Source organism: Microbacterium sp. M1A1_1b (assembly GCF_053345565.1).
This window is the reverse complement of sequence record NZ_JBKFAJ010000002.1, coordinates 618,612-676,282: the sequence shown is the minus strand read 5'-3', so window position 1 is coordinate 676,282 and position 57,671 is coordinate 618,612. Positions and strand designations below refer to the sequence as shown.

General features: G+C 71.5%; 50 protein-coding genes, 3 tRNA genes, 1 other RNA gene and 1 pseudogene (2 of these 55 cut by a window edge). 26 read left to right on the top strand and 29 right to left on the bottom strand.

Going from position 1 to position 57,671, the window contains the following annotated elements; genetic code table 11:
* The 7 genes and pseudogenes from trpS to ACLBWP_RS07855 all read left to right on the top strand — a co-directional run.
* A protein-coding gene (gene trpS / locus ACLBWP_RS07885) for a tryptophan--tRNA ligase (protein WP_243561630.1) crosses the window boundary here: on the top strand, positions 1–963 show its 3' portion. It extends 48 nt beyond the left edge of the window; only the last 963 of its 1,011 coding nucleotides appear in the window; its start codon lies beyond the left edge, outside the window; the stop codon is at positions 961–963.
* Positions 950–1,579 (top strand): GNAT family N-acetyltransferase, encoded by a 630-nt coding sequence (locus tag ACLBWP_RS07880; protein ID WP_447654739.1) that lies wholly within the window; start codon positions 950–952, stop codon positions 1,577–1,579. Before trpS ends, ACLBWP_RS07880 begins: the two co-directional genes overlap by 14 nt.
* Positions 1,580–1,623: 44 nt before the next feature.
* Positions 1,624–2,679 (top strand): bifunctional diaminohydroxyphosphoribosylaminopyrimidine deaminase/5-amino-6-(5-phosphoribosylamino)uracil reductase RibD, encoded by a 1,056-nt coding sequence (gene ribD / locus ACLBWP_RS07875; protein WP_447654851.1) that lies wholly within the window; start codon positions 1,624–1,626, stop codon positions 2,677–2,679.
* 11 nt (positions 2,680–2,690) lie between these two features.
* Positions 2,691–3,332: pseudogene (gene ribA / locus ACLBWP_RS07870) on the top strand (GTP cyclohydrolase II); the annotation flags it as partial.
* Positions 3,333–3,532: 200 nt separating this feature from the next.
* Positions 3,533–4,921, top strand: a complete 1,389-nt coding sequence (locus tag ACLBWP_RS07865; protein ID WP_243561632.1) for an MFS transporter — start codon at positions 3,533–3,535, stop codon at positions 4,919–4,921.
* A 164-nt stretch (positions 4,922–5,085) separates the two neighbouring features.
* The gene (locus tag ACLBWP_RS07860; protein ID WP_056118685.1) at positions 5,086–5,301 is read left to right on the top strand and encodes a hypothetical protein; all 216 of its coding nucleotides are present in this window, start codon (positions 5,086–5,088) and stop codon (positions 5,299–5,301) included.
* Between the two features lie 8 nt (positions 5,302–5,309).
* Complete coding sequence (locus ACLBWP_RS07855; protein WP_447654738.1) at positions 5,310–7,154, top strand: ABC transporter ATP-binding protein; 1,845 nt, start codon at positions 5,310–5,312, stop codon at positions 7,152–7,154.
* Positions 7,155–7,196: 42 nt separating this feature from the next.
* Here the strand turns inward: ACLBWP_RS07855 and ACLBWP_RS07850 are convergent, their stop codons facing one another.
* The 3 genes from ACLBWP_RS07850 to ACLBWP_RS07840 all read right to left on the bottom strand — a co-directional run bounded on the left by ACLBWP_RS07850 (position 7,197) and on the right by ACLBWP_RS07840 (position 10,473).
* Entirely contained in the window at positions 7,197–7,817 is a 621-nt protein-coding gene (locus ACLBWP_RS07850) for an isochorismatase family protein (RefSeq protein ID WP_447654737.1), read from the bottom strand.
* Between the two features lie 41 nt (positions 7,818–7,858).
* Entirely contained in the window at positions 7,859–9,406 is a 1,548-nt protein-coding gene (dacB, locus tag ACLBWP_RS07845; protein ID WP_447654736.1) for a D-alanyl-D-alanine carboxypeptidase/D-alanyl-D-alanine endopeptidase, read from the bottom strand.
* Positions 9,407–9,477: 71 nt separating this feature from the next.
* Positions 9,478–10,473, bottom strand: a complete 996-nt coding sequence (locus tag ACLBWP_RS07840; protein ID WP_447654735.1) for a Gfo/Idh/MocA family protein — start codon at positions 10,471–10,473, stop codon at positions 9,478–9,480.
* Between the two features lie 177 nt (positions 10,474–10,650).
* Here ACLBWP_RS07840 and ACLBWP_RS07835 point away from each other — a divergent pair, with 177 nt between their 5' ends.
* From ACLBWP_RS07835 to ACLBWP_RS07825, 3 genes are all read left to right on the top strand, one after another.
* Positions 10,651–12,363 carry an alpha-glucosidase gene (locus ACLBWP_RS07835; RefSeq protein ID WP_447654734.1) on the top strand — a complete coding sequence of 571 codons (1,713 nt, stop codon included), beginning with the start codon at positions 10,651–10,653 and terminating at the stop codon, positions 12,361–12,363.
* A gap of 68 nt (positions 12,364–12,431) precedes the next feature.
* Positions 12,432–13,349: an ABC transporter ATP-binding protein gene (locus tag ACLBWP_RS07830; RefSeq protein ID WP_447654733.1), complete on the top strand. Its 918-nt coding sequence runs from the start codon at positions 12,432–12,434 to the stop codon at positions 13,347–13,349.
* Positions 13,346–14,185 carry an ABC transporter permease gene (locus ACLBWP_RS07825; RefSeq protein WP_447654732.1) on the top strand — a complete coding sequence of 280 codons (840 nt, stop codon included), beginning with the start codon at positions 13,346–13,348 and terminating at the stop codon, positions 14,183–14,185. The genes ACLBWP_RS07830 and ACLBWP_RS07825 overlap by 4 nt, the downstream gene beginning before the upstream one ends.
* 59 nt (positions 14,186–14,244) lie before the next feature.
* Here ACLBWP_RS07825 and ACLBWP_RS07820 read toward each other — a convergent pair.
* The 10 genes from ACLBWP_RS07820 to ACLBWP_RS07775 all read right to left on the bottom strand — a co-directional run bounded on the left by ACLBWP_RS07820 (position 14,245) and on the right by ACLBWP_RS07775 (position 22,841).
* Positions 14,245–14,320: transfer RNA gene (locus ACLBWP_RS07820), tRNA-Thr, on the bottom strand.
* 45 nt (positions 14,321–14,365) lie between these two features.
* Positions 14,366–15,001: a TetR/AcrR family transcriptional regulator gene (locus tag ACLBWP_RS07815; protein WP_243561640.1), complete on the bottom strand. Its 636-nt coding sequence runs from the start codon at positions 14,999–15,001 to the stop codon at positions 14,366–14,368.
* Positions 15,002–15,082: 81 nt separating this feature from the next.
* Positions 15,083–16,225, bottom strand: coding sequence for a DNA polymerase III subunit delta' (locus ACLBWP_RS07810; protein WP_243561641.1), 1,143 nt, complete (start codon positions 16,223–16,225; stop codon positions 15,083–15,085).
* A gap of 25 nt (positions 16,226–16,250) precedes the next feature.
* Entirely contained in the window at positions 16,251–16,883 is a 633-nt protein-coding gene (gene tmk / locus ACLBWP_RS07805) for a dTMP kinase (RefSeq protein WP_447654731.1), read from the bottom strand.
* Positions 16,880–19,699 carry a type I DNA topoisomerase gene (gene topA, locus ACLBWP_RS07800; RefSeq protein ID WP_447654730.1) on the bottom strand — a complete coding sequence of 940 codons (2,820 nt, stop codon included), beginning with the start codon at positions 19,697–19,699 and terminating at the stop codon, positions 16,880–16,882. The genes tmk and topA overlap by 4 nt, the downstream gene beginning before the upstream one ends.
* A gap of 128 nt (positions 19,700–19,827) precedes the next feature.
* Entirely contained in the window at positions 19,828–20,193 is a 366-nt protein-coding gene (locus tag ACLBWP_RS07795; RefSeq protein WP_447654729.1) for an Rv3654c family TadE-like protein, read from the bottom strand.
* On the bottom strand, positions 20,190–20,522 hold the full coding sequence (locus tag ACLBWP_RS07790; protein ID WP_243561645.1) for a TadE/TadG family type IV pilus assembly protein: 333 nt from the start codon (positions 20,520–20,522) through the stop codon (positions 20,190–20,192). The genes ACLBWP_RS07795 and ACLBWP_RS07790 overlap by 4 nt, the downstream gene beginning before the upstream one ends.
* Positions 20,503–20,664: a DUF4244 domain-containing protein gene (locus ACLBWP_RS07785; protein WP_243561646.1), complete on the bottom strand. Its 162-nt coding sequence runs from the start codon at positions 20,662–20,664 to the stop codon at positions 20,503–20,505. Before ACLBWP_RS07785 ends, ACLBWP_RS07790 begins: the two co-directional genes overlap by 20 nt.
* A 207-nt stretch (positions 20,665–20,871) precedes the next feature.
* Positions 20,872–21,552 (bottom strand): type II secretion system F family protein, encoded by a 681-nt coding sequence (locus ACLBWP_RS07780; protein WP_447654728.1) that lies wholly within the window; start codon positions 21,550–21,552, stop codon positions 20,872–20,874.
* Positions 21,553–21,815: 263 nt separating this feature from the next.
* On the bottom strand, positions 21,816–22,841 hold the full coding sequence (locus ACLBWP_RS07775; RefSeq protein WP_447654727.1) for a TadA family conjugal transfer-associated ATPase: 1,026 nt from the start codon (positions 22,839–22,841) through the stop codon (positions 21,816–21,818).
* Between the two features lie 610 nt (positions 22,842–23,451).
* Here ACLBWP_RS07775 and acs point away from each other — a divergent pair.
* On the top strand, positions 23,452–25,422 hold the full coding sequence (acs, locus tag ACLBWP_RS07770) for an acetate--CoA ligase (protein ID WP_447654726.1): 1,971 nt from the start codon (positions 23,452–23,454) through the stop codon (positions 25,420–25,422).
* Positions 25,423–25,501: 79 nt separating this feature from the next.
* Here acs and ACLBWP_RS07765 read toward each other — a convergent pair whose 3' ends face one another.
* Together ACLBWP_RS07765 and ACLBWP_RS07760 are read right to left on the bottom strand one after the other, a co-directional pair.
* Positions 25,502–25,963, bottom strand: a complete 462-nt coding sequence (locus tag ACLBWP_RS07765) for a RidA family protein (RefSeq protein ID WP_243561650.1) — start codon at positions 25,961–25,963, stop codon at positions 25,502–25,504.
* Positions 25,960–26,118 carry a DUF4177 domain-containing protein gene (locus tag ACLBWP_RS07760; RefSeq protein ID WP_111227112.1) on the bottom strand — a complete coding sequence of 53 codons (159 nt, stop codon included), beginning with the start codon at positions 26,116–26,118 and terminating at the stop codon, positions 25,960–25,962. The genes ACLBWP_RS07765 and ACLBWP_RS07760 overlap by 4 nt, the downstream gene beginning before the upstream one ends.
* Before the next feature lie 50 nt (positions 26,119–26,168).
* Here ACLBWP_RS07760 and ACLBWP_RS07755 point away from each other — a divergent pair, with 50 nt between their 5' ends.
* The 5 genes from ACLBWP_RS07755 to ACLBWP_RS07735 all read left to right on the top strand — a co-directional run bounded on the left by ACLBWP_RS07755 (position 26,169) and on the right by ACLBWP_RS07735 (position 31,604).
* Entirely contained in the window at positions 26,169–28,730 is a 2,562-nt protein-coding gene (locus ACLBWP_RS07755; RefSeq protein ID WP_447654725.1) for a transglycosylase domain-containing protein, read from the top strand.
* Entirely contained in the window at positions 28,727–29,683 is a 957-nt protein-coding gene (locus tag ACLBWP_RS07750) for a metallophosphoesterase (protein WP_447654724.1), read from the top strand. Before ACLBWP_RS07755 ends, ACLBWP_RS07750 begins: the two co-directional genes overlap by 4 nt.
* 81 nt (positions 29,684–29,764) lie before the next feature.
* Positions 29,765–29,838: transfer RNA gene (locus ACLBWP_RS07745), tRNA-Pro, on the top strand.
* Between the two features lie 120 nt (positions 29,839–29,958).
* The gene (locus ACLBWP_RS07740; RefSeq protein ID WP_447654723.1) at positions 29,959–30,984 is read left to right on the top strand and encodes a sensor histidine kinase; all 1,026 of its coding nucleotides are present in this window, start codon (positions 29,959–29,961) and stop codon (positions 30,982–30,984) included.
* Positions 30,981–31,604, top strand: a complete 624-nt coding sequence (locus ACLBWP_RS07735; RefSeq protein ID WP_447654722.1) for a response regulator transcription factor — start codon at positions 30,981–30,983, stop codon at positions 31,602–31,604. The genes ACLBWP_RS07740 and ACLBWP_RS07735 overlap by 4 nt, the downstream gene beginning before the upstream one ends.
* 60 nt (positions 31,605–31,664) lie before the next feature.
* Here ACLBWP_RS07735 and ACLBWP_RS07730 read toward each other — a convergent pair whose 3' ends face one another.
* The 12 genes from ACLBWP_RS07730 to ffs all read right to left on the bottom strand — a co-directional run bounded on the left by ACLBWP_RS07730 (position 31,665) and on the right by ffs (position 45,679).
* Positions 31,665–32,702 (bottom strand): LLM class flavin-dependent oxidoreductase, encoded by a 1,038-nt coding sequence (locus ACLBWP_RS07730; RefSeq protein WP_447654721.1) that lies wholly within the window; start codon positions 32,700–32,702, stop codon positions 31,665–31,667.
* A 117-nt stretch (positions 32,703–32,819) separates the two neighbouring features.
* Positions 32,820–33,452, bottom strand: a complete 633-nt coding sequence (locus ACLBWP_RS07725) for a thymidine kinase (protein WP_447654720.1) — start codon at positions 33,450–33,452, stop codon at positions 32,820–32,822.
* Positions 33,452–34,153 (bottom strand): DNA-binding response regulator, encoded by a 702-nt coding sequence (locus tag ACLBWP_RS07720; protein WP_447654719.1) that lies wholly within the window; start codon positions 34,151–34,153, stop codon positions 33,452–33,454. The genes ACLBWP_RS07725 and ACLBWP_RS07720 overlap by 1 nt, the downstream gene beginning before the upstream one ends.
* The gene (locus tag ACLBWP_RS07715; RefSeq protein ID WP_447654718.1) at positions 34,140–35,372 is read right to left on the bottom strand and encodes a hypothetical protein; all 1,233 of its coding nucleotides are present in this window, start codon (positions 35,370–35,372) and stop codon (positions 34,140–34,142) included. The genes ACLBWP_RS07720 and ACLBWP_RS07715 overlap by 14 nt, the downstream gene beginning before the upstream one ends.
* Positions 35,369–36,574, bottom strand: coding sequence for a sensor histidine kinase (locus tag ACLBWP_RS07710; RefSeq protein ID WP_243561658.1), 1,206 nt, complete (start codon positions 36,572–36,574; stop codon positions 35,369–35,371). The genes ACLBWP_RS07715 and ACLBWP_RS07710 overlap by 4 nt, the downstream gene beginning before the upstream one ends.
* Positions 36,575–36,755: 181 nt before the next feature.
* Complete coding sequence (locus ACLBWP_RS07705) at positions 36,756–37,997, bottom strand: Rv2578c family radical SAM protein (protein ID WP_243561659.1); 1,242 nt, start codon at positions 37,995–37,997, stop codon at positions 36,756–36,758.
* A gap of 46 nt (positions 37,998–38,043) precedes the next feature.
* A complete protein-coding gene (locus tag ACLBWP_RS07700) occupies positions 38,044–39,531 on the bottom strand; it encodes a malate:quinone oxidoreductase (protein ID WP_447654717.1) in 1,488 nt (495 codons plus the stop codon).
* A 97-nt stretch (positions 39,532–39,628) separates the two neighbouring features.
* Positions 39,629–40,681 carry an aspartate-semialdehyde dehydrogenase gene (locus ACLBWP_RS07695; protein ID WP_308221874.1) on the bottom strand — a complete coding sequence of 351 codons (1,053 nt, stop codon included), beginning with the start codon at positions 40,679–40,681 and terminating at the stop codon, positions 39,629–39,631.
* Positions 40,682–40,723: 42 nt separating this feature from the next.
* Positions 40,724–41,986, bottom strand: a complete 1,263-nt coding sequence (locus ACLBWP_RS07690; protein ID WP_243561660.1) for an aspartate kinase — start codon at positions 41,984–41,986, stop codon at positions 40,724–40,726.
* Between the two features lie 138 nt (positions 41,987–42,124).
* Positions 42,125–42,724 carry a recombination mediator RecR gene (gene recR / locus ACLBWP_RS07685; protein WP_243561661.1) on the bottom strand — a complete coding sequence of 200 codons (600 nt, stop codon included), beginning with the start codon at positions 42,722–42,724 and terminating at the stop codon, positions 42,125–42,127.
* On the bottom strand, positions 42,724–45,498 hold the full coding sequence (locus ACLBWP_RS07680) for a DNA polymerase III subunit gamma and tau (protein WP_447654716.1): 2,775 nt from the start codon (positions 45,496–45,498) through the stop codon (positions 42,724–42,726). Before ACLBWP_RS07680 ends, recR begins: the two co-directional genes overlap by 1 nt.
* An 84-nt stretch (positions 45,499–45,582) precedes the next feature.
* Positions 45,583–45,679: signal recognition particle sRNA small type (ffs, locus tag ACLBWP_RS07675), an RNA gene on the bottom strand.
* Between the two features lie 36 nt (positions 45,680–45,715).
* On the opposite strand from ffs, the gene ACLBWP_RS07670 reads away from it, so the two are divergent.
* Positions 45,716–46,390, top strand: a complete 675-nt coding sequence (locus ACLBWP_RS07670; RefSeq protein ID WP_447654715.1) for an NAD(P)H-binding protein — start codon at positions 45,716–45,718, stop codon at positions 46,388–46,390.
* Between the two features lie 100 nt (positions 46,391–46,490).
* On the opposite strand, the gene ACLBWP_RS07665 is transcribed toward ACLBWP_RS07670, so the two are convergent.
* Together ACLBWP_RS07665 and pta are read right to left on the bottom strand one after the other, a co-directional pair.
* A complete protein-coding gene (locus ACLBWP_RS07665; RefSeq protein WP_447654714.1) occupies positions 46,491–47,687 on the bottom strand; it encodes an acetate/propionate family kinase in 1,197 nt (398 codons plus the stop codon).
* A gap of 64 nt (positions 47,688–47,751) precedes the next feature.
* Complete coding sequence (pta, locus tag ACLBWP_RS07660) at positions 47,752–49,884, bottom strand: phosphate acetyltransferase (RefSeq protein ID WP_447654713.1); 2,133 nt, start codon at positions 49,882–49,884, stop codon at positions 47,752–47,754.
* Positions 49,885–50,005: 121 nt separating this feature from the next.
* Here pta and ACLBWP_RS07655 point away from each other — a divergent pair.
* The 9 genes from ACLBWP_RS07655 to wecB form a co-directional block, all read left to right on the top strand.
* Positions 50,006–50,090, top strand: a tRNA-Ser gene (locus ACLBWP_RS07655).
* A 276-nt stretch (positions 50,091–50,366) separates the two neighbouring features.
* On the top strand, positions 50,367–50,918 hold the full coding sequence (locus tag ACLBWP_RS07650) for a hypothetical protein (RefSeq protein WP_447654712.1): 552 nt from the start codon (positions 50,367–50,369) through the stop codon (positions 50,916–50,918).
* Between the two features lie 558 nt (positions 50,919–51,476).
* Positions 51,477–52,709 carry a PVV-CTERM domain-containing choice-of-anchor G protein gene (locus tag ACLBWP_RS07645; protein WP_243561667.1) on the top strand — a complete coding sequence of 411 codons (1,233 nt, stop codon included), beginning with the start codon at positions 51,477–51,479 and terminating at the stop codon, positions 52,707–52,709.
* The gene (locus ACLBWP_RS07640) at positions 52,709–52,882 is read left to right on the top strand and encodes a hypothetical protein (protein ID WP_243561668.1); all 174 of its coding nucleotides are present in this window, start codon (positions 52,709–52,711) and stop codon (positions 52,880–52,882) included. The genes ACLBWP_RS07645 and ACLBWP_RS07640 overlap by 1 nt, the downstream gene beginning before the upstream one ends.
* 214 nt (positions 52,883–53,096) lie before the next feature.
* Positions 53,097–54,446: a glycosyltransferase family 2 protein gene (locus tag ACLBWP_RS07635; RefSeq protein ID WP_447654711.1), complete on the top strand. Its 1,350-nt coding sequence runs from the start codon at positions 53,097–53,099 to the stop codon at positions 54,444–54,446.
* Complete coding sequence (xrtS, locus tag ACLBWP_RS07630) at positions 54,446–55,042, top strand: exosortase S (protein WP_243561670.1); 597 nt, start codon at positions 54,446–54,448, stop codon at positions 55,040–55,042. Before ACLBWP_RS07635 ends, xrtS begins: the two co-directional genes overlap by 1 nt.
* Positions 55,039–55,896: a septum formation family protein gene (locus ACLBWP_RS07625; RefSeq protein ID WP_447654710.1), complete on the top strand. Its 858-nt coding sequence runs from the start codon at positions 55,039–55,041 to the stop codon at positions 55,894–55,896. The genes xrtS and ACLBWP_RS07625 overlap by 4 nt, the downstream gene beginning before the upstream one ends.
* Positions 55,859–57,334, top strand: coding sequence for a hypothetical protein (locus ACLBWP_RS07620; protein WP_447654709.1), 1,476 nt, complete (start codon positions 55,859–55,861; stop codon positions 57,332–57,334). Before ACLBWP_RS07625 ends, ACLBWP_RS07620 begins: the two co-directional genes overlap by 38 nt.
* Positions 57,331–57,671 carry the 5' end (the start) of a non-hydrolyzing UDP-N-acetylglucosamine 2-epimerase gene (gene wecB, locus ACLBWP_RS07615; RefSeq protein ID WP_447654708.1) on the top strand. Its footprint extends 847 nt past the window's final position, so the window shows 341 of its 1,188 coding nt (coding positions 1–341); its start codon is at positions 57,331–57,333; its stop codon lies beyond the right edge, outside the window. Before ACLBWP_RS07620 ends, wecB begins: the two co-directional genes overlap by 4 nt.

Below are 57,671 nucleotides of genomic sequence, written 5' to 3'. Positions count from 1 at the left end.
CTCCACCTCGGCAACTACATCGGCGCTCTGATGCAGTGGAGGGACCTGCAGGACGAGCACGACGCCATCTACTGCGTCGTCGACATGCACGCCATCACCTCGCCGCAGGACCCGGCCGCGCTGCGGGAGAACACCCGACGCACGGCCGCGCAGTACATCGCTGCGGGCATCGACCCCGACAAGTCGACGCTGTTCATCCAGTCGCACGTGCCCGCACACGCGCAGCTCGCCTGGGTCCTCAACACCATCACCGGCTTCGGCGAGGCCAGCCGGATGACCCAGTTCAAGGACAAGTCCGCGCGCCAGGGTGCCGAGGCAGCGTCGGTGGGGCTGTTCACCTACCCGATGCTGATGGCCGCCGACATCCTGCTTTACGACGCCCAGGTCGTCCCCGTGGGTGACGACCAGCGGCAGCACGTCGAGCTGACCCGCGACCTGGCCGGCCGGTTCAACAGCCGCTTCGGCGAGACGTTCGTGGTGCCCGAAGCCCGCATCCTGACCGACACGGCCCGCATCTACGACCTGCAGGACCCGACCAGCAAGATGAGCAAGTCCGCCGCCACCGACTCCGGCCTGGTGCTCATGCTCGACGAGCCCAAGCGCACCACCAAGAAGATCAAGTCGGCGGTGACCGACACCGAGCGCGAGATCCGTGCCGACCGCCAGGCCAAGCCCGGTGTCACGAACCTGCTGTCGATCCTGTCGGCGTTCACCCGCACGCCGGTCGCCGAGCTCGAGACCGCGTTCGCGGGCAAGGGCTACGGGGACCTGAAGGGCGAGGTCGCGGACGCCGTGATCGCCGAGCTCGAACCGGTCCGGGCACGCACGCTCGAGCTGCTCGACGACCCGGCCGAGCTCGACCGGCTGCTCGCCGTCGGGGCCGACCGCGCCGCAGCCATCGCCGAGGACACCCTCGCCCGGGTGTACGACCGCATCGGCTTCGTGCCGCGTGGGCGTCGCTGACGTGCTGCCCGTCACGCTGCGCTCGGACCGGGTCCTGCTCGAGGTCCCGACCCGCGCCGACACCGTCGCGATCACCGAGGGCTGCCAGGACCCCGAGGTCATCCGGTGGACGACCATCCCGACGCCCTACCGGCCGCAGGACGCCAACGCCTTCGTCGACGCGCTCGTCGGTCCCGGGTGGGCCTCGGACCGCGAGTACACGTGGGCGATCCGGCAGCCCGGATCGACGTGGCTCGACGGTGTGATCTCGTGGCGCGCCGAGCGACGCGACCTCGGTTTCTGGCTCGCGCCGTCCGCCCGCGGCAAGGGCCTGGTGCACGACGCCGTCGCCCTGGTCGTCGGCTGGGCCTTCGACCGTGGCGCGCCCGACGTGTACTGGGAGTGCTACGTCGGCAACACGGCGTCCGCGGCGGTGGCACGGCGTGCGGGGTTCTCGTACACCGGCACCGGTGACGCGAACATCCCGAACCGTGACGGCTCGCCGGCGTCGGCGTGGAAGGGGCTGCTGCGTGCCGACGGCCGGCCGGCATCCGACCTGCCGTGGCCGGCGGAGTCGTTCCGGCCAGGTGCAGGCGACGCCACGGGTGCCGGTCCCGCCGGTAGTCTCGGGTCGTGAACGAGCAGCCGTCGGCCGGGGCGTCACCGGCCGAGGTCCGCGCGATGCGCCGCGGCCTCGAACTCGCCGCGCGCGGTCCCGCCCTCGGCGACCATGCCCGGGTCGGCGCGGTCGTCCTGTCCCCCCAGGGCGAGCCACTCGCCGAGGGCTGGCACCGCGGCGCCGGCACCCCGCACGCCGAGGTCGATGCGATGTCGCACCTGTCGCCGGAGCAGCTCCGCGGCGCGACCGTCGTGGTCACCCTCGAACCCTGCAACCACACCGGCCGCACCGGCCCGTGCTCGGTCGCGCTCATCCAGGCGGGTGTCGCGCGGGTCGTGTACGCGATCGACGACCCGGGACCCCAGGCGCACGGTGGGGCCGACCGGCTGCGAGCCGCCGGCGTCGACGTGACCTCCGGCGTCCTCGCCGACCAGGCGACCGCGTTCCTCGAGCGCTGGCTCGTCTCCGTCCGCCAGGGCCGTCCGTGGGTGACCGTGAAGTGGGCATCGAGCCTGGACGGCCGCGCGGCTGCGGCCGACGGCACCAGCCGGTGGATCACCGGCGCAGCCGCGCGCCAGCACGTGCACGAGCAGCGAGCCCTGCACGACGCGATCCTGGTCGGCACGGGCACGGTGCTCGCGGACGACGCATCGCTGACCGCCCGCGGGGACGCCGGCGAACTGCTGGCCGACCAGCCGCTCCCCGTCGTGCTCGGCGACCGTGCCGTGCCCGACGACGCCGCGGTCCGTCGGCACCCGCGTGGGCTCGTGCACCTGCCCGGCCACGACCTGCACGTCGCACTGCGGTCCCTGGCGGACCGCGGTGTCCGGACCGTCTTCGTCGAGGGCGGCCCCACCGTCGCGTCGGCGTTCATCGCGGCCGGCCTCGTCGACGAGGTCCTGGTCTACCTGGCCCCGGTACTGCTCGGCGGTCAGAATGTTGCACTTTCCGACATCGGCGTGGGAAGCATGAACCAACGTCGGCGGTTGGACGTACTATCGACCACCAGCCTCGGCCCCGACCTGCTGGTGCGTGCTCGACCCGTCCACACCGATTCCCCTCGGCCCCACGACGAGCACGCTGACGACGGGGCCCGTACCGACCGGAGCACCCCATGACCGACGCACTGACATCCCCCACCCCGGGCAGTCCGGTCCAGTTCGAAGTCGCCACGAACGTCCCGACCACCCACGGCCCGTTCGAGATGCGCGCCTACCGCGACCTGGTCACCGGCGCCGAGCACGTCGCCATCATCGGCACGATGCCCGACGGGTCCGCCCCCACCGACGGCGCGCTGGTCCGCGTGCACTCGGAGTGCCTGACCGGCGAGGCGTTCGGGTCGCTCAAGTGCGAGTGCGGCCCCCAGCTCGACGCCGCCCTCGACACGATCGCCGCCGAGGGCGGCGTGGTCGTCTACCTGCGCGGGCAGGAAGGGCGTGGCATCGGCCTGGTCAACAAGCTCAAGGCCTACCGACTGCAGGAAGACGGCCTCGACACGCTCGATGCCAACCTGGCGCTCGGCCTGCCCGCCGACTCGCGCGCGTACGGCGGCGCGGCCGGCATCCTCGCCGACCTCGGCATCAACCGCGTGCGACTGCTGTCGAACAACCCGGAGAAGCAGCGTCAGCTCGAAGAGCACGGCATCGCGGTCGACACCCTCGTGCCGCTCGTGGTCGGCATCTCCGTGCAGAACGCGGGCTACCTGGACACCAAGCGCGACCGGATGGGCCACCAGCTGCCCGAGCACCTGGAAGCCGGCGCGCACCACTAGGTGGGACGTCACGGGGTGGGACACCGCTCGCTCGGCGGATTCGCAGGTTCGCGACATCCGTCGTAGACTCGAGACCCCGTCACGAGCGGCCCACCACCACCCGAACGCACCCGACCGATCCCCCGCGCACCACGCGGAACGGTCGGTGTCCGCCGTTCGCGCCGCCTGCGTCCCCCGACGCTCTCCTCGGAGTCCCCCGCATGTCTGCCACCTCGGCTGCCCCCACCCCCGCCACGACCAACCCGCGCTCGCGCGTCGTCATCGCGAGCCTGATCGGCACCTCGATCGAGTTCTACGACTTCTACGTCTACGCGACCGCCGCGGTCCTGGTGTTCCCGACGCTGTTCTTCCCGAACGAGGACCCGACGGCGTCGCAGCTGTCGTCCTTCGTCACCTTCGCGCTGGCGTTCTTCGCCCGGCCGGTCGGCTCGGTGGTCTTCGGCCACTTCGGTGACCGCATCGGCCGCAAGACCACCCTCGTCGCGTCGCTGCTCGTCATGGGCACGGCCACGTTCCTGATCGGGTGCCTGCCCACGTTCGACTCGATCGGCGTCTGGGCACCGGTGCTGCTCGCCGTGCTGCGCTTCGCCCAGGGAGTCGGGCTCGGCGGCGAGTGGTCGGGAGCCGCACTGCTGGCGACCGAGAACGCCCCCGCAGGCAAGCGCGGCGTCTTCGGCTCGATGCCGCAGCTGGGCGCACCGATCGGCTTCCTGCTCGCCAACGGCCTGTTCATCGTGATCAACGCCGCGATGCCGGCGGGCGCGGACGGCACCCCGAACCCCGACTTCCAGGCGTGGGGCTGGCGGCTGCCCTTCCTGCTGTCCGCCGTCCTGGTGGTCATCGGCCTGTACGTGCGGTTCCGCCTGGTCGAGTCGACCGTGTTCCGCGGCGTGCAGGAGTCCGGCACCGTCGCGAAGATCCCGCTCGGCCGCGTGTTCCGCACCTCGTGGAAGGCGCTGATCGTCGGCACCTTCGGCATGGTCGCCACCTACGTGCTCTTCTACTTCATGACCACGTTCACGCTGTCCTACGGCACGACGGCGTCGACCCTCGTCCCCAAGATCGGACTGGGCTACTCCCGCGGGGAGTTCCTGACCCTGCTGATGATCGGCGTCGTCTTCTTCGGTATCTTCACCCCGATCGCCGGGCTGCTCGCCGACCGGTTCGGCCGTCGGAAGACCCTCATCCCGACCACGATCGGCATCGCGCTGTTCGGGCTGACGTTCCAGTTCTGGTTCGCGGCGTCGACCGGTCCGATCACCGTCGTGACGTTCCTGATCGTGGGACTCTCGCTGATGGGGCTGACGTTCGGACCGATGGGTGCCCTGCTGCCCGAGCTCTTCCCGACGAACGTCCGCTACACGGGCTCGGCGATCGCCTACAACGTGGCGTCGATCATCGGCGCCTCGCTCGCGCCGACCATCGCGTTCGCACTCTGGAAGGCCGACGGCAACATCGTCCTGGTCGGGCTCTACCTGACCGTCGCGGCCGTCGTCACCCTGGTCGCCCTGCTGTTCGTCCGCGAGACCCGCGGCAGCGACTTCGACGCAGCCGACGCGGTACCGACGGAGGACGCCGCACGGGTCTGACGACGCACGCGACACCTCAGAGGAAGTCGGATCGCGCGTTCGAGGTCGGAAGTTCCGACTGCCAACGCGCGATTCGACTTCCCATGCGCGGAACGGCCACCAGGAGAACGCCTGCACGTCAACTCAGGTTGACACGGTCGGTGCGTCAATGTAGGTTGACAGGCATGGACCGGCCGACCATCACGCACCTCGCGGCGGGCGCCAGCGGGGACGACCCGTTCGACGCCCTGGCCAGCGTGCGCGAACTCCGGCGCGAACTCGACCGCACCGAGGAGCTCGCTGCCCGCCGTGCGCGGAACGCCGGTGCCTCGTGGCAGGAGATCGCCACGCTGCTCGGCGTGAGTCGCCAGGCAGTGCACAAGAAGTACGGCAGAAACTAGGACACACGATGAGTCTCCCCTTCGCCCGCCCCAAGAAGACCGACGGACCGCGCGCCACGTTCGGTCGCCTGCTGTCGTACCTGTTCGAGAACAAGCCCGCGATGGTGGTCATCATCGTGCTGAGCATCCTGGGCGCGGGTGCCTCGCTCGCGCAGCCCCTGCTGGTCAACCAGGTCGTCACCGCGGTGCAGCACGGCAACACGCTGAGCACCCTCGTCTGGCTGCTGGTGGTGCTGGTCATCGTGTCCGGACTGCTCAACGGCATCCAGCACTTCCTGCTCCAGCGCGCGGGAGAAGGCGTCGTGCTGTCGACCCGCCGCAAGCTCATCGCCCGGATCCTCAACCTGCCGATCTCCGAGTTCGACACCCGCCGCACCGGCGACCTGGTGTCCCGCGTCGGCAGCGACACCACCCTGCTGCGCGCGGTCCTGACACAGGGACTCATCGAGTCGATCGGCGGTGCACTGACGTTCATCGGCGCGATCATCGCGATGGCGATCATCGACCCGCTGCTGCTCGGCATCACCCTGGCCATCGTGGTCGTGGCCATCGTCGTCGTCGGGGGGCTCAGCCGGCGCATCCGCATCGCGTCGAAGCGCGCGCAGGAGAAGGTCGGCGACCTGACCGCCGCCGTCGAGCGTGGCATCGGCGCGGTCCGGACCATCCGTGCCGCCGGTGCCACCGAGCGCGAGGTGCACGAGGTCGACGCACACGCGACCGAGGCCTACAAGCGCGGTCTCGACATTGCCAAGATGTCGGCGTTCGTCGTCCCCGTCGCCAGCATCGTGATGCAGGTGGCGTTCATCGCCGTGCTCGGGGTCGGTGGCGCACAGGTCGCCGCGGGGACGATCACGATCGCCACGCTGATCACGTTCATCCTGCTGCTGTTCATGATGATCATGCCGCTCGGCCAGGCGATGGGCGCCGCGGTCGCCGTCGCCCAGGCGCTCGGCGCGCTCGGTCGGATCGAGGAGATCCTGCACCTGCCCACCGAGGACCAGGACGACGCAGCCGTCCGCCCCGCAGCCGCCATCGCGACGGACGACGCGATCACCTTCGAGCACGTCTCGTTCCGGTACGCCCGGTCCGCCGACGCATCGGGTGCCGACGGCGCCGAAGCCGCCACCCACACCGGAGGCCCCGGTGCCGCTCCCGACACCGGTGACACCGACCAGGTGGTGCTGCACGATGTGTCGTTCCGCGTGCCCCGCGGCTCGCGTGTCGCCCTCGTGGGACCGTCGGGCGCCGGCAAGTCGACGACCCTGTCGCTCATCGAACGCTTCTACGACCCCACCGACGGCGTCATCCGCCTGGGCGGCATCGACGTGCGCGGGCTCGACCGCGACGAGCTCCGCGCGCAGATCGGGTACGTCGAACAGGACGCCCCCGTGCTCGCCGGCACGATCCGCGCGAACCTGCTGCTCGGGTCGCCGAACGCTGACGAGGCCGAGTGCGTCCGCGTGCTCGAGGCCGTGAACCTGGGCGACGTCCTGCACCGCGATCCGCGGGGCCTCGACGCGCAGGTCGGCGAGGACGGCGTGATGCTGTCCGGTGGTGAACGTCAGCGGCTGGCGATCGCCCGCGCCCTGCTCGCCGCTCCCCCGATCCTGCTGCTCGACGAGTCCACCTCGTCCCTCGACGGCGTCAACGAGCAGAAGATGCGTCTGGCGATCGACGCTGTGGCCGAGGACCGCACCCTGCTGGTCATCGCGCACCGGCTGTCGACCGTGGTGGACTCCGACGTCATCGTCGTGCTCGAGCACGGCCGGGTCGTCGGCGTCGGGACCCACTCCGAGCTCGTCGAGTCGACGCCGCTGTACCGCGACCTGGCAAAGCACCAGCTGCTGGTCTGAGCCCCGGACCGCGTCGTCGACAGGCCCGGCGTGCGGACGTCGTCAGAGCTGCGCGCCCCCGGGCCGGCCGATCCCCTCGTCCATGTCGCTCTGCTCGACGTGACCACCGGCGTTGTCGATCTCGGCGAGCGCGGTGGCACTGCGGTCCGGGTCGACGCCCACGACCAGGTCGCGGTACACGACGACGTCGAGTCCGGCGCGCAGACCGTCCTGCGCGGTGGCGCGCACGCAGTGGTCGGTCGCGATGCCGACGATCGCGATCTCGTGGACGGAGCGGTCGAACAGCACGTCGGCCAGGTCCTGGCCCGTGTCGGTCGTCCCCTCGAACGCCGAGTAGGCGGGCTCTCCCTGCCCCTTCATCACGTGCACGTCGATCGGTGCCGTGTCGAGGTCGGGGTGGTAGTCCGCCCCCTGGCTGCCGGCGACGCAGTGCACCGGCCAGGTGGTGACGAAGTCCGGCGCGGCATCGACGGCGAAGTGCCCGCCGTTGTCGTCGTCACCGTGGTGCCAGTCACGGGACCCCACCACCAGGTCGTACTCGTCGGCGTGCCGGGCGAGGAAGGCGGTGATGCGACGGGCGAGGTCGTCCCCGCCGGCGACACCGAGCGCGCCACCCTCGGTGAAGTCGTTCTGCACGTCGACGACGATGAGTGCGCGGGTCATGGTTCCATCCAACACCGACCGGCCAGCGGCCCGGGACCAGGTCAGCTGTTCGTGAGCTTGTTGCCGCAGGTGTAAGCGGCCGTGGTGACCGCGTCGAGCGCCGGCAGTGCCGCAGCACGCGAGGACCCGATGGCGTAGAACGCGAACGTCAGCTTCGTGCCGTCCGCGGCGTCGATGTACCCGCCCAGGGTGTTGGCGCTGTCGATCCACCCGGTCTTGGCGTGCACCTTGCCCCGGGCGACGGCGTTCGCCCCCGTGAAGCGCCCGGCCAACGTGCCGGACTGCCCCGACACCGGCAGGACCTGGGCCAGGGTGCCGAGGCCCTTCGCGCCCGAGGCCACCTGCACCATGAGGTGCGCGACGAAGTTCGGCGACACGGCGTTCGCGGCGCTCTCTCCCGAACCGTCCTTGATGACGATGCCGGCCGGATCGACCCCGTACGAGGACAGTGCCTTCTGGTAGACCCCGGTCAGCGACGCCGCGGAGCCGTTCGCCCCGGACTCGCGGGAGGAGATCCGCGCGAGCATCTCGGCCAGGGTGTTGTCGGAGTTCGGGATCATCTGCCCGATCAGCGTGGACACCGGCTGCGAGTCGACCTGGGCGATGGTGGACTGACTGGTGGTGGCCCGCTTGACGACCTGGGCGTTGCCGGCGCCGACGACCCCCGCGTTCGCCAGTGCCGTGCGGAAGGCGGCTCCGGCGCGGCCGACCGGGTCCTCGGAGCGCGGTGAGGTCGCAGCGCCCGGGTTCGCGCGGTCGCCGTCGACCATGAGCGCCGTGACCTCGGGCTGGTACCCGATGGTCCGCTCGCTGACCGGCCAGGTCGGGTCCCAGGCGTCGGCGTCGTCCCAAAAGGTGTCGTCGGTGACGATCGTGGTCACCGGGGTGGTGCCGAGCTTCGCCTTCACCTGCTGCGCGAGCTGGCCGAGGGTCGGCGCGCCCGGGTAGACGGTAGCGCCACCCGCCGACAAGGTGGCGTCACCGTGGCCGACGATGGCGATCGTGCCGTTGCCCTCGTCCGTGACGGTCGTGGGGATGGTGTAGCCACCACCGAGCACGGCGAGCGCGGTCGCCGTGGTGAGGGTCTTCATGACGCTGCCGGTCTGCGCCGCGGTGTCGCCGTTCCGCGAGAGCAGCATCTCGCCGGTGCTGGCGTTCATGACGTAGCCCTCGAAGTTGCCGAGGCCCGCGGCCGAGGCGGCACCGGCGATCGAGCACGTGCGCAGGGCGCTCGGACCGGGGGCGTCCGACGGCACGGTGCGCGGCGGGACCGTCGGCGTGACGGACGGCGCCGGTGTGGACGACGACGGGTTGCTCGACGCGCTCGCCCGCGTCGAGGCCGCCGCGACCGGCGAACGCGCGGCCCCCGGAGCGGTGGCCGAGGCGACCGCGACGGCGCCACCCGACCCGAGCACCAGGACGGCGACCAGGCCACCGACGGCCCAGGCCACCGGCTTGCGCGCGATCGAGGCGCGGACCGCAGCGACGACGCCGCTCACGCGACCCGCGCGTGGCGCGCCCGGCTTCGACGCGCCAGCGCGCGCGTCAGGGTCGGACGGTCGGTCGGGGTGGGTCGGCTGCTCGGACATCGCAAGCGATCCTACGGAACTGCGGCAGGAGCCTCCAGGGTGGACCCGTGGTCGTGGAGGACGACCGCGCGTTACGGGGCTGTGGAGGGGTCGTCGGCGGCGTAGCGGACGCCGACCTGACGACGGGCCTCGTCCATGACGGCCATCACCGCGATCGTGCCCGCCGGGGACATCGCACTGGTCTCGTGGTCGCCGGACGCGATCATGCCCTCGAACGCGCGGACCTCGTGCGCGTAGCCGGCCAGGTGCTCGTGGCCGTCGAACTCCTCGACCACGACGCCGTCACCGTCGCGGATCCGCCACGTGGTCGGGGTGTACCACGTGGCATCGATGTCGATCCGGCCGTCCTCGCCGATCACCGACGCGGTGTTCGGGCTCCCCACGTCCAGGGCGAAGTGCACGATCGACTGGGCTCCCCCCTCGTGGGTCAGCACGATGCCCATCTGCGTGTCGACGCCACGGTCGCTCAGCGTGCCAGCCGCGACGACGCTCGTCGGCACGCCGAGCACGTCGACCGCGAACGAGATCGGGTAGACACCCAGGTCGAGGATCGCGCCACCACCGAGTGCCGGGTCGTTGAGGCGGTGGTCCGGGTCACTCGGCAAGGACTGGTGGTGCGTCGCCTCGACGACGCGCGGACGGCCGATGCGCCCCTCGGCGATCACCTGCCGGATCATCGTCATCTGGGGCAGGAAGCGTGTCCACATCGCCTCCATCACGACGACACCCGCCGCGCGAGCCGCGTCGATGACCAGCCGGGCCTCGGCTGCGGTGATGGTGAAGGCCTTCTCGACCAGCACGTGCTTGCCGGCCGCGATCGCGAGCAGGGCGTCCTCGGCGTGCCGCGAGTGCGGCGTCGCCACGTACACCGCGTCGACCCGCGGGTCGGCGACCAGTTCCTCGTAGCTGCCGTGTGCCTGTGCGATGCCGAACTCGGCTGCGAAGGCCTGAGCGCCCTGCAGCGTCCGGCTGCCCACCGCGACGAACTCCACCCCCGCCCGGGCGCAGTCGCCGACGAAGGACCGGGCGATGCCGCCGGTCCCGATGACTCCCCATCGAACGGTCATGGGGCCTGTCTACCAGGCACGCCTCCGGAGTCCGGACGGGCCCTCGGGCGGCGCGCGTACCGTCCGCGGTGACCGGCCGACGTCCTGGAGGCCCGTGGCGGGCCCGCCACGATCCTCCCGTGCCGTCCGTGATCCGGTCCCGTGCCGCGGCACGGTGTGCGCGAGGAGGCGGCGGACATGACGGATCGACAGCCATGGTGGACCGGTGCGGTCGTGTACCAGGTGTACCCACGCAGCTTCGCCGACGGCAACGGCGACGGGATCGGGGACCTGGCGGGGATCCGACAGCACCTGCAGCACATCGCCGACCTGGGGGTCGACGTCGTCTGGCTGTCGCCGGTCTACCGGTCGCCGCAGGCCGACAACGGCTACGACATCAGCGACTACGAGGACATCGACCCGCTGTTCGGCACGCTCGACGAGTTCGACGCGCTGCTGGTCGAGGTGCACCGGCTCGGCATGAAGCTCGTCATGGACCTCGTGGTCAACCACTCGAGCGACCAACACCCGTGGTTCCGCGCGGCCAAGCTGTCCCGCACCTGCCCGAAACACGACTGGTACATCTGGCGCGACCCGGTGGACGGCCACGAACCGAACGAGTGGCGCGCCGCGTTCGGCGGACCGGCGTGGTCGTGGGACCCCGGCACCGGGCAGTACTACCTGCACATGTTCACGCCCCAGCAGCCCGACCTGAACTGGGACGACGCGGACATGCGCCACGCGGTGTACGCGATGATGAACCACTGGCTCGACCGCGGCGTCGACGGCTTCCGCATGGACGTCATCAACCACATCGCCAAGGACCCGGCGGCGCTCGGTGACGGCAGCGCCGCCTACGTCATGCAGCCGCGCATCCACGACCACCTGCAGGAGATGCACGAGCAGGTCTTCGCCGGTCGCGACGACCTGCTGACCGTCGGCGAGATGCCCGGCGTGACCGTCGACGACGCCGTGTTGTTCACCGACCCGGACCGCCACGAGCTCGACATGGTGTTCCAGTTCGAGCACGTCGGACTCGACCACGGCCCGGCGTCCAAGTTCGACAACCGACCCTTCGACCTGCCCGCGCTGAAGGCCTCGCTGGGCCGCTGGCAGACCGGCCTCGCCGACACCGGGTGGAACTCGCTGTACCTGGCGAACCACGACCAGCCGCGGCCGGTGTCGCGGTTCGGTGCCGCCGCCGTCGCGGCGGCACACGGGTCCGACGCCGACCCCTTCACGTTCCGGTACGAGTCCGCGACGCTGCTGGCGACGGTCCTGCACCTGCACCGCGGCACGCCCTACCTGTACCAGGGCGACGAGATCGGCATGGTCAACGCGGGCTTCACCGCGATCGAGCAGTACCGCGACATCGAGTCACTCAACTGGTACCGCGGCGCGGTCGGGCGCGGCATGCCCGTGGGCGAGGCGCTGCAGGCCCTGGCGTTCCGCAGCCGCGACAACGCCCGCACACCGATCCCGTGGGACGACTCCGCGCCGGCCGGCGGGTTCTCCGACGTCGAGCCTTGGATCGGCATGGGACAGGGCTGGCCGCGGGTCACCGTGGCCGGGGACCGTACGGCCGGTGAGCGCTCGGTCTTCGAGCACCACCGCCGGCTCATCGCGCTCCGGCATGCGTCGCGGACGGTGCAGCTCGGCGACTTCACCCTGCTCGAGCCGGACCACCCCGAGCTGTGGGCGTTCACGCGGTCGCTCGAGGACGCCTCGGAACCCGGGCTCGTCGTCGTCGCGAACCTGTCCTCCACCAGCATGCTGCTGCCGGACGGGATCGCGGAGCGGCTCGGCGCCTGTGTGCTGGGGAACCTCGGGTTCCCCGCAACGGACGGCGTGGGTGCGTTGCGGCCCTGGGAAGCCCGGGTGCACGAGGACCTGCGCCGACCCCGGGGATGACATCTCGCCGGTGATGTCAACCTTCCGGGGGAGGCTCCGAGCGTGAGCCCTGCCGTACCGTGGCCGCCGTGATCGAAGTCGACCATCTCTCCAAACGATACGGTCCGAAGCTCGCTGTCGACGACGTCTCCTTCGTCGTCCGACCGGGCAGCGTGACCGGCTTCCTCGGACCCAACGGCGCCGGGAAGTCCACCACGATGCGCATGATCATGGGACTCGACCGGCCGACCGCCGGACGTGCCACCGTGAACGGGCAGTCCTACCAGGCACTCCGCGACCCGCTGCGGCAGGTCGGGGCCCTGCTCGAGGCCAAGGCGGTGCACACCGGCCGCAGCGCCTACAACCACCTGCTCTCCCTCGCAGCGACCCACGGCATCCCGAAGGCCCGGGTGCACGAGGTCATCGACATGACCGGGCTCGAGTCCGTGGCGCGCAAACGTGTCGGCGGGTTCTCGCTCGGCATGGGGCAGCGCCTGGGCATCGCCGCGGCACTCCTCGGCGATCCCCGGACCCTCATCCTGGACGAACCCGTCAACGGCCTCGACCCGGACGGCGTGCTGTGGGTCAGGCAGCTCGCCCGACGTCTGGCCGCGGACGGCCGAACGGTGTTCCTGTCGAGCCACCTGATGAGCGAGATGGCGCAGACCGCCGACCGCGTCGTCGTGCTCGGCCGGGGCAAGGTACTGGCCGACGCCCCCATCGCGGAGTTCGTGGCCGGGTCCGACGGCGGTGGCACCCGCGTCGTCGTCCGCACACCGACGCCCGACCGGTTGTTCCCCGCCATCGGCACGGCCGCCTCCGCGGTCACCCCACGGGACGACGGGTCCTTCCTGGTCGTCGGTCCCGACGCTCCCACGATCGGGGCGATCGCCGCGCAGGCGGGGGTCGTCCTGCACGAACTCACCCCGATGGGCGCCAGCCTCGAGGAGGCCTACATGGCCCTGACCCGCGACGACGTCGAGTACCGGTCGGAGGGCACCCGATGACCGCCACTGCCACCATTCCGGCCGACGCCCGCCTGTCCTTCCCGCGACTGATCCGCAGCGAGTGGATCAAGCTCCGGAGCATCCGCTCCACCGTCTGGTGCTACGGGGTGCTCGTCGTCCTGACGATCGCCATGGCCGTGCTGCTCGGTGCGCTCGTCAACCAGGACGGCGCCACGTTGCCCACCGACCAGGTGAACGCGCAGATCGTCAACATCAACACCGCCGGGGTGACCATCACGGCGCTCGTCGTCGGCGTGCTCGGCGTGCTCATCATCACGGGCGAGTACGGCACCGGCCAGATCCGGTCGACCTTCACGGCTGATCCCGGCCGCATCGGTGTGGTCCTGGCGAAGGCCTTCGTCCTCGCGCTGACGACCTTCCTGGTCAGTGCCGTGTCGACCTGGATCGGCGTCGTGGTGTCGACCGCGCTGCAGGCGGCGAACAACGTCCATCCCGACCTCGGCGACCCCGCCGTGGTCCTGCCGATCCTCGGCTCGTCGGTCTACGTCACGCTGCTGGCACTGCTGGCGTACGGCATCGGCCTGCTCGTCCGCTCCAGCGCCGGTGGGATCGCGATCACGCTCGGCATCCTGCTCGTGCTGCCGGTCATCCTGTCGATCTTCTTCAGCCTGACGAACGCACAGTGGATCCTCGACGTGACGAACCTGCTGCCGTCCCAGGCCGGCGGCCAGCTCTTCGCCTACGCGGCCCCGGGGGCGCCGGCGGCGCAGTCGGGGCTCGTGCTCAACGGCTGGGGCGGCTTCGGCGTGCTCGCGGCCGAGGTCGTCGTGGTCGGCGCCCTGGCGATGACGGCAGCACGGTCGCGCGACGTGTGACGCCCCGGGCACCGGAACGACGAAACCCCCGGGTGACCGGGGGTTTCGTTGTTGCCCTGTGGAGCCGCCTGTCGGAATCGAACCGACGACCTATTCATTACGAGTGAATCGCTCTACCGACTGAGCTAAGGCGGCGGACGCTCCGGTGACCGGAGCGGCACGGGTCACGACTATACAGGTTCAGACGAGCGAGCGCGAAACGAGCGACCCGAGCTCGTCGAACGACCGCTGCAGATCGTCCACCAGGTGCGAGTCCGCCGCGGAGTCGGACCACTCCCACCACGCGTGCCGCAGGGTCGCCAACGAGACCAGCGACGCCAGCCGGGCGCGACGATGGAGCCCGGCCTGGTCGTCGGCGACCGTCGGGTCGTCATGGGTCATGCGCCGGGCGATCACCGACTCGAGCTCGGCCTGGAACTCCTTCATCGACGCCATCCGCTGGCTGAAGAGCTCCGGGTTCGCGCGCAACACCTGCTGCCGCTCGCCGATCAGGCCCCGTTCCTCGATGAGTTCGCGGGCCGAGTGCACCAGCAGCGCCCCGACGTCACCGAGCATCTGCCCCGTCGGACCGCCCGTGACGAAGGCATCGACGGCGTCGTCGTCCGGCAGGGTCGGATCGTCGCCCAGGATCGCCTGTTCCTTGCTCGGGAAGTAGTTGAAGAAGGTGCGCGGGGAGATGTCGGCGCGCCGCGAGACCTCGTCCACGGTGACCGCCGCCAGCCCGTCCTCGATCGCGATGCGCAGGGCAGCCTGCTGGATGGCGAGTCGGGTGGCGCGTCGCTTCCGTTCACGCAGGCCGGGTTCTGCTTCGGGCATGGGCTGATTGTCCCATGTCGAAGGGCACCGATGGCGCTGCCTCGGTCTGCTCTCAGCGGAGCGTTCCGACGGGCAGGCCGCTCAGCGGAGCGCTCGGACGACCGTGACGAGCAGGGCCTCGAGAGCCAGCAGTGCCGCGACGTTCGCCGCGATCCGCTGACGGGCAAGCGCGACGGCGTCGAGGATCTCGAGCGCTGCCGCCGGCGGCACCGATCCGAGCGCACGGTCGAGTTCGTCCTGCATCGCCAGGTTGACGGGCTCACCCGGCGCACCCAGCCCCATCAGCAGCAGGTCGCGGTACAGCGAGGACACGTCGACCAGGATCCGGTCGAGACCGTCCCGCAGGCTGCGTGTCGCCCGACGCTTCTGGTCGTCCTCCATCGCGCGCAGCTGGGACCGGAGCGCCGGTGGGATCGTGCCGCCCGGTTCCACGCCGAGCGAGCGCAGCGCGGCGTCGCGTTCCTCGGCGTCACGCTCGAGGGTGATGGCCTTGGCGTCCTCGTCCGCGACGGCCAGCAGTTCGGCCGCGGCGGTCACGGCCTCGCCGACGCTCCGGATGCGCAGGACGGTCTGCAGGGTCCGACGTCGGCGGTCGCGGGCGTCCGCGCTGGTGGCCAGGCGTTGCGCCATGCCGATGTGGCTCTGCGCCTGCCGCGCGGCGTCGAGCGCCAGGGAGCGGTCGACGCCGTTGCGCGCGACCAGCAGGTCGGCGACGGCTTCGACGCCCGGCACACGCAGGCGCACCGAGCGGACACGGGACCGGATGGTGGGCAGCAGGTCCGCTTCGCTGGGCGCGCAGAGGATCCACACCGTGCGCTCCGGCGGTTCTTCGAGCGCCTTGAGCAACAGGTTCGAGGTGCGCTCCGTCATGCGGTCGGCGTCCTCGATGATGACCACGCGCCACCGTCCCACGGACGGTGAGTAGTACGACGAGGTGACGAGGTGACGGATCTCGTCGATGGTGATGATGACGCGCTGGGTCGTGAGCACGGAGACGTCGGGGTGGGTGTGCGCCGTGATCTGGCGGAGGGTGTGGTCGTCGTCCGGACCGGAACCGACGAGGGCCGCGGCGAACGCCGTCGCGACGTTCGACCGTCCGGACCCGGGCGGACCGGTGATCAACCACGAGTGGGTCATCCCGCCGCTGCCGTCGGGCGACTCGGCCGCGTTACGGAGCGACGCGACCGCTTCTTCCTGCCCGGTCAGGCCGTCCCAGACGCTCACGAGCCCATCCTGACAGCGACCACCGTCACGACGCGATCCCGACGAGCGGACCGATGCCGGCGCGGATGGCTGCCTGCACCTGCTCGGAGGGCGCGGCGGCATCGACGACCAGGAAGCGGTCGGGCTCGTGGGCGGCCATGCCGAGGAAGGCCTGCCGGACCGACTCGTGGAACGCCGCCGCCTCGGACTCGAGCCGGTCGAAGGTGTCCCCCCGAGCGGCTGCGACGCGGGCACGCCCCACGGTCACGTCGAGGTCGAGCAGGACGGTGACGTCCGGGACCAGTCCGTCGGCAGCCCAGTCGGACACGCCGCGGACCTGGTCGGCACCGAGACCGCGGGCGACGCCCTGGTAGGCGACCGACGAGTCGATGTAGCGGTCCTGCAGCACGACGTCGCCGCGCGCGACGGCCGGTCGCACGACCGTCTCGACGTGGTGTGCACGGTCGGCCGCGTACAGCAGGGCCTCGGCCCGGGGCGACACGTGGCCGCGTTCGTGCAGGACGATCTGGCGGATGCGGAGCCCGAGGTCGGTGCCTCCGGGCTCACGCGTCCGCACGACCGTCCGACCGTGCGCTTCGAGCCACGCCGTGAGCAGCTCGGCCTGGGTGGTCTTCCCCGCACCGTCGCCGCCCTCGAGCGTGATGAAGCGTCCGGTCACTTCTTCTTCGCCGGTGCGCGGCGTGCGGCGGGCTTCTTCTTGACCGGACCCTTGGCACGCTTGTCGGCGAGCAGCTGGACGGCACGCTCGAAGTCGACGTCCTCGACCTCTTCACCGCGCGGGATCGTGGCGTTCGTCTCGCCGTCGGTCACGTAGGGACCGAAGCGGCCGTCCTTGACCTTGATCGCCTTGCCGGACACCGGGTCGGCCTCGAACTCCTTCAGCGCCGCGGTCGCAGCACGCTTCGCGCCGTACTTCGGCTGCGCGAACAGTTCGAGCGCACCGGGCAGGTCGACGTCGAAGATGGCGTCTTCGCTCGGCAGGGTCCGGGTGTCCGTGCCCTTCTTGAGGTAGGGGCCGTACCGACCGTTCTGCGCGGTGATCTCGGCACCGGACTCGGGGTCGAGCCCGACCGTGCGCGGCAGGTCGAGGAGCTTCAGCGCCGTCTCGAGGTCGACGGACTGCGGGTCCATCGACTTGAAGAGCGATGCGGTGCGTTCCTTCGGGGCCGCGGCCTTCTTGGAGGTCTTCTTCTTCGGTGCGGCCGCGGCGTCGTCGGTCGCGCCGGCCGTGGTCGCGGTCTTCGCGGAGGGCTTCGTCGCGGTCGCCGTCGCGGTAGCGCCAGCGCTGGCCGTCGTGGCCTGGTCGAGGACCTCGCCGGTGGCGGGGTCGACCGACGGCTCGGGCTCGGGCGTGCGCTCGGTCACGTAGGGACCGAACCGACCGTCCTTCGCCAGGACCTCTTTCCCGGTGTCGGGGTTGATGCCCACGACGCGGTCGCTGACGACCGGTGCCTCGACGAGTTCGCGGGCCTTCTCCGGGGTGAGCTCGTCGGGTGCCAGGTCCTCGGGGACGTTGACGCGGCGGGGCTTCTCCGGGTCGTCGCTCGGCGTCTCGATGTACGGCCCGTAGCGACCGATCCGCAGGGTCAGCCCCGGCGAGAGCTCGACCGAGTTGATCTCCCGGGCGTCGATCTCCCCCAGGTTGTCGATGACCGTGCGCAGACCGCGCTGGTCACCTCCACCGAAGTAGAAGCCCTTGAGCCAGTCGACCCGGTCCGCGTCGCCCGCGGCGATCCGGTCGAGGTCGTTCTCCATCTCGGCGGTGAAGTCGTACTCGACCAGGTCGCCGAAGTAGTCCTCGAGCAGCCGGACGACGCTGAACGCGATCCAGTTCGGGACGAGCGAGGTGCCCCGCGGCGTGACGTACCCGCGGTCCACGATGGTCGAGATGATCGCGGCGTACGTGGACGGGCGGCCGATCCCGAGCTCTTCCAACGTCTTCACCAGGCTGGCCTCGGTGTACCGCGGCGGAGCCGACGTGTCGTGCCCCTTCGCCTCGACCTCGTCGACACCCAGGTGGTCACCCTCGGTCATCGCAGGGAGCTTGGCGTCCGCGCCGTTCGCCGAGGCTTCGTGGCGCTCTTCGTCGCGACCTTCCTCGTACGCGTTGAGGAACCCGCGGAAGGTGATGACGGTGCCGGACGCGGTGAACTCGACGTCGGTGCCGGACGCCGTCGACGCCAGCCCCGTGACGGACTCGGTCGACGTGATGCCCAGCACCACGGACGCGGTGGAGCCCTTGGCGTCGGCCATCTGCGAGGCGACGGTGCGCTTCCAGATGAGGTCGTAGAGCCGCCAGTCGTTGCCGCGCAGCACCTTCTCCATCTGCGACGGCGTGCGGAACACGTCACCGGCGGGACGGATCGCCTCGTGCGCTTCCTGCGCGTTCTTGCTCTTGCCGGCGTAGCTGCGCGGCTTGTCCGGCACGGTGTCCGCGCCGTACAGGTCTGCTGCCTGCTTGCGGGCAGCGGTCACGGCCTGCTGCGAGAGCGACGCGGAGTCGGTTCGCATGTAGGTGATGTGACCGTTCTCGTAGAGCGACTGCGCGACGCTCATCGTCTGGCGCGCCGAGAACCGGAGCTTGCGCGCGGCTTCCTGCTGCAGGGTCGACGTGGTGAACGGCGCCGCCGGGCGACGCGTGTACGGCTTCGAGTCGACGCTGCGGACGACGGCGTCACCAGCACGCTCGAGCACGCCGGTGAGCGCGGTGGCCGAGGCCTCGTCGAGACGGACGGCTTCGGACGTGGTCTGTCCGCGGTCGTCGAAGTCGCGTCCGGAGGCGACGCGGGTCCCGTGGATGCGGGCGAGCCGGGCGGTGAAGGCACTGTCGCCGGCCTTCTCGAACCGGGCGGTCAGGTCCCAGTAGTTCGCCGAGACGAACGCCAGGCGCTCACGCTCACGGTCCACGACCAGACGGGTGGCGGCCGACTGCACACGACCAGCGGACAGACCGGGGCCGACCTTGCGCCACAGCACGGGCGAGACCTCGAAGCCGTAGAGACGGTCGAGGATGCGACGGGTCTCCTGCGCGTCGACGAGCGCCGTGTCGAGTTCGCGGGTGGCTTCCTGTGCGCGCTGGATCGCTTCCTTGGTGATCTCGTGGAACACCATGCGCTTGACGGGGACCTTCGGCTTCAGCACCTGGAGCAGGTGCCATGCGATGGCTTCGCCTTCGCGGTCCTCATCAGTGGCGAGGTAGAGCTCGTCGGCGTCCTTCAGGGCACGCTTGAGGTCAGCGACCGTCTTCTTCTTGGCGTCGGAGACGACGTAGTAGGGCTCGAACCCGTTGTCGACGTCGACGGAGAACTTGCCGATCGAACCCTTCTTGAGTTCGGCGGGGAGGTTCTTGGGCTCGATGAGGTCACGGATGTGCCCGACTGACGCCTGGACTTCGTATCCGTCACCGAGGTATTGCGCGATCGTCTTCGCCTTCGCAGGGCTCTCGACGATCACGAGCTTCTTCGTGCCTGGCACGTGACTCCTTGATCGATGGTGCTGTCGGCCCTGGGACGCGGAAGCGTCCGGGTCGACCGGGACATCGATGACCGGCGGGCCGACAGGCACACCATACACACCGTGCCGGGGATGCCCGCCGGTCTCGGTCATCGGTGGAGAGGGGAGGGAGCGGGCTCGGGACCTGCCACGGCGTCCGCCCCGACCGTGATCGGTCCGGAGCGGACCGTCACGGCCACGCGGACCACACTGCCTGCCGTGTCGCACGAGGCCAGGCTCTCCGCGGCGGCGACCACGACCGTGGCGGCGATCGAGCACGGCGTGCCGGGCACGAGCCCGACGAGCGCAGCGGCCCCGGACAGTGCAGCAGCGTCGGCGGCGCCCTGGGCACGGACCTCGGCACCTCGGATCGCCGCCGCGGCGAGCACGCTGCTGCTGAGCACGAGCACCGCCGCCACGACCGCGACCATCACGACGGTGGCCGATCCACGGTCGCGCGTGTCCGGGGTGGTCACCCGCCGCCGTCCGCAGCGCAGGCAGCACCCCGCAGGACCACGGGGAGCGGGCCACCGGGTCGGCGTTCGACCGTGACGCACACCAGGTGGCCGTGGCGGGACACCGCACTGGACGCGTCGGCGCCGAGGGCGGCCAACGCTGCCTGTCCGGTCTCGGCGTCGCCGCGACCGAGCGCGCGCGACGCAGTTGCCGCGGCGAGCTGCAGCCGGCCCTGGGTGTCGACGAGCAGGACGCCCGCGATCGCCAGCGTCACGACGATCGCGATGACGGGCAGCGCGACGGCGAACTCGACCGTGACGGCTCCCCGGTCACAGCGAGAGCGCACCACGCACCAGGTCGGTGAGGATCGACTGCACCTCGCCGGATCGCATCACGGCGACGAGGACCCCGGCGAACGCGACGGCCGCCAGGATCACGACCGCGTACTCGGCCGTGGCGGATCCCCGGTCCCCCTGCAGACGGATCCGCACAGGCCGGTCGCCGACGACCCGCGGCGATCGCAGGAGATGACGGTGGCGCATCGCACGCCGCACGCGCGAACGTGCACGGCACGGGAGAACACGGTGTGGGCGGTCAGGGTGTGTGAGCGGTGTCATGGGGTGTCCCTTCTCGGTGGTGGTCCCAGCCTGGCGACGTCGACACACGCCAGGGGCTCGCCGGACGACGCTGTGGAGACGTCACCCCAGGCCCGCGACGGTGGAGGAGAGGAGCGCGACGACGACGGGCACGACGCCGACCAGGACGAACGCGGGCAGGACGCACACCCCGAGCGGGACGACGAGTCGCACACCCAGCCGTTCCGCCGCCGCGAGGGATGCCGCGGCGACGTCGTCGCGCAGGTCCTCGGCAGCCGACCGGAGCAGGGCCGCCGCAGGGACACCGGCCCGACGCGCGAGCGACAGGGTCTCGGCGAGCCGGTCCTGTGCGTCCGCGTCGACCGGGCGGGAGCCGGCTGCCTGGTGCACGACGTCGCCGGCCCCGGACCACGAGCCTCCGCCGGACAGCGCGACCGCCCAGGCGTCGAGCAGCACACCGGGGATCCGGCCGTCGGGCTCGACGGACCGGACCAACCGTCGGGACCACTCGCGCCCGACGCCGACGAGACCCCCGGCAGCGGCGAGGGAGAGCCATCCGAACGGCGAGCCGAGCAGCACCCCGAGGGTGTCGACACCCCACAGGGACGCGAGCACCACCCCGAGCACGGGGAGCGCCAGGACGACGTTCGCGCTGGTGCGGGGTCCGGCGAGCGCGACGTGGACGGCCCGGTCTGCCGCAGCCGTCCGGCGGAGCGCCGCAGCCAGGGCGCGGAGGGTCGGAGCGACCGGCGCGCCGGTCCGTGCCGCGACCCCCAGCACCATCCGGACGTCCGCCTCCGCCGACACCGAGCGTGCACGACCACCATCACGACCACGACCGCGACCGAAACCACGAAGTCGAGCACCCGCGCCAGCGCCAGCACCCGCACCCGCGCCGTCGCCGTCCCCCGCGGCATCGCCCCCCACGAGCGCCCAGGCCCGCGTCGGCGCCGCGCCAGCCGCCACCAGCGTGGCCACGCGGTCCAGCACCCGCGCACTCGCCAGCGGACCCGCGCTGACAACACCGCTCGCCCCCGGCGGGACGGTCATCCCCGGCGCGACGACGTCCCTACTCCCCCGGTCACCCGCTCGACGACGAGCCGCCCGTGCGCGTCGAGACGGAACCGGCCCGCGGCCCCGAGCCGGCGCATCCCGCGGCGGCGCTCGACGTGCAGCACGAGGTGGAAGGCACTGACCGCCTGCCGAGCCAGTGCTGTCGGGTCGAGTCCCGCCAGTGCCCCGAGCGCTTCGAGCCGTGCCGGGACGTCGTCGAGACCGTTGGCGTGCACGGTGCCCGCGCCGCCGTCGTGGCCGGTGTTCAACGCCGACATGAGCTCGCGGACCTCGGCGCCACGGCACTCCCCGACGACCAGCCGGTCGGGGCGCATGCGCAGTGCTTCCCGCACGAGACGGTCGAGCCCGAGCGCGCCGGCCCCCTCGGCGTTGGCCTGCCGGGCCTCGAGTCCGACGACGTGCGGGTGGTCGATCCGGAGCTCGGCGACGTCCTCGACGGTCACGATGCGTTCGGTGTGGGGCACCCGCGCGAGCATCGCGCCGAGCAGGGTGGTCTTGCCGCTGCCGGTGGCGCCGGACACCAGCACGTTCCGTCGCAGCCGGACGGCATCTTCGACGACCCGTCGTGGGACGCGACAGAAGGTGTCGGAGCCTTCCAGGTCGTCGAGCGTCGGACGTCGCCCGGCGGGGAGCCGGATGGAGATCGCCGTGCCCCGGACCGCGACCGGAGCGAGCACGACGTGGACCCGGATGCCGTCCCCGTGCCGGACGTCGGCCACGGGGGTCGTCTCGTCGACGTGTCGACCGCCCGCGGCCACCAGGCTCGTCGCGAGCTCGCGCGTGCGGCGCTCGCGCAGGCGGATGCCGGTCTGGACGAGCCCCGAGCCCCGGTCGACCCACACGCCGGTATCGCCCTGCACCAGGACGTCGGAGACCGCATCGTCGAGGACGAGCGGCGCGAGCTCCTCGAACACCAGGGGGTCCGGGCCGTGGCGCAGGCGGACAGGGGTGTGCTGACCGGGGAGGAACGGTGCGGACTCGGCGCGGTGACGGTGCATCCCGGCACGCTAGGTCTGCTCGACCAGCAGCCGGGACGCCGTGGATGCACCTGTGGAGGACAGAGCATGTCCCCAAGCAGTGGGACGATTTGTACCCCGTTGATTCGACGCGTACCCCGCCGAGTGCCGCACTCCGCGGACAGCCCGTTCCACGCCGACCGCGACGCCCGGGCGCGCTTCAGCGATGTCGAACCGGGTGGATGTTGTATCGCAACTGCATGCATCAGCATGGACCGGTCTGTCCACGGTTCCGCGCAACCATGCCGATCGACGCCGACGCGGCCCGTCCTGATCTCAACGACACGTGTCGTCGGAGTGCAGGAAAAAGAAGAGGCGGCACCGGTTGGGGGGAACAGGTGCCGCCAGGACAACGGAGGATTGGGGGGAATCCGATCCGATGCCGCCGGAAACGAGTCCGGCAGGAACGAGTGTACCCCACGAGACGGCATCCCGGGCAATCCCGACGCGCCGGTGTGCGTCGAGCGGCTGGTCGGGTGCACACACCCGCGGGCGTCCGGGGATCGGAGCGGCCGAGGCCCGGAGTATTCTCCGAGGGCGCGCTCCAGCGGCACGCGATGCACCACGGACGCAACGACGCGAAAGGACATCGATGTCCACTCCGACCCAGGTCGACCCCCGGAACGACGACGCAGCCCCCGACGGCGCGCCGACGTTCCCGCCCTCCCCCGACTTCGTCGCCGATGCGGTCGCCCACGAAGACCTGCACGACGCCGCCAGTGCCGACCGCCCGGCGTTCTGGGGCGACCAGGCACGACAGCTGCTCGACTGGCGGACACCGTTCACGCAGACCCTGGACTGGACGAACGCCCCGTTCGCCACGTGGTTCGCCGACGGCACGCTCAACGTCGCCGAGAACTGCCTCGACCGCCACGTCCGGGCCGGCAACGGCGACCGGGTGGCCATCCACTTCGAAGGCGCCCCCGGTGACACGCGACGCATCACCTACGCCGAACTGACGGCCGACGTGCAGCGCGCCGCGAACATGCTCACCGACCTGGGCGTGACGCAGGGCGACCGCGTCGTCGTCTACCTGCCGCTCATCCCCGAGGCCGTCGTCACGATGCTCGCCGTGGCACGGATCGGCGCGGTGCACTCCGTCGTGTTCGGCGGGTTCAGCGCCGAGAGCCTGCGCGCCCGCATCGAGGACGCCGGCGCGAAGCTCGTCGTCACCGCCGACGGCGGTTGGCGCCGCGGTGCCGTCGCCCCGCTCAAGCCCGCGGTCGACGAGGCCCTGGCCGGCGAGGGCACCGACAGCGTCGAGCACGTGGTCGTCGTCAAGCGCGGTGGCAACGAGGTCGCCTGGGACGACGACCGCGACCTGTGGTGGCACGACGAGTTCGCCAAGGCCGACCCGCACCACGACGCACAGGCCTTCCCCGCCGAGAACCCGCTGTTCATCCTCTACACGTCAGGCACGACCGGCAAGCCGAAGGGGATCGTGCACACCTCGGGCGGGTACCTCACGCAGGCGACGTACACCCACCGCAACGTGTTCGACATGCACCCCGACAAGGACGTGTACTGGTGCACGGCCGACATCGGCTGGATCACCGGCCACAGCTACGTCGTCTACGGTCCGCTGGCGAACGGCGTCACCCAGGTCCTGTACGAGGGCACTCCGGACGAGCCGAAGCCCGGCCGCTGGTGGGACATCGTCGACGCGTACGGCGTCACGGTCCTGTACACGGCCCCCACCGCGGTCCGCGCCGCGATGAAGGGCGGTCGCCAGGTCCCGGACGCCCGCAGCCTGGACAGCCTCCGGCTGCTCGGCAGCGTCGGCGAGCCGATCAACCCGGAGGCCTGGCACTGGTTCCGCCAGGTGATCGGCCACGACCGCACGCCGATCGTCGACACCTGGTGGCAGACCGAGACCGGCGCGATCATGATCTCGGCGCTGCCGGGGGTCACCAAGCTCAAGCCCGGTGCCGCGCAGACCCCGCTGCCCGGGATCGTCGCCGAGATCGTGGACGAGGACGGCAACCGCGCCGACCCGGGCGAGAGCGGCTACCTCACGATCACCGAGCCGTGGCCGTCGATGGCGCGCGGCATCTGGAACGACCCGGACCGCTTCGTCGAGACGTACTGGGACCGGTTCCCCGGCCGCTACTTCGCCGGTGACGGGGCACGGCTGGACGGCCAGGGCGACATCTGGGTGCAGGGCCGGGTCGACGACGTCATGAACGTGTCCGGCCACCGGCTCTCGACCGCCGAGATCGAGTCCGCGCTCGTCGGGCACGAGGGTGTCGCCGAGGCGGCGGTCGTGGGCGCTGCGGACGAGACCACCGGTCAGGCCATCGTCGCCTTCGTCATCCTGACGACCGAGGCGGCCGAGGGCGTCGACCGTGACGCCGTCGCCGCGGAGCTCCGTGCCTGGGTCGGGCAGCGCATCGGCGCGATCGCCAAGCCACGACAGGTCGTCATCGTGCCGGAACTGCCGAAGACCCGGTCCGGCAAGATCATGCGCCGGCTGCTCCGCGACGCGGCCGAGGGCCGCAGGATCGGTGACACGACCACCCTGGCCGACCCGACGATCATGGCGACCATCGCCGAACTGATGTAGTCGTGCGGACGCGAGTGGGGCCTCCTGTCCGGATCCGGACGGGAGGCCCCACTTGCGTGTGCAGCGTCGGTCACCGCCGTCAGGCGGTGAGCTCCACCACCAGCTCGACCTCGACCGGCGCGTCCAGCGGCAGCACGGCGACACCCACCGCACTCCGCGCGTGGACCCCCGCGTCACCGAAGACGTCCCCGACGAGCGAGGACGCACCGTTCGCGACGCCGGGCTGGCCGGTGAACGCCGGGTCCGAGGCAACGAACACGGTGACCTTCACGACGCGGGCGACACGGTCGAGCGAGCCGGCGACCGACTGCACGGCGGCCAGCGCGTTGAGCGCCGCCTGTCGCGCCTGGGCGGTGGCGGTCTCGGCGTCCACCGAGGCACCGACCTTGCCGGTCACCGGCAGCGCGCCGTCGACGAACGGCAGCTGGCCGGCCGTGTAGACGTACTGTCCGGTCACGACGGCCGGCACGTAGGCGGCGACGGGGGCCGCGACGGCCGGGATCTCGAGCCCGAGCTCCTGCAGGCGTGCCGCGATGCTCACGCGTCGGCCTTCGGGCGCTTCAGGTAGGCGACGAGTCCACCCTCGGGTCCGGTGACGACCTGGACCAGCTCCCAGCCCTCGTCCCCGTGGGCGTTGAGGATGGCGGCGGTGTTGTGGATCATCAGCGGTGTGGTGAAGTACTCCCAGCGAGTCATGCGGTTCCTTGCCAGCCTTTCAGTCATGGGTGTCGTTTAGGCTGCATCATATGTCTGCCCAGAAGACGTCTGCCTCGCGGACCAAACCAGTCTCTGCAGTCGGCGCCTTCGTCGGTTTCGTCGGTTTCAGCGTGCTGGCCGGCCTGCTGGTCACCATCGGTGTGACCCCGGCGATCGCGGTGGCCGGGGTCACCACGACCTCGACGATCGGCGTGTTCGAGTCGCTGCCGGAGTACATCGAGATCGGTGACCTCCCGCAGCGCAACGAGGTCCTGGCGTACCAGGGCGGACAGTCGGTCCACCTGGCGACGGTCTACGACCAGAACCGGCAGGAACTCAAGTTCGACCAGATCAGCGACCAGCTGAAGAACGCCGCGATCGACGGCGAGGACAAGCGCTTCTACGACCACGGCGGCGTCGACATGACGTCACTGGTGCGCGCCGGTGTCGGTTCGCTCGCCGGTGGGCTCGGCGAGTCCGGCGGTGGTTCGACGCTGACCATGCAGCTGGTCCGCAACATCAAGATGCAGCAGGCCCTCGAGCTCCCCACACAAGAAGAGCGCACGAAGGCCTACAACGACGCGGTCGAGCAGACCATCCCCCGCAAGCTCGAGGAGATGAAGCTCGCGATCGGCCTGGCGAAGAAGTACTCGCACCAGACGATCCTGACCGGGTACCTCAACATCGCCTACTTCGGCGACCAGACCTACGGCGTGCAGGCCGCTGCGCAGCACTACTTCAACAAGAACGCCACGGACCTGACCCCGCAAGAGGCAGCCTCGATCCTGGCCATCGTGCAGTCGCCCAACACGCGCAACCTGTCCGACCCGAAGTACTACGACGCCAACGTCGCCCGCCGCGACGTCATCCTCAAGTCGATGTACGCGCAGAAGCACCTGACGAAGGAGCAGTACGACGCGGCCATCGCCTCGAAGCCGGCCGACTACGTGCACCTGACGGCCCCGAACCAGGGTTGCCAGTCTGCCGCCGGCAACGGGTCCCAGTTCTTCTGCGACTACGCGATCAAGGTCGTCAAGCAGATGTCCCAGCTCGGTGGCACCCAGAAGGAGCGCGATGCGGCGTGGCGGAACGGTGGCTACACCATCCAGACCACGCTCAACCTCGACCTGAACAGCCAGCAGAAGGACCTGCTCAACACCTACGACCCGAACACCGAGGCCCGGTTCCAGCTGGGCGCCACGTTCAACTCGGTCGAGGCCGCGACGGGGCGCATCCTGACGATGGCGCAGAACAAGGACTACGACCAGTCGATCCAGTCACCGTCCACCGCGACGTCACTGAACTTCAGCGCGGACAAGGAGTACGGCGGCTCGTCCGGGTTCCAGACCGGTTCCACGTACAAGCTCTTCACGCTGCTGGACTGGCTCAAGGACGGACACGGACTGAACGAGACCGTGAACGGCACGCCGCACATCATCAACCGGTGGACCCACTGCGGTTCGCCTGATTACACCGCCTACGGCCCGAAGAACGACTCGGCGGGCGAGAACGGCAACTTCACGGTGGCCCGTGCCACGGCACTCTCGGTGAACGCGGCCTTCGCGTCCATGGCCGCCAAGCTCGACCTGTGCGACATCAAGCAGACCGCGCAGGACCTCGGCGTGCACTCGGCGGACGAGAAGACCGAACTCAACTCGTACCCGTCGTCGATCCTCGGCACCAACACGATCGCCCCGATGACGATGGCCTCGGCCTACGCGACGATCGCCAACAACGGCACCTACTGCAAGCCCATCGCGATCGACAACGTCACGAACGCCGAGGGAAAGAGCCTGGGCGGACAGCCCAAGGAGTGCAAGCAGGTCCTCGACCCGAGCGTGGCGGCCACCGCGGCGTACGCGCTGCAGGGCACGATCAAGTACGGCACGGCGGTCGGGGCACAGACGGCTGACGGAACCCCGATGTTCGCCAAGACCGGCACCACCGACGACGCCGACCAGATCTGGCTCGTGGGCGGCAGCTCGAAGGTCGCAACGGCCTACTGGCAGGGCAACTGGGACGGCGGCAAGACCAACCTGCGGCACTACTACAGCGGTGCCGGCGGGTCGTACGCCAGCGCCCGTGCCAGCGTGTGGCGTCAGGCCATGACCCCCATCAACCAGTACTTCCCGGGCGAGGCCTTCCCCACGCCGTCGCAGTCCGCCATCCGCGGCAACAGCATCGCGGTGCCGGACCTGGCGGGCAAGACCACCGACGAGGCCCGCTCCTTGATCGCGAACGCCGGGTTCACGTACGTCGACGGCGGCACGCAGCCCGGCGGCGGGACGGCGGGCACGGTCTCGTCGACCTCGCCCGGTTCCGGGTCGCTGCTGTCGAAGGGTTCGACGGTCACCGTGTACACGACCGACGGCTCACAGGCCACTGTGCCCGAGGTGACCGGCAAGTCCGTCGGCGACGCTCGCTCGGCGATCAACGGAGCCGGCTTCGGCAACGTCGCCGTCGCCGGGGACTTCGAGAAGGGCGACGGCAAGAACCAGTGCACGGTCGCCAGTGTCGACCCGGCAGCCGGCACCGCCACGTCGAAGGACACCGCCGTCACCGTGAAGCTCTACGGGGACAAGGACGGCAAGGCGCCGAAGGGCTGCAAGTGACGCGCACCAGTCGAGCGGCACTCGGGGTCCTGGCCGCGGGTGCCGCCGCCGGTGCTGCTGCCGCCGCGTGGGGAACGCTCGTCGAGCGGCGACGGTTCGGCATCCGGTGGGAGACCGTCCCGGTCCTGCCGCCGGGGTCGCGTGACGTCACGGTCCTGCACCTGTCCGACATCCACATGGCGCCGTGGCAGTCCGACAAGCAGCAGTGGCTGCGCGATCTGAGCCTGGTCGAACCGGACTTCATCGTGAACACCGGCGACAACCTGGGCCACGAGACCGCCAACGCCGCGATCGAGTACGCGCTCGAACCGTTCCGGGGCGTCCCCGGCGCGTTCGTGTACGGCTCGAACGACTTCTACGGCCCGTCGCCCCGCAACCCGCTGCGCTACTTCAGCGGCCCGAGCGCCGTGCACCAGAAGGCGCAGGTCGATCTCGACGTCGAGCGCCAGACGGCGTTCTTCGAGTCGCTCGGGTGGCTCGACCTCAACGACCACGCCCGGGCGATCGAGGTCCGGGGGTCGCGCTTCGAGCTCTTCGGCACCTCGGACGCGCACCGCGACTGGGACCGTCTCGACCTGCTGCCCACCAACGTCGACGAGATGCGCGGCGAGGTCCCCTGGTCCGAGGACGAGGACGGTCCCGCACCGGTGTCGATCGGCGTCACGCACGCGCCCTACCGGCGGGTCCTCGACGCCTTCGTCACCCAGGGCGCCGACATCGTCTTCGCCGGACACACCCACGGCGGCCAGGTCCAGGTGCCCGGCGTCGGCGCACTCGTGACCAACTGCGACCTGCCGCGCGAGTACGTCAGCGGTTTGCACCGGTGGCAGAACAAGACGCACTGGTCGTGGCTCGAGGTCTCGGCCGGGCTCGGCACGTCGATCTACGCCCCCGTTCGCTTCGCCTGCCGCCCGGAAGCCGTCGTCGTCACCCTGACGGCCCGCACGGTCTGACCGGCCGGCCGGTGGTCGAGAACACCCTCGATCATCCGCTAGACTGCTTCAGGTTGCTTCACGCAAGTGGCCAACACACCTCGGGGTGTGGCGCAGCTTGGTAGCGCGCCTCGTTCGGGACGAGGAGGTCGCAGGTTCAAATCCTGTCACCCCGACAGTCGAAGGCCCGGATCCACACGGATCCGGGCCTTCCGCATGTCGTGCTTGTGTCCCGGGACACACCGGCGGGCCGGCACACCGGGCCGTCCCCGCTCCCCCGCTAGCCTGACAGGGCCATGGAGATCGCCGAGCACCTGACGCCCGTCCTGCACCGCATCGCCGCGATGTCACCCGACCTGGGCGACGACCCGGTCCTGGCGGCGAGCCTGGTCGAGAACGTCACGTCGATGCTGACCGACGCACACCGGCACTACGCCAGCGGGTACGACGCCTCGATCACGAGCGACACGCTGATCGCCGACGAGCACCTGGCGACGGGAGCGCTGCACGCCGAGCGCATGCAGCACCCGGCGGGCGCGATGCTGGCGGCCGAGGTGCTGTTCGACGAGTACCTGCCCGTCTTCGTCGCCGAGGTCGGCGCGACCACCCCCGACGAACTGCTCCGTGCCTCCAGGGCACTGCACGCGGGCATCTGGCGACGGTTCCCTGCCGGGGCCATCGCGTACACCGAAGCACTCCGCCAACGCGTCACGACGGCGAACCTGGACTCGCGAGCGCACATCGCCCGCGACCTGCACGACCGGGTCGCCCACGGGATCCTGGCCGGGCTGCAGCGCATCGACCTCGCCCTGCTCACCGATCCCCCGGCACCGGAGCGCACCGCGCAGCTCGAGGCCGCGGCGGCACAGCTCCGACGGGCACTCGGTGACGTCCAGAACCTGGCCGTCGCGTTGCACGCCCGTGTCGGGGACGACCTGCTCGACGCCGCGCTGGCCCGACACGTCGCCGACCTGTTCCCGGACACCGAGCACGTCACGATCGAGTCCCACGGCACACCGAGCGTCCTGGTGAACTGGCGCGCCGAGGAGTCCCTGACGATCCTGCTCGAGGCGCTGTCGAACTGGTGGAAGCACGCCCGCGACGCCGCCGTCCGCGTGGTGTTCACGTGGACCGACGACACCGTCACGATCACTGTGCAGGACGACGGCCCCGGGTTCGACCAGGCGAAGCGCGTCGGCGGTCGGCTCGGTCAGTCCACGATGCGTGAGCGCGCGGCCCTGGTCGGTGCCACCCTCGACGTCGTGAGCGCCCCCGGTGCTGGCACGACCGTCACGCTCGTCGTGCCGAAGGGCGCGCTGTGAGCCCCGGCATCACCCACGTCGCCATCGTCGACGACCACCGGCTGTTCCGTGAGGGACTGGCGACGATCCTGGCCTCGGTGCCGACGATCCGCGTGGTCGCCCACGGCGAACGGCCGTCCGACGTGCTGGACGGCCCCGAGGCGGCCGCCGTCGACGTGCTGCTGCTCGACGTCGAACTCGACGGGCCGCCCGCACGCACCACCATCGCGACCGTGCGGCGGAACCACCCGGGCATCGCCGTCGTGGTCCTGACCATGCACCGGGACGCCGTGCTGCGCCGGGCGCTGCTCGACGCGGGGGCGGTCGACTTCGTGACCAAGGACACCCCGAGCCGCGAACTCGTCGAGCGCATCGTCCGCGCCGGCACCGAGCCGGGCGCACCCGTGACGTTCCCGGTCGACGTCGTCACCGACGCCCGCGCGGGGTCACCGCTCAGCGACCGCGAGATCGAGGTCCTGCAGCGCATCGCCAGCGCACGCTCGAACGCCGAGATCGCCGCGGACCTGGGACTCGCCGTCGGGACGGTCAAGCGCCACGTCTACAACCTGTTCCGGAAGCTCGACGTGACCAGCAGGGTCGGAGCCGTGGCGACGGCCACGCGACTCGGTCTGCTGCGCTGAGCCGGGCCTCCTGGCCGTCCGACGCGCAGTCGAGCAGCGCAGCGCAGAGCACGCAGCGCGTCAGGCCGCGACGGCCGAGCGGACCAGGCGGCCCTCGCGGTGCAGCGCGGCGACGACGTCGAGCGCCTGGTGCCGGTACCGCGCCTGCGCCGCGCCCGGGGCGACGATCACGCCGTTCGCACCCGTCGACTCGACCAGTGCGTTGATCTTGTCCGCCACCTGGTCGGCCGAGCCGTAGGCCTGACGCTCGGTGCGCGCGGCGATGAACCGGCGCTCCAGGTCGCTGAACTCGTAGGCGCGCGCCTCGTCCATCGAGACCGGCTCGGGCTTCACACCCTGCCGCATCCGGATGAACGAGATCATGCCCGGGGCACTCTGCTCGTCGATGACACGGGGGTCCTCGTCGGTGACGACCTGCACGCCGATCAGGGCGTTCGGCTCGGACCGGAAGCGCGACGGACGGAACGCATCGCGGTACAGGGCCAGTGCGGCCTCGGTGTTGTCCGACGCGAAGTGGTGTGCGAACGCGAACGAGATGCCGAGGGCACCGGCGACCTGCGCGCTGTACCCGGACGACCCGAGCAGCCAGAACTCCGGCACGTCGCCGTAGCCGGGCACCGCGCGGATCCGCGACAGCGGGTTGTCGGCGTCCATGCCGGTGAAGAAGCCGATCAGGTCGGCCAGGCGCTGGGGGAAGTCGTCGACGTCGAGCCGGTCGGTCCGGCGGAGCGCCATCGCGGTCGCGCCGTCGGTTCCCGGCGCGCGGCCGAGCCCCAGGTCGACGCGGTCGCCGTACAGCGCGCGCAGGGTGCCGAACTGCTCGGCGACGACGAGCGGGGCGTGGTTCGGCAGCATCACGCCACCCGACCCGATGCGGATGGTGCTGGTGGCGGCGCCCACCGCGCTGAGCAGCACCGCGGGGGCCGACGAGGTGATGCCGGGCATGCCGTGGTGCTCGGCGACCCAGAACCGTTCGTACCCGAGTTGCTCGGCGTGCACGGCCATGTCGATGGAGCCCTGCAGGGCCTCGGTGTTGCTCTGGCCGTACTCACGGGTGGCCAGGTCGAGGACCGACAGGTGCAGGGGGGCGTCGCTCATGTCGGTCACAACGCGGGTGACCGCGCGCGCATTCCGCCGGACGGGAGGCCCGGTGCACGGTGGTGCCCCTCCGGCCGTCCGGCAGGTGGCCGGGTCACGACGCGACGGCCGGGTCCGTCAGCCCAGGTCGCCGTCGAGCCGCCCGCCCGACTCGGTCAGGTAGCAGTTCGCACACAGCGACTCGTACTCGACGTCGACGCCGTCGATCGCCACCTGGGAGCCGTCGAACACGAACCGGCCGTCGACCTTGCGCGCGTTGAAGACCGCCTTGCGACCACACCGGCAGATCGTCTTGAGTTCTTCGAGCGAGTGCGCGAGCTCGAGCAGGCGTCGGCTGCCGGGGAATGCCTCGGTCCGGAAGTCGGTGCGGATGCCGTACGCGATCACCGGGATCTGGTCGATGACCGCGATCCGCAGCAGGTCGTCCACCTGCCGTGGGCTGAGGAACTGCGCCTCGTCGACGAGCACGCAGCTGACCGGCCGGACCATGCCGTCGAGCCGCGGCGCCTGCGGGTCGACCGCGCCGGCCTGGGCCACGGCGTGCCGGACGTCGGCGTCGGCAGCCAGCACGATGTCGACCTGACGGGTGACGCCGAGCCGCGACACGATCTCGCGGTCGCCCTTGGTGTCGACCGACGGCTTCGCCAGCAGGACGCGGTGGCCGCGTTCCTCGTAGTTGTAGGCGGCCTGCAGCAGTCCGGTGCTCTTGCCGCTGTTCATCGCGCCGTACCGGAAGTAGAGCTTCGCCACTACGCCAGGAAGCCGTCCTCCGCCGCGCGACGGATCAGGTCGGACTTCTTCGACGCCGGACGGCCGACCTTGGCGTACTTCTCGCGGACGCGCCGCAGGTAGGTCTTGGCGGTCTCGTACTGCACGTTCATCTGGCTGGCGACCTCGTTCGTCGAGTACCCGGACACGTACAGGCGCAGCGCTTCTTCTTCGCCGTGGCTGAGCTTCGGGCGCTGGTGCGCGGCTGCACCGGTGGGCAGCGGACGCCACTCGCGCTGCGGCGGGGTCTCACGTGCGACACCCATGACGTCGCGTGCCACGTCCATGACCTCGCGCATCGGCAGGGACTTGGACAGGAACGCCGCCGCACCGGCCGCCAGGGCGCGGTCACGGGACTCGCGGGTGTCGACGCTGGACAGCACGATGACCTTCGCGCCGGCGGCACGACAGGTGCGCACACGGGCTTCGATCGAGACGGGTTCCTTGAGCTGGAAGTCGAGGAACACCAGGTCGGTCGGGAAGCTGTCGCTGTGCACCATCTCGAGCCAGGTGTGCGCGGTCAGGGCCAGGTCGAAGTCGAACGCGTTGACGGCGATCCAGCTCGACAGACTGTCCAGCAGCACCTCGTGGTCGTCGAGGATGGCCAGACGGACCCGGCGGGAGCCCGGGTTCGGCAGGGCAGGGGCGCCTTCCGTCAGCCTGTTCGGGTCAGTGCTGGTCATAGGAGAACCTTAATGCGAGGGACGAGGGACGGACGGCGACGTCGAGGTCGGGGAACGTGACGCGCAGGACGGCGAAGTAGGGGTCGAACGTGCGGTGGATGCCGACGTCGGAGTCGTCCACCCCGACGTCGAGCGCGACGGACACACGGTCGGTCGACGGTTCGCCGTCGGCGGCGGCCCCGGGTCGGACCGCCGCACGGAAGGCTGCCGGGTCCACCGTCGGGGCACTCAGCAGCGCCCGGACCACCGTGCGGACGACGGTGCGCTGGTCGGTGTCGAGCGTGGCGATCAGCCCGTCGGGGTCGTCGACCACGGCGGCGGCCCCACCGTCGGCGCGGACGGCCTGTTCGAACCACGTGCGGTCCGCATCGGCGACCATGGCGCGACGGATGCCGTCGGCGATCGACCGGGCCCGAGCGCGATCGGCGTCGGTGATGGTCTCGCGGGTGCGCAGCTCGGCGAAGAACGGCCCGACGTCCCGCGCCAGGATCGTCGACCGGTCCGCCTCGACGCTGGCGGCGATGCCGTCGCGCTCCGCCCGCTCGACCGAGTACGACCCCGCCCGGATCTGGACCCGCTCGGCCAGCCCGCTGAACGTCCACGCGAAGACCCCCGCCGCCACCGTGAGCACGAGGGTCGGCGCGGCCGCCAGGAACGCGGCAACGGACACCGGGACCCCGTGCGGGAAGACCGACGCTGCGGTCCCCCAGGCCAGCGCATCGACGACGGCCAGCACGACACCACCGACGACCAGGTCGGCCCAGGGACGGTACGGCGCGGCCATCACGATGCCGGTCGCCGTGAGCAGTGCCATGAAGTCGTTCAGCGCGTTGCGGTCCGGCCCCCACTGCGCGGCGACGCTCGAGACCGCTGCCGCGGCGAGCAGCCCGACGTGCAGGACGAACGCCCAGCGCGGGAACGGGGCCCGGAACGGACTCGACGCCACCACGACCACCGCTGCCGACGCGGCGAGCAGCAGGACCGCCATCGCGCTGAGGGTGGGACTGCCGACGACGTCGCGGTCGAAGACCGAGGTGACGATCCCCCACAGCACCCCGACGGCCCCCAGGACGACGGCGAGCGGCCGTGCGCCCATCGCGCCGAGCGGGTCGTACTGCTGCGCGGTCCGTCCCGCCGGTGGACGCACGATGCCGTGCGGCGGACGCCGGGCACCGTCGCGGCGACGTCGTCCGGACGGCACCGCAGCCCTGGCGGTCACGAAGCCACTCCGTCGGCGACCTGGACGACGCCGGTCCGCGCGCCGAAGGGCACCGTCATCATGACGCTCGTACCGGTGCCCGGGGACGACCAGACCTGCACGTCACCGCCGACCCGACCGATGCGTTCGCGGACCGAGTTGCGGAGCCCCATGCGGTCCGCACCCGTCTGCTGCTCGTCGAAGCCGCGACCGTCGTCGACGACCATCACGGTGCACGCGACGCCGTCGTCGAACACGCTGACCTCGGCCGAGTCGGTGCCCGCGTGCTTGCGGACGTTGGCCAGACACTGCCCGACCGCCCGCACCAGTGCCGTGACCGTGCCGGGTTCGAGTCGGTCCATCGCTGCGGGGTCACCGGTCATCAGGACCTCGAGCCCCTCGGCGCGCTCCTGGTCGAGCATGTGTTCGAAGGCGTCGACCGCCGCACCGGCATCGGTCTCCGGTGCCGGCGCCAACCACTCGGACCCCGTGAGCATGGCGACGTCCGACTCGACCATCCGGGCGAGCTGGGCGTCCATCGGCCCGTCCGCAGCCAGGGTGATCGCCCCGAGGTGGTTGAGCACGGTGTCGTGCAGGACGGCGGACGCCTCGAGCTCGACGCCCGCACGGTACGCCGAGGCGTGCTCTTCGCGCGCGGACCGCAGGAGCTCGGGTTGCACGCGCTGGGACCGGCGCGTCGTCCGGCCGGCGACCAGCACGATGGCCACCACGAACGCCAGGGTGAACCAGGCGAGCACGAGGGGGTGCTCCGGACCACCGGTCTGCAGCGTGGCGAGGGACGTCGCCACCCGCCCGACCAGCAGCCCGCCGACCGACCACAGCACGACGCGACCGGGCACCGCGCCCGCGCCGCCGACCAGCACGAGGGGCACGACGACGAGCGAGAGCAGGTACGAGGCGACCCACGGCACCGGGACCTCGTGCAGGACGACGACCGAGAACCACCAGGCGCAGACACCGCCGACGGCGAGGAACGCGACCGCGGATCGCCGGGTGCTGAACTGCACGTGGACGGCGGTCATCGCGAGCATGGGCAGCAGGGCCACCACGGCGGGCACGACCCCGACGCGGGGGTCGTCGATCCGGAACAGCACGAGGGTGATCGCCGCCGCGACGAGCGACCCGATCGCGGCGGCGTGGAAGGCACGGACCGTGGACCACGCGTTGACTCGCGGTGCGAGGTGCGTGGGGATGCCGAGCACGGTGCGTCGTCCTTCCGGGAGCCAGGGAGCGCCGCCCACGATCCAACCACCATCGAGGCGACCGTGTACCCCGGATCGGGTACCGGGAGACGACTGCCTCGATGATACCGGCCCCCACTGACCCCCGGTGTCCCCCGAACGCGCTCCTCGGCCACCGCACGGCCGCGGATGCCGGCGCCCGTCAGAACAGGGTCGGACCACCGTTCGAGATGCCGGTGGTCCGCACACCGACGGGGACGAGCGCGCGCGTGCGGACGTCGCGTGCGTCGCTCCGGTGCCCGTCGTGGCGGTGCCGGTCGTCCCACGTGCGGTCGGCGCGCTTGAGCGGTGAGATGCCGGCGGCGCGATCGCTGCCGGGACCGTCGGCCGGGTGACCGGGCAGCCCGCTCGCCGCACCCGCCTGCGCACCCGCATCCGTCTGCGCACCCACCGGGTCCGAGAACCCCATCGAGCCCGTGGCCGGGTCGACGTGCCCGACGCCGACGCCGTGCACACGGAGGATCGGTCGGATGCGCTCCCCGAGCCATCGGCGGTAGTCCTTCGGGGCGTGGGTGTTGTCCAGGTACATCGCGCGGTACCGGGGCACCAGGTCCGGGTGCGTGCGCGAGAGCCACTCGAGGTACCAGGGCTTGACCCCGGGCTTGAGGTGCAGGGCGGAGTACATCACGCTCGACGCACCCGCCGCTGCGGCGCGACCGATCGCGTCGTCCAGGTGCGCCACCGTGTCGGTGATGTACGGCAGGACCGGCATCAGGAACACCGAGCACGACAGCCCGGCGTCACGGACGGCCCGCACCGTGGCCAGCCGAGCGGCCGTGCTGGGTGTCCCGGGTTCGACCGACTGCTGCAGGTCGTCGTCGTACACCGCGATCGACATCGCCAGGTCGACGGGCACCGTGCGGGCGGCTTCGACCAGCGCGGGGATGTCCCGCCGCAGCAGCGTGCCCTTGGTGAGGATGCTGAACGGCGTGCCCGAGTCGGCCAGGGCCGCGATGATGCCGGGCATCAGCCGGTACTTGCCCTCGGCCCGCTGGTACGGGTCGGTGTTCGTGCCGAGGGCGACCGGGTGGCGGTCCCACGTGGGCTTGGCCAGCTCGCGCCGCAGGACGTCGGCGACGTTGGTCTTCACGACGATCTGCTGGTCGAAGTCCGCACCGCCGTCGAACTCGAGGTAGGTGTGGGTCGGCCGGGCGAAGCAGTACACGCAGGCGTGCGAGCAGCCGCGGTAGGGGTTGATCGTCATCCCCCAGGTCCCGCCCTGGATCGCACCGACGCGGTTGAGCGCCGACTTCGCCAGGACTTCGTGGAAGGTGACACCCGCGAACTCCGGCGTCGTCACGCTGCGGACGAACCCGCTGTTCGACTCGAGCCCCGGCAGCATGTCACTGCGTGTGGCATCGATCGCCTGTCCGTCCCATCGCATGCACTCATTCGAACACACGTTCGAACTCGACGCAAGCCTGGACGGGTCAGTGGTGCAGTCCGAGGACCTTCGCGGTGTGGGTCAGGGTCTCGTCCGCCAGCGCCGGGTCCTCGCCGAGGTCCTTGCCGTAGGTCGGCACCATGACGCGGACGGCGTCCTCCCACCGGTCCCACCGGTCCGGGAAGCACTTGCGCAGCAGCCCGAGCATGATCGGCACGGCGGTCGAGGCACCAGGCGATGCCCCCAGCAGGCCCGAGATCGAGCCGTCGGCGCTGGTGATGACCTCGGTGCCGAACTGCAGGACGCCGCCCTTGTCCTTGTCGGGCTTGATGACCTGCACGCGCTGTCCGGCGATGATCTTGTGCCAGTTCTCGGGTTCGGCGGCCGGCATGAACTCGCGCAGCGCCTCGAACTTGGTCTGCTTCGACGCCAGCAGCTGCCCGATCAGGTACCGGAGCAGGTCGAAGTTCGAGAACGCGACACTGAGCATCGGGCGGAGGTTGTGCGGCCGGATCGAGCGGACCAGGTCGAACAGCGAACCCTGCTTCAGGAACTTCGGGCTGAACCCGGCGTACGGGCCGAACATCAGCGAGGACGAGCCGTCGACGATGCGGGTGTCGAGGTGCGGGACCGACATCGGCGGAGCGCCGACACTGGCCTTGCCGTAGACCTTGGCCGCGTGCTTCTGCACGACCTCGGGGTCGTCGGTGCGCAGGAACTCGCCCGACACCGGGAAGCCGCCGTAGCCGCGGATCTCGGGGATGCCGGACTTCTGCAGCAGGTGCAGGGCCCCGCCGCCGGCGCCGACGAAGACGAACTTGGCGGCGATGGACTGGGTGGAGCGGCCGACCTCGTTGCGGACGTCCAGCGCCCACCCGTCGAACACCTTGCCGCGGCGGATGCCCCGGACCTGGTGGTTCGGCTCGAACTCGACCCCGTCGACCTCGAGCTGGTCGAACAGCTGCCGTGTGAGCGACCCGAAGTCGACGTCCGATCCAGCAGCCGAGTACGTGGCAGCGATGGGCTGGTCCTTCTTGCGCCCCGGGATGAGCGCGGGGGCCCACTTGCGGATCTGTTCGGCGTCGTCGCTGAACTCGAGCCCGGCGAACAGCGGGTGGTCCTTCATCGCCAGGTACCGCTTGCGCATGTACTCGACGTTGTCAGTGCCCCACACGAACGAGATGTGCGGTGTCGGGTTGATGAAGCTGGACGGGTCGGGCAGCGTGCCGTTCTCGACCAGGAACGACCAGAACTGGCGTGACACCTGGAACTGCTCGTTGACGGTGACGGCCTTCGCGATCTCGACGCGACCGTCGGGCAGTTCGGGCGTGTAGTTCAGCTCGCACAGCGCCGAGTGCCCCGTACCCGCGTTGTTCCACGGGTTCGAGCTCTCTTGCGCGACGCCGCCCAGGCGTTCGTACACGCGGATCTTCCAGCTCGGCTCGAGCCGGTGGATGAGCGCACCGAGCGTGGCGCTCATGATACCTCCGCCGATGAGGACGACGTCGATCGGTTCCACCTGCTTCACTGCCACCACACGATCCTACAAGCGTGCGCCGACAGGGTGAACAGCAGACGGACAGACTGGAGGCCCGGTGCCAGCTGGCACCGGGCCTCCGGTCAGGACGTTCCTACGCCGCGACCGCGCGGCGCGCGACGACCACTTCGGCGATCTGGACGGCGTTGAGCGCCGCCCCCTTGCGCAGGTTGTCGTTGCTGACGAACAGCACCAGGCCGTGTCCCTCGGGCGCGGACCGGTCGGCGCGGATGCGGCCGACGAACGTCGGGTCGGATCCCGCTGCCTGCAGCGGCGTGGGCACCTCGGACAGCTCGACGCCGGGGGCGTCCGCCAGGATCTCGGTCGCACGCTCGGGCGTCAGGGTCCGGTCGAACTCCGCGTGCACCGAGATCGAGTGCCCCGTGAACACCGGCACCCGCACGCAGGTGCCCGCGACGAGCAGGTCGGGCAGTTCGAGGATCTTGCGGCTCTCGTTGCGGAGCTTCTGTTCTTCGTCGGTCTCGCCCCAGCCGTCGTCGACGATGCTGCCCGCCAACGGGACGACGTCGAACGCGATCGGCCGGACGTACTTGACCGGGTCGGGGAACGTCACCGCGGAGCCGTCGTGGGTCAGGCCCGCGGTGTCCTGCTCGAGTGCGGCACGGGCCTGACCGAGCAGTTCCTCGACCCCGGCGAGCCCGGAACCGGACACGGCCTGGTAGGTCGTCGCGACCAGGCGGCGGAGACCGGCTTCGGCATCGAGGACCTTCAGGACCGGCATGATCGCCATGGTGGTGCAGTTCGGGTTGGCGATGATGCCCTTGCCGGCGGCGTCGATGGCGTGCGGGTTCACCTCGCTGACGACGAGCGGCACCTCGGGGTCGAGCCGCCACGCGCTCGAGTTGTCGATGACCAGGGCGCCGGCTGCCGCGAACTTCGGTGCGAGCGAGCGGGATGCGGTGGCTCCGGCGGAGAACAGCGCGATGTCGATGCCCGACGGGTCGGCGGTCTCGGAGTCCTCGACCACGATCTGCTCGCCGCGGAACGGCAGCGTCGTGCCGGCGGACCGGGCGCTCGCGAAGAAGCGCACGGTGGTGGCGGGGAAGGCGCGCTCCTCGAGCAGGCGGCGCATGACGGCGCCGACCTGGCCGGTCGCGCCGACGACGGCGATGGTGAGGTCAGACACGGTGGGGGCTCCTGCGGTGGTGGGTCGGCGGCCGGTGGTTGGTCAGCGGCCGGTGCCGGCGTAGACGACGGCTTCGTTGTCGGCGTCGAGGCCGAACGCCTCGTGCACCACGCGCATCGCCTCGTTGAGGGTGTCGGCACGGGTGACGACCGAGATCCGGATCTCCGACGTGGAGATCATCTCGATGTTGATCGACGCCTGGTGCAGCGCCCGGAACAGCTCGGCGGAGACCCCGGCGTTGGTGCGCATGCCGGCGCCGACCAGGGCGAGCTTGCCGATCTGGTCGTCGTACTGGATCCCCTCGAAGCCGATGTCGCTCTTCGCGACCCCGAGCGCGGTCAGGACGTTCTGGCCCTGGTCCTTCGGCAGGGTGAACGAGATGTCGGTCCGGCCGTTCGACGCTGACACGTTCTGCACGATCATGTCGATGTTCGCGCCGGCACGGGCCACGATCGTGAAGATCTCGGCGGCCTTGCCCGGCTGGTCGGGGACCCCGACGACGGTGATCTTGCCCTCGGAGAGGTCGCCGGCGATCCCGGTGATGATCGGTTCTTCCACGGTTTCCCCCTTCGCGGGGTTGTAGACGATGGTGCCCTCGGCGTTGCTGAACGACGAGCGGACATGGAGGGTGACGCCGTGCCGTCGGGCGTACTCGACGGCACGGATGTACAGGACCTTGGCGCCGGACGCCGCGAGCTCGAGCATCTCCTCGCTCGTGATCCGGTCGATCTTGTGGGCCTTGGGGACGACGCGCGGGTCGGCCGAGAAGATGCCGTCGACGTCCGTGTAGATCTCGCAGATGTCGGCGTCGAGCGCTGCGGCGAGTGCCACCGCAGTGGTGTCCGAGCCGCCCCGACCGAGCGTGGTGATCTCGCCGGTCGTGCGGTTGAAGCCCTGGAAGCCGGCGACGATCGCGACCTGGCCGGCGTCGAGGGCCTCGCGCACACGCTTCGGGGTGACGTCGACGATGCGTGCCTTGCCGTGCTGGGCATCGGTGAGCATGCCCGCCTGGCTGCCCGTGTACGACGAGGCTTCGACCCCGAGGCTCTTGATCGCCATCGCCAGCAGCGCCATCGAGATGCGCTCCCCCGCGGTCAGCAGCATGTCGAGTTCGCGGCCGGCGGGGATCGGCGTGACCGAGTGCGCCAGGTCGACGAGTTCGTCGGTGGTGTCGCCCATCGCGGACACCGCCACGACGACGTCGTTGCCGGCCTTCTTGGTCTCGACGATCCGTTTGGCCACGCGCTTGATGCTCTCGGCGTCCGCAACGGACGATCCACCGAACTTCTGCACGATCAAGGCCACGGGCGGGTACTCCTGGGACGAGGTTCCGCGACGGTGCGCGGCTTCGACAATCGTAGACGGTGTTTCGTGGATGTTGCGTCCGGGTGGGCGTCCACGCAAGGATCCTGCGCGGACGCCCGGGCCGTCGGGGTGCGGCGGTCAGCCGCCGACGAGCCGCCGACCCTCGAACGCACGACCCAGCGTGACCTCGTCGGCGTACTCCAGGTCACCGCCGACGGGCAGACCGGATGCCAGCCGGGTCGTCCGGATCCCCATCGGCACGAGCAGGCGGCTCAGGTAGGTGGCCGTCGCCTCGCCCTCGAGGTTGGGGTCGGTCGCGATGATGACCTCTTCCACCGTGCCGTCGGCCAGGCGCGTCATGAGCTGCTGGATGCGCAGGTCGTCCGGGCCCACGCCGTCGATCGGGCTGATCGCGCCGCCGAGCACGTGGTACAGGCCGCGGAACTCACGGGTGCGCTCGATCGCGGCGACGTCCTTGGCCTCTTCGACCACGCAGATCACGGCCGGCTGGCGTCGGGGATCGCGACAGATGCTGCACCGCTCGGACTCGGTCACGTTGCCGCAGACCTCGCAGAACCGCACGCGTTCCTTGACGTCGGACAGCAGTTCGGACAGGCGCGTCGGGTCGAACGACTCGCTCTGCAGGATGTGGAAGGCGATGCGCTGCGCCGACTTCGGGCCGATGCCCGGCAGGCGGCCGAACTCGTCGATCAGGTCCTGGACGATGCCGTCGTACATCAGGCTCCCTCGCTCAACGAGGTCTCTTCGATGAACTGCGCACCGAGGATCTCACGCACCACGGCCTCGCCGTAGCGGCCGGGGACCGCGGCGCGGCGGGGCTGCTGGGGCGGCCTGGGCGGTTCGGCAGGCGTCGCGGTCGACGTCGCAGGCACCGGGGCCGCCGCCGGGGCGGGCGCCGCCGTCGCCGGACCGATACCGCGAGCCATCCCACCGTCGTCCGGCGGGACGTCGTCGAAGGGTCCGTCGTCGAGCGGGTAGTCGTCCACCGGGACACCCGGTGCAGCGGCGGTCCGGTCAGGAGACCCTGCTGGCGTGGACCCGTCAGCCTGCGCTGGCGCGGAGGCCGGCGCGGGCGTGCGCTGCTGGTTGGACGCGGTCTGCGCGGACGGCGCGGGCCGATCGGTCGGTGCGGACTGCTGCGATGCCGCACCGGTGCCGGTGCCGGTGCCGGTGCCGGTGGCGACCGTGGCGGGTGCGACGGTGTCTCCCGGGCCGGTCGACCCGAAGGGGGCCCCCCAGGCGGGTTCGACGTCGTCGGGCACCGCGCCGGCCGTCGGGTCGGTCGCCGGGATGGATGCGACGGCCCAGGCGGTCACGGGCTCGTCGGACGGTGGTGCCGTCGTGGGCTCGGGCGACGGAACGGCAGGTGCGGACGCCCGTGCCGTGTCAGCTGTCTCGGACGTCGGTGCGGGAGCCGGGGACTGCGACGCAGACGCAGCAGCAGCGGGCGCCGTCGCCTGCGCCGTGTCTGCGCGCTCGGACGCCTGCGCCGGAGCGGCGGGAGCGGACGCCACCGCCGGTGCCGCGGGTTCGGCAGACGGTGTCTGCGTGGGGACGGCGGACGGACCACCCGCACCGGATGGACCAGCCGCACCGGACAGCGCCGAAGCGCCACCGGTCGGACGCTGCTGGCCGGAGCCGCCCGGGCCCCCCTGGCCCGGACCACGAGCGACGAACTTCACCCGGAAGCCCAGGACGTCGATGATCGCCTGACGGACGAGTTCGCTCACGCTGGTCGCCGGGTCGGACATCTCCTTGAACGAGGCGACGTCCTGCTGGCTCGGGAACGTCAGCGCCAGCACGTCGTCGCGCAACGCGGTGACCTGCGCGGTGACGATGACCGTCCACGCGGAGCGCTTGGCCCGCTGGACGTGCTCGAGCACCTGGGGCCAGGCATCGCGCAGTTGCTGCAGTCCGACCGCCGCGATGGGCTGGACCGCGGGCTCGGAGCCGATGACGGTGCCCTGCCCTGTCGAGGACGACGATGCCTGTTCGGAGGGCTCGGACGACGTGGCCGGCATGGTGGACTCCGCGTGCGGGGTGCTCGGCGCCACGGCAGCCCACGACGCCGCGGCGTCCTGCGCTGCGTTCGCCGCTGCCGCGGGCGCGCCCTGGGGCTGGGGCGACCCGGCGTTCGGAGCCTGCGCCGAGGTCGCGGGGGTCGAGGGCGCCTGCGCCGAGGGCGCCAGCGTCGCTGGGGCCGGCGTGGGAGCGGGCGTTGACGCAGCCGCAGCGACCGGACCCGCCTTCGGCGCTGCCTGCGCTGCCTGCGGCGCGGCGGCACGGGATGTCGGCACCTCGGCTGCCGCCTGGTGTCCGCCGGCATCGCCGACACCGACCCGGCGCTCCAACCGTTCGACCCGGGCGAGCGCGCCACGCTGGGTGTCGTCGGCCTCGGGGACGAGCATCCGCGCGACCATCAGTTCGAGGTGCAGTCGGGGCGAGGTCGCACCGGTCATGTCCGTCAGGGCACGGTTGGCGATGTCGGCTGCGCGGGACAGCCCGGTGGCACCGAACACGCCGGCCTGCCGCGACATCGTGTCGAGTTCTTCGGGTGAGATGCCGCGCAGCACGGCGCCGGCGCTCTCGTTGGTGGCTGCGACGACGATCAGGTCACGGAGGCGTTCGAGCAGGTCCTCGACGAAGCGTCGCGGGTCCTGGCCGGTCTGCACGACACGGTCGACCGCCGCGAACGCCGAACCGGGGTCGGCCACGGCCAGGGCGTCGACGACGTCGTCGAGCAGGGCGCTGTCGGTGTACCCGAGCAGCGCGACGGCACGCTCGTAGCGCAGCGCGCCGTCTTCGCTGCCGGCGATGAGCTGGTCGAGCAACGAGAGCGTGTCGCGGACGGACCCACCGCCGGCACGCACGACCAGCGGCAGCACGCCGGGGTCGACCGTCACGGATTCCTGCGTGCAGAGCTGCTCGATGTACTCGAGCATCGCGGCCGGCGGGACCAGCCGGAACGGGTAGTGGTGCGTGCGCGAACGGATCGTGCCGATGACCTTCTCGGGCTCGGTCGTCGCGAAGATGAACTTGACGTGCTCGGGCGGTTCCTCGACCAGCTTGAGCAGCGCGTTGAAGCCCTGCGGCGTCACCATGTGCGCTTCGTCGAGGATGAAGATCTTGTAGCGGTCACGTGCGGGCGCGAACACCGCGCGGTCGCGCAGGTCACGTGCGTCGTCGACGCCGTTGTGGCTGGCCGCGTCGATCTCGATCACGTCGAGCGACCCGCTGCCGCCGCGCGCGAGCTCGAGGCAGCTCGGGCAGACCCCGCACGGGGTGTCCGTGGGGCCTTCGGCGCAGTTCAGGCAGCGGGCCAGGATGCGGGCCGAGGTCGTCTTGCCGCAGCCGCGCGGCCCACTGAACAGGTACGCGTGGTTGACACGGTTGGTGCGGAGCGCGGTGCGGAGCGGATCGGTGACCTGCGACTGCCCGATCAGCTCGGCGAAGTTCTCGGGCCGGTAACGGCGATACAGGGCGGTGACCACGCGACAAGGGTAGCCGGGACGGCCGACACCCGGAGGCCGTTCTCCACAGGCACCCGGACCGTGGGCAGAACCCCGCCCGGGAACGAAGAAGACTCCTCACGCACCCGCCAGAGCCCGGTTGCCCTTGCTGCGTTTCCGCCCTGGGGGAGTTGGCCTGGATGGCGTCACGTGAGGAGCCTCGGGAAGTCTACCGGAACCCTCGGGCATCATCGGACACATGAAGATCGCCATCGCCGGAGGCCACGGCCAGATCGCCCTCCTCCTCGCCCGACTGATCGTCGACGCCGGACACGAGGCCATCGGCATCGTCCGGAACCCCGCACACGTCTCCGACGTCGAGCAGACCGGCGCCACCGCGCTGATCGCCAACCTCGAACAGCTCGACGACGACGAGCTCGCCCTGCGGCTGCGCGGTGTGGACGCCGTGGTGTTCGCCGCCGGGGCCGGTCCGAACAGCGGTGCCGAGCGGAAGCTCACCGTCGACCGTGACGCGGCGATCCTGCTCGCCGACGCTGCCGTCCGACTGGGCATCGAGCGCTACGTGATGATCTCGGCGCTCGGGGCGGACGCCTACGACCGCGAGGCCGCCGTCGTGCCGGCGAAGGACGACCGCGCGGTGTTCCAGGTGTACCTGCGGGCGAAGTCCGAGGCCGACGCCGACCTCCGTGCCCGCCGGCTCCGGTGGACCATCGTCCGCCCGGGCGGGCTGCTCGACACGCCCCCGCAGGGCACCGTCACGGTCGGGCGCACGGTTCCTCGGGGATCGATCCCCCGAGCCGACGTCGCCGCGCTGGTGCTGCACGCGCTGCTCGACGACACCGCCGTGGGTGTGCAGTTCGAGGTGACCAGCGGCAACACGCCGATCCCGGCGGCGCTGGGCGCGCTCAGCTGACGCGAGCCCGACAAGCCGACCCGAGCCAGACGAGCCGACCCGAGACGGACAGGAGGCCCGGCGCACCACGTGCGCCGGGCCTCCTGTCCGTCGGGTGTCGCTACAACGCGACCGCCGCGGACTGGCGCGCGATCTCGAGCTCTTCGTTCGTGGGGACGACCAGCACCGCCACCCGCGAGGAGTCGGTGGAGATGAGCCGCGCGTCCCGGGAGTGCAACTCGTTGCGGTCGTCGTCGATCTCGATGCCGAGGTGCTCGAGGCCGGCCAGCACCCGGCGCCGCAGCAGCGCGTTGTTCTCGCCCACGCCCGCGGTGAACACGACCGCGTCGAGTCCGCCGAGCTGCGCCGTGTACGCCCCGACGTAGCGGCGGATGCGGTGCCGGTACACGGCGAGCGCTGCCTCGGCGGTCTCGTCCCCGTCGACCGCTGCGGCCTGCACGTCGCGCATGTCGCCGTTGCCGGTCAGCCCGAGCAGGCCCGAGCGCTTGTTGAGCATGTCGTCGAGCTCGTCGAAGGACAGCCCGGCCTGCCGGTGCAGGTGGATGAGCACCGCGGGGTCCAGGTCGCCGGACCGGGTGCCCATCACCAGGCCCTCGAGCGGGGTCAGGCCCATCGACGTCTCGATGGAGCGACCACCGTCGATCGCCGCGGCGGACGCCCCGTTGCCTAGGTGCAGCACGATCGTCTTCAGCTCGGACAGCGGCCGGTCGAGGAACAGGGCGGTCTGCTCGGAGACGTACTTGTGGCTGGTGCCGTGCATGCCGTAGCGGCGGACGGCGTACTGCGATGCCAGCTCGGCCGGGATGGCGTACGTGTAGGCCTCGGGTGGCATCGTCTGGTGGAACGCGGTGTCGAACACGGCGACGTGCGGCACGTCGGCGAAGACCTGCCGCGCGGCGCGGATGCCCTCGAGGTTCGCCGGGTTGTGCAGCGGCGCCAGGCTGGAGAGCTCGTCGATCTGCTGTTCCACCTGCGGCGTCACGATCGTCGCCCGGTCGAAGGTGGTCCCGCCGTGCACGACCCGGTGGCCGACCACCGACGGCGGGTGTTCGTCGAACGACGGCCCGGTGCTCGCGAAGGCGTCGATCATCGCCTGGAACCCCGCGGCGTGGTCGGGGACCGCTGCGTGGTCGTTGGACGCGGACTCCCCCGTCAGCGCGTTCGTGTGCTTCCACGACCCCGAGGACTCACCGATGCGCTCGACGAGCCCGGACGCGAGCGTCCGCTCGCCGTCGAGTTCGATGAGCTGGTACTTGAACGAACTCGATCCGGAGTTGACGACGAGGGCGGAGGTCACGTGTGGCTCGCTTTCTGTGTGGCCCGGTGGGCCGGACGGGAGGCTCGGGTGCGGATCCGGCGGGTCAGGCCGCGTCGGGCGCGGTGCCGTCCGCGGGTGCGTCGGCCGTTCCGGCCTGGATGGCGGTGATGGCGACGGTGTTCACGATGTCGCTGACGAGCGCCCCGCGGGACAGGTCGTTGATGGGCTTGCGGAGCCCCTGCAGCACCGGGCCGATCGCGACCGCACCGGCCGAGCGCTGCACGGCCTTGTAGGTGTTGTTGCCGGTGTTCAGGTCCGGGAAGATGAAGACCGTCGCGTGTCCGGCCACCGGGCTGTCCGGCATCTTCGTGCTGGCGACGGTGGGGTCGGCGGCTGCGTCGTACTGGATGGGACCCTCGACGAGCAGGTCCGGACGGCGCTCGCGCACGAAGGCCGTGCCGGCGCGGACCTTGTCGACGTCGGCGCCCGAGCCGCTGTCACCGGTCGAGTAGCTGAGCATCGCGACCCGCGGCTCGATGCCGAACTGCGTGGCGGTCTCGGCGGAGGAGATCGCGATGTCGGCCAGCTGCTCGCTCGACGGGTCCGGGATCACCGCGCAGTCGCCGTACACCAGCACGCGGTCGGCCAGTGCCATCAGGAAGACGCTCGACACGATCGAGGTGTCCGGACGGGTCTTGATGATCTCGAACGACGGGCGGATGGTGTGCGCGGTGGTGTGCTTGGCGCCGGAGACCATGCCGTCGGCGAGCCCGAGGTGCACCATCATCGTGCCGAAGTACGACACGTCGGTCACGGTGTCGCGCGCGAGCTCCATGCTCATGCCCTTGTGCGCACGCAGGCGGGTGTACTCGGTGGCGAAGCGCTCACGCAGCTCGGGGTCGAACGGCGACAGCAGCTGGGCGGCGTCGAGGTCGAGCCCGAGCTCGGTGGCCCGGGTCCGGATGGCGGCGGGGTCGCCCAGGATCGTCAGCGTGCACACCTGGCGCTGCAGCAGCGTCGAGGCGGCCCGGAGGATCCGGTCGTCGTCACCCTCGGGCAGCACGATGCGCTTGGCGTGCTCGCGGGCCCGGTCGATGAGTCCGTGCTCGAACATCAGCGGCGTGACGACCCCGGACGGCGTCACCTGCAGTCGCGCCAGGAGCTCGTCGGCACCGACGTGCCGCTCGAACAGCGACAGCGCCAGGTCGGCCTTGCGCGGCGAGTCGGCTGCCAGCCGCCCGCGCGTCTGGGTGATGCGGAGCGCCGTGTCGTACGTGCCCAGGTGGTTCGTCGCGATCGGCAGCGAGCTGGACAGCCCCTCGAGCAGCCGGGTGATCTGCGGCGCGGTCTCGAACCCGCCGTTCAGGATCACCCCGGCCAGGCTCGGGAAGGTCTCCGACTGGTTCGCCAGCAGCGTGGCGATCAGGACGTCGTTGCGGTCGCCGGGCACGACGACGATGCCGCCCTCGATCAGCCGCGGCAGCACGTTCTCCATGCTCATACCGGCGACGACGGTACCGAGGGCTTCACGGTCGAGCAGTGCTTCGTCGCCGCGGACGAACGTGGCGTCGGTCGCGGCCAGCAGCGCCCGCACCGTCGGGGCGACCAGGACCGCGTCCTCGGGGATCGCCCAGACCGGGGTGTCCGGGTGGTGGTCGGCGACCGCGACCGCGACGCTGTCACAGATTGCCGCCAGGGCGTCCGGGTCGGCGCGGTTCACCACGACGCCGAGCAGCTGGGCGTGCGCCGCCCGGAGTTCGCTCGTCGTGACGTCGGCGACCTGGCCCATGTCGGCCGGCGTCCGGGCGCCACGCTCGGCAGCGACGCGACCACCGAGCACCAGCAGGACCGGGGCACCGAGGTTCGCAGCCACCTTCGCGTTGAACGACAGCTCGGTCGGACTGCCGACGTCCGTGTAGTCAGACCCGAGCACCACGACCGCGTCGTACTGGCGCTCGACCTGACCGAAGCGGCCGACGATCGTGGCCAGGGCGGCGTCGGGGTCGGCGTGGACGTGGTCGTAGGTCACGCCGATCGCGTCGTCGTAGGCCTGGTTCGTGCCGGTGTGCTGCAACAGCAGCTGAAGCACGTAGTCGGGTTCCTCCACCGAACGGGCGACCGGCCGGAACACGCCGACGCGGCCGACCGTCCGTGCGAGGGTCTCGAGGACACCGAGCGCCACCGTGCTCTTGCCCGTGTGTCCTTCTGCTGACGTGATGTAGATGCGGGTCGACACGGTCCCAGCGTATCCGCGCGCTCACCGTGGCCACTGGGAGCGACGGACCGGTGGACGACGGTGGTCCTCCACAGGCGCGAAGACCTGTACCATGGGGTGTCGTCATCGCGAGATGGCATCAGGAGAATTCGCCTAGTGGCCTATGGCGCACGCTTGGAAAGCGTGTTGGGTGCAAGCCCTCGGGGGTTCGAATCCCCCATTCTCCGCACGATCACGAGCGCCTCCGCACGAACACGACCGTGTCCGTACGGTCGCGAACCGAAGCGCGGGACCCGCCAGGGCCCCGCGCTTCCGTCGTCCCCGGGGCACTCCGCGCGGGATGACGTGTCACCGGTCCCCCACCCTGCGGACCCCGCTGCACCCCGTCCGCCATGAACCTGACGCCAAGGGGTGGACCGGTCTGTCGCAGCCCCGGGACGCTCCCCTATGCTGACCGGACGGGCGGCCCGACACGGGTGCCCGAGGGGACGAGGAGAGCCACCGTGGGGGAGACGACCGTGCCGACGGCGGCGAAGGCCCGGCCGACGTACGACGTCGTCCTGCGCCCACGGTCGTCGCTCGTCCGCTCCACGGCGCTGAGCATCGTCTTCTCGGTCGTCCCACTGGCCGTCGCCCTGGTCTGGGTCTCGTTCCCGCTCCGCCTCTGGCCCGTGTTCGCGGCGGTCGTCGTGGTGCTCGCGGTGCTGGTCGGCGTCGTGTTCGTGCGACTCCGGTCGGCGTTCGTCGGGATCGGTCCGGACACGGTCACCGCCCGCGGGCTGGTCGTCGCGGTCCGCAGCTTCCCACGCACCGAGGTCGCCGGCATCGTCCTCGGCACCACCTTCGGCAGCTCGGTCGACCGCACCACACGCGAACTCGTCGCCCTCGACACCGACGGCGCGAAGCTCTTCCGGATGCGGGCGGACGTCTGGGGCGACCCGGCCCTCGACCAGGTCGTCGAGGCCCTGGGCGTGCAGGTCACCGAACACCCCCGGCCGATGCCGGCGCGTGACTTCGCGCGCCGGGTGTTCGGCGCACGCAGCGACCGCTCGTAGCGCAGGTCCGGACACTCCCGAACCACCGGACGGGCCCGCGGCTCGCCCGAACGCGCACAGGCGCTTGACAGCCGCTGGGCCATGCGTGACCCTGACAGGGCCTCAACACGAGTGCCACCACATCCGGACCTCACCAGTCCGGCCGGGACCAACCACCCCGGAGGGTCGGGGGCGGCGCTCATGGGCCCCTACAGCCGGCCGCCCCCGGGACGGCCTGTCGTCGCGCGTGAACGCGGCGGCAGGTCATCGGGTGTTCCCGCGTATCCGACGGGAACCGGGCAAGCGTACCGGGTGCTGCCGTGGGAACGCGGTTTCCGACGTCGAACGTGCCCTGGTCGCGCCCGCGCCGCTCTCCCCTCCCCCGGACTGGGGTGGCGCCGGAGGACACATGCGGGCCGCACGTCCTGGCATTCCGCTCAGCTTGGTCCTAACGTGACTCGGACATCGCACAGTCGGAACTCGAGGTCCCTACCCTCGCTTTCCGCGTATCCGAAAGAGGTTGCCATGTCGCAATCGCGTGCGCGTTCGTCGCGCCGTGGACCAGCACTGATGGGACTCATGGGAGTCTCCGTCGGCCTGGCCGTCACCCTGCTCGCCCCCTCCGCCGCGTCTGCCGCCCCTGTGGTCTCACAGGGCACCGGCCGTCTCGTGCAGACGTCACTGCTGAGCTCGACGGTGCTGGACACCGTCGCCTCCCTCCGCGGTGCCGCCGCCGTCAACGCGGACGCCACCGGCGACGTCGTGGTGAACACGCCGCTCGACGCCACGGCGGTCGGTGAACTCGTCCAGCTCCGGGCGGACGCATCGAACCTGTTCGGCACGAACGGGATCATCCAGCTCGGCGCCGTCGGCCAGTACGGCCGTGCCGCGGACGACGGCTCGTCGGCCGCGTTCTCCGGCGCGGTGTCCCAGGCCGCCAGCCTGATCGGTACCGGGACGACCGTCACCGGCGGCGACGTCGGGTCGCCCACCGCGGGCAGCAACGCCCAGGTCGCGGTGGGGACGAGCACCAGCCCGGTCTCGCTCAACGTCGCCCTCACCGGACTGGCAGCGTCCGCCCAGCAGACGGCGGACGGCACCCAGACGGGGCGCTACACGCTCACCGACGGAAGCGTCATCGTCGGTGGGACCGTGCTCGCGCCGACCCTGAACAGCCTGCGTGGACCGCTCACCACGGTCCTCGGGGTCGCGAGCGGGATCGGCGTCAACGTCGCCAACCCGATCGCTGCCGACGGCACGGTCCGGGTCACCCTGCAGCAGCTGCTGACGGCCGCGGGCGTCACCAGCGTCAACGACCTGCCGGCGAACACCAACCTGCTGACCTACGTCCCGCAGGCCGTGACTGCGCAGCTCACCACGTCGGTGAACGCCACGCTGACCGAGCTGACGACGCGCGCAGCGGCGCTCGGGCTCACCGGGGCGGTCCTGAACACGGCGCTCACCACCGCCCGTGGCCTGCTCAACCCGGTGCTCACCGGACTGGGCGCGACGCTGGCGACCAACCTGTCCCCGGTCATCGACGCCGCCCTGCAGCTGAACGTGAACCGGTCGTCGACGAGCGCGGACGGCGCCTTCACCCAGACGGCACTGCGTGTCGGTGTCGGTCCGAACGCGAGCGTGGCGGCGGTCGACCTGGCCAGCGCCACCGTGGGCCCGAACGCCGGCATCGCAGCGGTGCCGGTCGTGAACCCCGCGTCGGCGAGCATCGCCGGTGGTGGCGCCCTCGTCGCAGCCGCGATCGCCGCACTCATGGTGCAGCGTCGTCGTCGGGCCGCGACGGCAGCGGTCTGATGTACCGCGCAGGCTCGATCGGGCCGTCCGTCATGACGGGCGGCGTGGTCGCAGCGGGTGCCGGCGCCCCCGCGATGGGCATCGCGCTCCTGGTGCTCGGCGCCGTCCTGGCAGCGTTCGTGCTGTGGCGCGTGCTGTACCGCCGTCGACACGACTCCCGCGTCGACCGGTGACCCGTGCTCGTCTGCCCCGTCCTGTGGATCAGGAGGACGGGACGGGCGACGCCAGGAGGAGCCCGACGTCAGGGTCGTCGCACTCCTCCTGACCCGATGACCGTGGAGCTGGTCTGACCGCTCCACGGTGATCGCACCCGCGGACACGCACGCTCGGGACGTGCGTGTCCGCGGCCCCTCGCTCACACACCCTCTTCTCCAGGGAAAGGACCCCGTGTCCGCCTCCGAGTCCGCGCAGACCCTCGCGTTCGTCCTGCTCGTCGTCTTCCTCGCCTACGTCACCGCCATCCTCGTGCCCTTCCTCCGTCGTCGTCCGTCCGCCGAGGGCGACCCCACGACGCTCGACTGGCACGTGTTCGTCGCCTGCCGCGACGAGGTCGTCGTCATCGGCGACACCCTCACGCGGCTGCGTCGGGACTTCCCCACCGCGCACGTCTGGGTCGTCGACGACGCCAGCACCGACGGCACCGGCGACGTCGTCCGGCAGCGGACGGACCCGATGGTCCACCTCGTCGAACGCCGGCTGCCCGACGCCCGCACCGGCAAGGGCGCCGCACTGAACGCCGCGTACGCCGCCCTCGCCGCCTGGCTCCCCGCCGAGCACGACCACGACCGGGTCGTCGTCGTGGTCGTCGACGCCGACGGTCGCCTCGCCACGAACGCCCTCGCCCAGGCCGCCGGACCGACCGCGTTCGGCGACCCCCGGGTCGGTGCCGCACAGGCCGCGGTGTGGATGTCGAACCGGACACCGCTCGACGGCTCCCCCGCCGCCGGTGCCACGACGTCACGCTGGGGTCGCTGGCTCGTCCGGATGCAGGACATCGAGTTCCGCACGGCCATCGCCGCGATGCAGTGCCTGCGCGGCCACACGCTGTCGGTCGGCCTCGGTGGCAACGGGCAGTTCACCCGCCTGAGCACCCTCGACCGCATCGGCGCAGCGAACGGCACGCCGTGGCACGGGTCGCTGCTCGAGGACTACGAGCTGGGCGTGCACGTGATGCTCGCCGGCTTCCGGAACGTGTACCTGCACGACACGCACGTCGAACAAGAGGGACTGCCGTCCGTCCGTCGGCTGCTGACGCAGCGGACCCGGTGGTGCCAGGGCGGCATGCAGTGCGCCAAGTACCTCCCCCGGATCTTCGCCTCGCGGCACGTCACCCACGCCGGCGCGATCGAGGCGAGCTACTTCCTCGTGCAGCCGTTCACCCAGCTCGCCGGGGTCGTCCTGTGGCCGACGGTGCTGGTCACCATGCTCGCCGCCGGCACCGTCTCAGCGGGCAGCGCCGCGGCCTGGGCCGCCGAGAACTGGTGGCTGCTGCCGCTCGTCGTCGTCACCGGCATCGCGCCGTTCGCGATGTGGCCGCTGATCTACCGTCGCCGCGCCGAGCCCGGCACACGGGTGCTGACCGCGCTGCTCTGGGCGCTCGGTTACTGGCTGTACATGTACCAGAGCTACGTCTGCGTGCCCCGCGCCTTCGTCCGTCTAGTCCGCGGGCGCGCGGGCTGGGCGAAGACCCGCCGGAACGCCGAGTCCGGTCCGCTGTTGCTGGCCACGGAGGTCTGATGTCCCACGCCGTCGCGGTCGCCGACCGCCCCGCTCGCCGCCACGGCGGTCACCTGGTCCTCGCCGCGCTCGCCGTCGCCGCCGCGGTCGCGGTCCTGGCGACCTCCGGTCGCATCCACCCCCTGGAGGCCCGTGGCGTCGCCGCCGCGCTGGCTCCGCTCGCCGACGGTGGGACCGCCGCGTCCGGCAACGTCGCGTACTTCGGCATCGGCACCGCGACGGTGCACGGCATCCAGATCACGCCGATGTGCTCGAGCGTGGTGCTCGTCGTGCCGTTGCTGCTGCTGTCCGCGGTCCTGGCGCTCGTCACCCGCGGACGCCGGACCCCCCGCGTCGCCCTCGCCCTGACCGCATCGGTCGTCCTCGTGGTGGCGTGCAACACCATCCGCTACCTCGGCTCGGCCCTCGCGCTGCAGGCCTGGGGCGAACAGGGGTTCGACGTCGTGCACGAGTACGCCGGTTCGCTGTTCGTGATCGCCGGGTTCGCCGCGGCCTTCCTGCTGCAGCTCGGCATGACGCTCGGCCGGTCGCGACCGGCCCGTGGACGCGGACGCCGTTCCGCGGGCCGGGAACCGCTGCCGGAGGTGGCCGGGTGATCGGGCGTGGACGGCTGCTCGGGGCGGTCCTCGCCGTCCTGACGAGTGGCGCCCTGGTGTGGGGTGCCGTGACCGTGGCGTCCGCCGCGGCACCGCCCCGCGCCGCCGCGACCGCGCTCGGCGTCGGGTCGTGCCTGGACCTGCCGACGGCCCGCGACCGCGCCGCCCGCACGGCGCCCGACACCGTGCCCTGCGCCGACGAGCACACCCACCAGGTCTTCGCCGTGGCCGCCGTCCCCGGTCAGGCGGGCGAGTGGACCACGCGTCCGACGGCGTCCGTGTTCGCCGCGGCGACCGCCGGTGTCTGCGGCCCGGAGGCACTCCGCGGGTTCCTCGGTGCCCAGGCCGTCGACGCGTTGACCGACCTGACCATCAGCCGGTTCGCGCCGTCGGCCCGGGGGTGGGCGGACGGGTCGCACCGCGTTGCCTGCACGGTGTCCGTGCCGGTCGACGCCAGCGCGACGCCCCTGCCGCTCCGGACCTCGTTGCAGGGGATCGCCGGGCGTGCGGGCTCGGGGCGGGACGGGTCGGCCGTGGTCCGTGCGTGCCGTCAGCAGGCTCCCGCCGGCGCCGCGTGGGCCACGCACGGTGCCCGGGTGCGCTGCGACCTGCCGCACAGCACGCAAGAGGTGGGCGCCTGGATCGCCCTGCGCGACGGAGCGGCCGAGCTCTCGCCCGCGACCGTCGCCACACGCTGCCGCGACGCCGCCGAGACGTTCGTCGGCGGGCCCCTGCCGGACGGTCTGGCACCCTCCGGGGTCGTCGTCCGGGCCGACGGCGCCAGCACGCTCCGCTGCACGATCGGAGGTGGACCCGGTGACGACCGCACCGACGTCGTCGTCCTCCCGCGCTGAGCACCGGGGAACCGGTCCCACGCGCACCGACGCAGCGCGCACCGCTCGCGCTGCCCGGGCGTCGACCGCCGCCTCCCGCGTGTTCCGCTGGGCTCTCGGCCCGGTGACCTTCGCCGTGCTGCTCTGGCGCTGGTGCAGCGCACTGCCCGGCATCCGGGTCGACGACGCCGTCCTGTGCACGCTCGGCGTGGCACCGCCCGCGACCGCTGGTGCCACGACCTGGCCCGCGCACGCCTGGTCGGCCGCCGCGTGCTCTCCCGTCGACGGCACCGCGACCGTGACCAGCGCCGCCCTGCCCGCACGGCTCGCCGAACAGCTCACACCGCTCGTGACCGGCGCCACGGGACTCGACCTGCGCGTCCTCGCCGGGGTCCTCGCAGTCGTCATGACCGTCCTGGTCGTCGCGGGGTCAGCGGCGGTGCCCGGACGTCCCCTCGTCCGCGCCGGCGTCGCCGTGCTGGCCGTCGTCGTGCTCGTCGACCCCTGGTCGACGCAGGTCCTGCTCGGTGCCGGACCGGCGTCGGCGGCCCTCGTCGGTGCCGCGGCGACCGCGGTGTCGCTCGCGTGGGTGACCCGCCGTCCGTTCACCGCGACGATCGCAGCCACCGTGAGCACGGCCTCCTGGTCGACCGCCGCGCCGTCGCTCGGCTGGGTCGTCGTGCCGGTCGTCGCCGCCCTGGTCGTGGTGCTGGTCGTCCGCACCTCGGGCGTCGAGCGCGTCGTCGGGGTCGCCGTCGTCGCCGCAGCGATCGCGGCGCTCACGACCACGGCCTGGGCGGGCGCACGTCTGGCGTCCCAGGACGACGCCGTGGACGCCCGGACACGGCACGTCCAGATGGTCGCGTCCGTGACCGGGTCCGACGTCGCACGCGCGACGTTCGGTCTCGGCCCGGGCACCGGGGACGGCGCCGTCCGCGACGGCGACCCCGACCCCGCTTTCGCGTCGCTCGACGACCTCGCCCTGGTCCGTGGGTCCCTCGTGCACCCCGCCACGACGGTCGTGCTGGCGGACCGGGCCGTCTCGGCGCTCCTCGACGCGGACACCGGGCCGGCCGAGGACGTCGGGACCACACCGGTGACGGTCGTCGCGGGGGCGTTCGCCGGCCTGCCGCTGCTGGCACTCGGACTGCACCTGGCGGTCGCAGCGGCATCGGCGGCCCTCGCCGGCCGCCGGCGACTCGGGTCGCGGGCCACCGGGGTGGGGATCGCCGCGCTGGTGATGCTGACGGCGTCGTGGGCGGTGTTCTGGGGCTGGGTGCTCACGGGCGACCCGGCCGACCCCGTCCCCGCGGTCGTCCTCACCGCCACCACCCTGGCACTCGTCCCGCTGCTGCCCGTGCAGCTCGCGGTCCTGCTGCGCAGCGGTCCCGCCGTCAGTGGACGGCAGCGACACCGCCGCATCGTCCTCACCACCGTCCGGACAGGAGCCCACCGATGACCACCCGCCCACGTGTCCTCGTCGTCTACGGCACCCGTCCCGAGGCCGTCAAGGTCGCGCCGGTCGTCCTCGCCCTGCGCGACGACCCGGACCTGGAGACCCTGGTGGTCGACACCGGACAGCACCCCGACCTGACGGCGGCCGTGCACACCGCGTTCGGCACCCACCCCGACCGCACGCTGTCAATCGCGCAGCCGGGGCAGTCCGTCGGCGCCATCGCCGCGCGCACCATGACCGCGGTCGGGGCGCTCATCGAGGACTGGCGACCGGACCTGGTGCTGGTGCACGGCGACACGACCGCCGCCGCCGCGACCGCCCTCGCCGCCCACTACGCGCA

Excerpts from the sequence above, each read along its gene's own strand:
- ribD (WP_447654851.1), top strand. The coding sequence starts at position 1,624 with ATGCGCCGCGGCCTCGAACTCGCCGCGCGCGGTCCCGCCCTCGGCGAC.
- ACLBWP_RS07865 (WP_243561632.1), top strand. The coding sequence starts at position 3,533 with ATGTCTGCCACCTCGGCTGCCCCCACCCCCGCCACGACCAACCCGCGC.
- ACLBWP_RS07860 (WP_056118685.1), top strand. The coding sequence starts at position 5,086 with ATGGACCGGCCGACCATCACGCACCTCGCGGCGGGCGCCAGCGGGGAC.
- ACLBWP_RS07855 (WP_447654738.1), top strand. The coding sequence starts at position 5,310 with ATGAGTCTCCCCTTCGCCCGCCCCAAGAAGACCGACGGACCGCGCGCC.
- ACLBWP_RS07850 (WP_447654737.1), bottom strand. The coding sequence starts at position 7,817 with ATGACCCGCGCACTCATCGTCGTCGACGTGCAGAACGACTTCACCGAG.
- dacB (WP_447654736.1), bottom strand. The coding sequence starts at position 9,406 with ATGTCCGAGCAGCCGACCCACCCCGACCGACCGTCCGACCCTGACGCG.
- ACLBWP_RS07840 (WP_447654735.1), bottom strand. The coding sequence starts at position 10,473 with ATGACCGTTCGATGGGGAGTCATCGGGACCGGCGGCATCGCCCGGTCC.
- ACLBWP_RS07835 (WP_447654734.1), top strand. The coding sequence starts at position 10,651 with ATGACGGATCGACAGCCATGGTGGACCGGTGCGGTCGTGTACCAGGTG.
- ACLBWP_RS07825 (WP_447654732.1), top strand. The coding sequence starts at position 13,346 with ATGACCGCCACTGCCACCATTCCGGCCGACGCCCGCCTGTCCTTCCCG.
- ACLBWP_RS07815 (WP_243561640.1), bottom strand. The coding sequence starts at position 15,001 with ATGCCCGAAGCAGAACCCGGCCTGCGTGAACGGAAGCGACGCGCCACC.
- ACLBWP_RS07780 (WP_447654728.1), bottom strand. The coding sequence starts at position 21,552 with ATGGTGCTGGGGGTCGCGGCACGGACCGGCGCGCCGGTCGCTCCGACC.
- ACLBWP_RS07775 (WP_447654727.1), bottom strand. The coding sequence starts at position 22,841 with ATGCACCGTCACCGCGCCGAGTCCGCACCGTTCCTCCCCGGTCAGCAC.
- acs (WP_447654726.1), top strand. The coding sequence starts at position 23,452 with ATGTCCACTCCGACCCAGGTCGACCCCCGGAACGACGACGCAGCCCCC.
- ACLBWP_RS07760 (WP_111227112.1), bottom strand. The coding sequence starts at position 26,118 with ATGACTCGCTGGGAGTACTTCACCACACCGCTGATGATCCACAACACC.
- ACLBWP_RS07755 (WP_447654725.1), top strand. The coding sequence starts at position 26,169 with ATGTCTGCCCAGAAGACGTCTGCCTCGCGGACCAAACCAGTCTCTGCA.
- ACLBWP_RS07740 (WP_447654723.1), top strand. The coding sequence starts at position 29,959 with ATGGAGATCGCCGAGCACCTGACGCCCGTCCTGCACCGCATCGCCGCG.
- ACLBWP_RS07730 (WP_447654721.1), bottom strand. The coding sequence starts at position 32,702 with ATGAGCGACGCCCCCCTGCACCTGTCGGTCCTCGACCTGGCCACCCGT.
- ACLBWP_RS07720 (WP_447654719.1), bottom strand. The coding sequence starts at position 34,153 with ATGACCAGCACTGACCCGAACAGGCTGACGGAAGGCGCCCCTGCCCTG.
- ACLBWP_RS07705 (WP_243561659.1), bottom strand. The coding sequence starts at position 37,997 with ATGCGATGGGACGGACAGGCGATCGATGCCACACGCAGTGACATGCTG.
- recR (WP_243561661.1), bottom strand. The coding sequence starts at position 42,724 with ATGTACGACGGCATCGTCCAGGACCTGATCGACGAGTTCGGCCGCCTG.
- ACLBWP_RS07670 (WP_447654715.1), top strand. The coding sequence starts at position 45,716 with ATGAAGATCGCCATCGCCGGAGGCCACGGCCAGATCGCCCTCCTCCTC.
- ACLBWP_RS07645 (WP_243561667.1), top strand. The coding sequence starts at position 51,477 with ATGGGAGTCTCCGTCGGCCTGGCCGTCACCCTGCTCGCCCCCTCCGCC.
- ACLBWP_RS07640 (WP_243561668.1), top strand. The coding sequence starts at position 52,709 with ATGTACCGCGCAGGCTCGATCGGGCCGTCCGTCATGACGGGCGGCGTG.
- xrtS (WP_243561670.1), top strand. The coding sequence starts at position 54,446 with ATGTCCCACGCCGTCGCGGTCGCCGACCGCCCCGCTCGCCGCCACGGC.